Raw genomic sequence first — 57,671 nt, 5'->3', positions numbered from 1 at the left:
ATAACGTATTTTGCTCCGAATGTATCATAAATTCTCCCTGTAAACGGACGAACTGCAATCATCGCGACTGCAAACACAGCATAGAAATAACTCGCTACTGTAAGTAAATTTCGTTCTTCTGCATATAACGATAAAAATGATAAAATGCTGGCATACGAAAATGCAATTAAACAAGCTATGGCAGCAGTCGGCAATGCTCTTTTTTCAAATAAATCATTAAATGAAAATTTAAATTTACTTCCCTGCACTGGTGTTACATAATTTTCTTCAACCGGTATTGTTAATGCCAGCAAACCGCCAGCTGCAACAAAAGCAGATAACACAATAAATAGTACATTGAAGCTTGCGTATTGTATGATAAGTAACCCTATAAATGGTCCGAATACAACGGCTAAATTCGTCGACATTGTAAAGTAGCCTAACCCTGTGCCTTTACGTTTAGCTGGAATAATATCTGCTGCCAACGAGCCAGATGCTGTTGTAGCAATACTAAACCATATTCCTTGGAAAAATCTTAGTGCCAGCAATAAAATAAATGGTTTAAAGAAAATATATAGTATTGTGCATGCCAAATAAAAGGCAAGACTGATGATAAGCATTTTTTTCTTTCCAAATACTTCTAGCAATTTCCCGCAAAACGGTCTGACAATTATTGCCGAGATTAAAAATACTGTAACGAGTAATCCTGAATCATCATCCGATTTCCCTAGCACACCGATTGCATATAGCGGCAATGTCGTGATTAGACCGTAAAACACAAAAAATACTGACATGTTTGTAAAAAATAAGCTAATAAATTGCTTAGTAAAAATTTTGTTTTGCTGATTTTGTTGCTCCATTCTCATTAACCTTCTATCTTTTTAAGTATCCCCTTTAAGAGTTCCTGATCTTGCTGCGATAATTTTTTTTCAATTTCCTGTTCGAACGATCGGACTGATGCTGCTATTGGCGGAAACTGTTCCAACCCTTTCTTTGTTAAGGATATTATTTTTTCACGCTTGTCCATTCCATACTGTCTTTCTACCCAGCCTAGTGTTTCCAAACGGTTGACTGTTCTTGTTACAGTTGGTGCTTCTACATTTAAATATTTCCAAATAGCCGTCAGTGACATTGGTCCATCTTGATGCAGCAAAAAGAGTATTGTCCATTGTGAACTAAAAAGACCGTGTGGCTTTAATACTTCATTTAATTTATTGACTAAATAACGATTTTGTTGAAAAAACATATGAAATAACTCATTCAACACATTTACCTCCAATTTATTTACCTACCTAAATAATTTAATCTCTATATTACGCCTCTATAAAAAATATGTAAAGTAAGATTGAAAAAAAAGCATTTAAACTATTTTACTAGCTTAAATGCTTTAATTTATATTTTATAATGCTCACGAATATTCATTAACGCACCGATTGCACCGGAAAATCCGCAATCTCTTAAAAATATCGGTTTATGCTTTTTTAAAATTGTATAATGTTCTATTACCTTTATTAGCTGTATGTTATCTATTAATGTGGATCCAATATATACAATATAATCCGTTTGGTGTTGCTCTGCCAGCTGAATGCTTAAAGTTGAGATTACTTCACCAATCAGCCCTTGAGTTGTCGCCAAAACATCATTTTGGTCAAATTCACGTCGTTCAGTAATGCCTACTTTACCAAAATTACTAGCTGTTAAATTTCCGTCAATCGGTGTATCCATCCCTTGGTATATATCCTTTACAAGTAAATCGATTCCATCACGGCTACCTTCAAAAGCATTTGATTTGATCTCATCAAAATCGGAAATACCAGTCATAATCGTAGCAAGTCCAATTAATGTCCCCCCACCAACGCCCGTACCTCCAACACGCTTATGGAAATTCCCATCCATATAATGGATTGATGTCCCCGTACCGATATTTGTAATGATACTTTGAGAGATAGTATGGCCTTCTTTTTCCAGTAAATAGCGCACACCTTTTAATGTTGCTTCAAACTCTACAATATATTGAATCGATTTCATCGTTTTTAAAACGTCTCGTAATTGTTCAGTTCGTCCCCCTGTTAAGCCAATCTCTTCTACTTGAGGATGTTTTTCCAACCATTCTTTAACTAAGTGCATTTCATTAGATGGAAAGACTGTCAATGTAAGCTCTTGCTGATCATTCATATAGGCAAGCTTTGTCAACGTACCCCCTGTATCAATTCCAATCCATGTTGACATAAAATAATCTCCTTTATCATTCCCACGAGTAATTCGTACTACCCTATCATAACTTAATGGACTGGCGCAATAAAGAAAAATTCTCCCACGAGTGGAGAATTTATTATACTTGAATTGTATGCTTTTCGGTTAAAGCACGTTTGTGAAACTCTTCAACAAATACATGCTCATACTGGCGCACTAGGCGTAAAATTTTTGATTCATAGGCATGAGTAGATTCTTCTACTAAATGAAAAAGCCCAATTATCTCTTCTTTTTTCAATAAATTTGTTAAGGTCATAACTTCTGTTTTTGGCAAAGCTACATTGTGCAACTTTAATATTTTTGACATAGAACGCAAAGGTGTTCGGGAAATTAGAATTTTACCCTTTGCATCATAAGAGATTTGCTGCAACAGCTGCTTCGCCTGCTCATTTGGTTTAATGTTGATTCTTTCTATTGTTGTGACTTCTCCCTCTTCATTTTGTTGTTCAACCGTATAAACGGTAAAAGGGAGTTCATCTCGAAATGTTTGCATTGATTGGATATGTACTTGCTCATCTTCAACTTTACAATATGTAGTCGAAATCACCAATTCATATGTTGTTTCAAGCATACGGAAATTCGTCAATAATAATAAAAAATCGTTAGTTTGCTGCTGTTTGATTAAATTTTCTCCATCTACTTCCATAAAAATTGAAAGAAGACTTGCTGCATCCGCTAAAGCACGATGCTGTGTTTCATTTTCCAATCCAAGCTGTGCCATTAATCCACCTAATGAAGGCTGCTCTTTTATACCATTTGCAATCATATATTTTTGCTGAAAATCAATCATTGGATATAGACAATCATTTTTTATGTAATTACGCGATAATTCTTCTTCCAACACTTTCCGATCAAATTCCCCAAATGTTAAAAATATATAATCCTGCTTACACCAGCGTTTAAATTTATAAAATGCTTCCTTAAATGAAGGTGCATCCAGTAGTTGCTCTGTTGTAATACCCGTTAATTTTTGAATATGTACATTCAGCCTTTTAAATTTATATGGTTGTATTAATTGTGTAAAAGTTTCGGTAGTACCGTCAGGCAACCATTTTACCGCACCGATTTCGATAATATATTGCTTACCTCGAATAAGCGCAGCTTCTACATCAATACTTATATATGTTTTTGTTCTTCCCAATTTTTTTTCACCTACTATTTTAATAACCGATCCTATTTAAAATAAAATAATGCTCTTTCTATTGTATATGAAAAAACAGCGTCTGACACGGTATGTTCGTATATTCTGCATTAATAACGCTAAAAGATAAAAAACATGTATTTTTATGTTGGAATATTATCTATCTTCAACAATAAACATTCATCTATGTTAATAGATTTCATCTCACAGATTGAATAATTCTGTGGTAAACTTTGCCTTCACCTTTTCCCACTCTTCTGAAACAATGCTATACATAACAGTATGGCGAATTGTCCCTTCCTTTCGAATCATATGGCTGCGGAGTACCCCTTCCTTCACTGCCCCAATCCGCTCGATTGCTTTTTGAGATCGGAAATTTTCATGACCTGTCTTAATCTGTACACGATTCAGCTGGAGCTCCTCAAAACAATACTGCAACAATAAAAACTTGCAATTTGTATTTATAGCCGAACGCCAAACACTTGGTTGATACCATGTAGACCCTATTTCCACTCGTCTATGAGGAAGGGATATATCCAGAAAAGATGTACAACCAACAATCCTATTCATTTTCTTTTCGATTACAACAAATGTATATGTAATGCCTTTTTCACGTTCTACGATAGCGTTTTTTACATAGCTTTCAACTGACGCAAGATCAAGTAAACTAACCGACATATGCTCCCAAATCCGCTCATCGTTAGCTGCTTTCGTTATGCCTTCGATATCACCGATTTCAATAGGCTTTAATAAGACAATTTCATTTTCTAAAAGTATGTTTTCCATATAATCTCCCCCTCCTGTGAATTCCTCTAAATTTCCGCTATTTTAAATACATTGTCATTATAATCAAAGGTTTTATTTTCCTTAATTATATTTTTAAATACGTCTGTAATAACTTCGGAAGCCTTTCCAAATCCCCCTTATAAATTTTAAATATTCAAATAAATTTTCGCATAGTTTACCACCTTACACAATGTTAATTGGAAATTTTAACTATTTTACCCTTCGCATTTCATAATAAGAAGGCACCAGCAGATTACTGATGCCTCTAAATTTACATACTTTCCGGAGATTGCACCCCTAACAGTCTCATTCCATCCTTCAAAACTGTTGCCACAGAAAAGCATAATACTAAACGACTTTCCATTTTTTCATCTTCAACTAATATTTTCGTATGAGCATAATATTTATTAAATACTCGTGCTAATTGCAGTACATATTTTGCCACAATGGAAGGGTCCGCCTGCTCAAGGCTATCTGATATAACTTGTGGATATTGCTCGAGCAGCAGAACAATCCCCCATGCTGATTCCTCCAGCTCTTCTATCGGTATTTCTTCATGAACCGTAAATTTCGCCTTTTCTAAAATAGAATGAATTCGCGCATGCGTATATTGCACATATGGTCCTGTTTCCCCTTCAAAATTCAACATTTGCTGTAAAGAGAACTCAACATCGTTCAAACGATAATTTTTTAAATCATTAAATATAACTGCACCAATTCCAACCTGCTTGGCAATCTCCTGCTTGTTTCGTAAACTCGGATTTTTCTCTTCAATATTTTTAGAGGCCGTTTCCACTGCTTCCTTTAATACATCTTTTAGAAGAATCACTCTACCTTTACGTGTAGACATCTTTTTACCGTCTTTAAGCATCATTCCAAATGGTACATGCTGTAAATCTTTTGACCATGAATAGCCCATTTTCTCAATAACATGAAACACTTGTTTAAAATGCAGTGTCTGCTCATTTCCTACTACATAATAGATTTTTGATGGTTTATAGTTTGCCTGTCTATAAAAAGCAGCTGCTAAATCCCGTGTTGCATATAACGTGGCCCCATCTTGCTTCGTAATCAAGCAAGGAGGCATATCTTCTAGACGGACGACATTCGCACCATCAGATTGTGTTAGTAACTGCTTATCTTTTAATTCATCGACAATCGACTGCATTTTGTCATTGTAAAAAGCTTCTCCTTCATACGCATTAAATTGAATATTAAGTTGCTCATAAATTTGCATAAATTCCTGTAACGAAGCGCGTTTAAACCAACTCCATAATTCAAGTGCACTTTGTTCATTTTCTTCCAGTGCTTTAAAGGCTGCTCTTGCTTTATCATTTAAATCTTCACACATTTCCGCTTCGTCGTGGAACTTTACATATAACTTTAATAGCTCCTCAATCGGTGCAGCTTCCACTTGTTCTTTAGCGCCCCATAGTCGGTATGCCACAATTAATTTCCCGAATTGTGTACCCCAATCACCTAAATGATTGACACGCAAAACATAATAACCATTTTTCTCTGCAATGTTTGCGAGTGCATTCCCTATTACAGTAGAGCGCAAATGCCCCATTGAAAATGGCTTTGCAATATTTGGTGATGAAAAATCTATTACCACATTCTCATTATTATTTTGTTTTTGACCATACTTTCCCTTTAATAATGTAATTTCTCTCAATACCTCTTTCGTTACTTGTACTTTATTTAAAAACAAATTAATATAGCCGCCAACAACTTGAACCTTTTGAATAAATGGATCGTTGATGTTGCTGCCTATTTCTTCCGCAATGCTATTCGGTGATCTTTTGAAATTTCTTGCCAATGTAAAGCATGGAAACGCGACATCTCCTAAGTGCTCATACTTTGGTTTTTCCAACAGCTTTTCGATTTCCTGAACTGTGAAATCCTCTTCTACTGCATGCAATAAAATTTCCGCAATTTTTCTGTTCATCAGCTATTCCCCTCCAATATAAAAAGCCCTCGTCTCCAATATTAGAGACGAGAGCGAGGAATCCCGTGGTACCACTCTAGTTGCCACAAAATTGTGACCACTTTCCATTGCTAACGAGGTGACTCCCCGGCTTCCCTACTTCATTTCAGGTTGCTTCTCCAAAGTGCGTTTCATTTACATATTTTGCACCAGGCTTTCACCTTCCCTGGCTCGCTAATCAAAATTTATGTAAATTACTGTCTTTTTCATCGAATTTAATTTATAGAATTATATCCATTAACATAAAGTCGTGTCAACCTATATTTACACTATTCAGAATAAATTCACTTCAAGGGAATGGTACTATAATCCAACTAAGAAAAAAAATATTAAATAAGAATATTATTAAAAATAAAATAATCCCTAATGCCCATACACCTAAAAAACGTGATTTCTTTGAAAATATGGCCGGCCAGGCAAATATAAAGCCAATTCCTAAAATAAGGCTGAAATACTCAAATAAAATAGAATTATTTGTTAGCATACTTATATTTAGTAATAATAATGTGAAAAGTCCACTGGCAACTGAAATCCACCCTGCAATTGCCGGTATTTGAAGTTTCTTTAATTTGTCCAGTTCCATAATTTCACCTCACCTAATTTTATTTTACGGATTAAGTTTATATCCTCTAGTTTTTCAATTTCATTTTTTGGTCCTGTTACAACTACCCCATAGGTTTTAATTCCGTTTTTATTAATGTAGTCAATTCGCTCCTGCAGCTTCAAATTTTTATGGCTCGATACTTTTGTCGCTAAGTCCTCATATTGCACAATATAGTTTAATATATCAATAAACACTTGCTCATTACTGTATGCATCCCTAAAAGGTGACCAAGTCGTATTATCGACCTGCACCGGATAACCGATTGGCGATACGACATCGCCATCTTTACTAAGATTTTTCTCCTCTACCCCCGTATCAACCGCGGCCCAAACAACATCTACATTTGCAAAGCTGCGGCGGATTTCATCTACTGTATGTAAATCATGTAAGGAAATATATGCTTCCACGACCGTTTCATCCGGAAGACCTCTTAAAACTTCCCATTCCCTCCACGTATCTACATCAGATTGATTTTTTGGATGTGTGAGCCACGGACTTGTTTCATTTGGATTTTTCCTTTGGGCACGTTCCAATCTGGAATTCACTTCTTTGCTCGTTAAATTTCCTAGTGTATAGCGCATATCGTACGTATTTACTGTATAATCTTCTTTCCCAATACGTTTATACTGCTCAAACTGCAGCTGCATGGAAAAAGGTGAAAATTCCATATCAAATTCAATTTCCTCAAGCGATGTATTCGGCTCTGTTACATATAACGTTTGACTCGTGACATCCATTAAAGTTGTCGATTTTGTACCAAATGCATAATAAAGAAAAGTAAAAATATAGCTGACAGGAAGAATCATTAAAATAATCGTAATCGTACCTACCATCAATTTCATTTTAGAAAGTGACACAGTACGTTTCATCTGTTGATTTAGCTTTTGTTGCTGCGAATCGGACAATTGCTGTTTTTTTGAGTTCGCAATTAATTTTTCATACTCATCCATTTTTAATGCCTCCCTTTTCGATAATAGATCTCATTTTTTTTCGCCCTCTTAACAAATGACTTTTTAGCGTATTAAGCTTCAAGTCCAAAATTTCTGCTGCCTGTTCATTCGTACAATCCTGTACATCACATAATAAAATCGCCTGTTTTTCAATTGGTGCCAATTGGTCCAATAAATTTAAAAGAGTTGTAAAGCTGTCCTCCTGCATAAAGACCATCTCAGGTGTTGTATGATCGATGCGTACAATTTCCTCATACGGCTCACTCCGTTTTTCTTTGCGGCAATAATCGATATACGTGTAATATGCGACTTTAAAGAGCCAAGGCTTGAGTTCTTTAATCGGCTGAGCAAGTAATGTTACATGGGCTTTATAAAATGTATCCTGCAATAAATCCTCAGCCGTCTGCGTATGGCGGCAAAGAGAGAATAAATAATTGTATAAATCTTTTACATACAACGAATATAATTGTTCCAGCTTCATTACTTCCCACCTTTCACCCTATCCTCGATTAAATGCACTATAAAGTTGCAGTTTATCGCAAAAATATTTCTATTAATTTAAATAACCGGTATATATAGCCATATGGAGCACTGAAAAATCGTAAAAATTCTGTTACTATACTGTACTCGTACGGTATTCGCATTGAATCTGAAGCGAATATTGAAACTTAACGAAAAGGGAAGAAATAGGCAAAGAAATAAGGGAAGATTTTACCGTTATTTCAATGATGTTACTCATTTTTTGGATAAATAAGGGAACGTTTTACCGCTATTTTAAATAAAATCGCGAAATATCATGTTTTTGCCAATAACGGAAATCCCTTCCCTTATTTTCACTATTTTTTATTTTATTTTCGAAATAAGGGAAATTCATTCCTCTATTTATCTCATCAAACAATTCAATCTCCCGAGAAGCGCCCGTCCAACTTAATTAATTCAAAGTGACACACTTGTTTAAAATCTATAAATCAGCTTTTTCCAGGTAAAAATAGACAAAAATGGATTTAAAATTCCTCATCTATGATAATAACAAATTTTCCCCAATGCGAAAGGGCGCCTTCATAAAAGAAGGCACCCTCAGATTGTCGACAAAAGGTCTCGAGAGTTTGTCTCTCGAGACCTTTTATCTTTTTATTATAGCTGCTTAGCAGGAATAAGTTGTTCACGTTTATTAATTTGAATTGATTACTAGTCATCGTAGATATCGTATCTCACTTTATTTAAAGCGCTGAAAAGTTGATTGGAATAGAGGGCGACTCCTGCGGGAACAGCAAAATTTATTTTGCGACGAGTAACCGCAGGAGCACCGACGCCTGAGACTACAGGCTCAGGCCGTGCCCGCGGAAAGCGTCCTGGAATGGAAATCAACGGTTTAATATTAATATTAATTTAATTCTATCTATTTAATGGAATCCCCAGAATCTCCTCATTATGTGTCCCTGATTTCACACCAACTGCGGTATAAGTTGCTTTAAAAATATCGGACTTAATCGGGCACGCCATTTGCTTTTGTGTAGTACCATCCGGTTTTGCAACATCGACAAACATCTCACGTTCTACAAAAAGTGGATGGGTGACCGTTTCTTCAAAGCTTAAAACCGGCTCTACACAAGCATCTACTTTTGTAAAAATATTTTGCCATTCATTAAATGTTTTCTTTAAAAACACTTGCTGTAACTGTTCTTTTAGCTTCGAGTCATCAGTTGGTTTAAAACTCATTGCGAGTGGGAGCAGATCCGGACGGCCGATCGCCTCACATAATTCCTGCCTGAATTTCGGCTCGAGACTGCCAACAGAAATATGGCGACCATCCATCGTTTCATAATAGCCATAAAACGAGCCACCGTTTAATAATAGTTCTTCACGATGAAGCGGTTTTCCTTGTGATAAGAAATCCTGTGCAAATAACGCATTTAAAGTTAAAGCACAATCCGTCATACTAATATCAAGATGTTGCCCTATTCCAGTACGATTTCGGTAAATGACGGACGATAAAATGCCGACTACAGCATGCAATGAACCACCTGCCAAATCAGCGACTTGAATGCCTAAATTTGCAGGGCCGCCTTCTTTTGTTCCGGAATAGCCTTGCATCCCTGTCATCGACACATAGTTGATATCATGACCTGCCCGATCGCGATATGGGCCTGTCTGACCGTAGCCTGTTATGGAGCAATAAATTAACCGTGGATTGACTTCTTTAAGTGTTTCGTATCCTAGACCAAGACGTGTCATAACGCCTGGTCGGAATTGTTCAACGACAATATCGTATTCCTTTACAAGCTCTTTTAATGAAGTAATTATTTCCGGCGATTTCAAATCAACGGCAATTGACTTTTTAGAGCGCTGTAAATAGTCATCTTTGTCCCATTGCTTTCCTTCTAATGGTTTTGTGACGTGCAAAACTTCTGCTCCAAGGTCTGCTAACATCATTGTTGCAAACGGACCGGGCAGCATTGTAGAGAAATCTAATATTTTCAATCCTTGTAAAAGCATCGTTCCATCATCCTTTCATTATCCGGGTCATATTGAAAACTTTTTTCCGTTCCACTAAAAAGCAGGGCCGTAATGAAAGGTAAACTTTCAAAACGGCCGCATATTTGTCATCGCTATTGATTTGTTACTGGTTTCAAAAAATTAGGAGGGCGTTTTTCAAAGAATGCACGGATGCCTTCTTCTACCTCGCCAGTTGTAAATGTTTTCGCAAAAGCTTCCCGTTCTACTAATAAGCCTTGTTCCAACGGTAATTCCTCTGCGGCTAAAATACTCTCTTTAATTAGCCCAATTGCTCCGATTGCACTCTGAGCGAGTGTTGTAGCGAATGCAATTGCTTTTTCCTCTACCTGTTCCGGAGATACCGCTTCTGTAATTAAGCCGATAGCTGCCGCTTCTTCCGCCTTCAAACGTTTACTTAAATACATTAACTCGCGTGCTTTTGCTCCACCTAGTAACCTTGTCATACGCTGCGTCCCGCCAGCACCAGGCAACAGACCTAACGACGCTTCTGTTAATCCGATTGTGCCACCACCCATTATTCGAAAATCGCAGGCTAGCACAAATTCACAGCCACCCCCTAAAGCATGACCATTAATAGCAGCGATTGTCGGTACTCTCAAGGATTCTAAACGATTGAAAATATCCTGCACATGTTTTGAACTTTCTGCGATATCCACTCTTTCCTCAGTGCTTCCCATTGATCCTAAATCGGCACCCGCAATAAAGATTTTCGGATTCGCTGATTTAAACACGATTGCACGGATTGCTGGATTTTTTTCAACTTCTTCTAACAGTTGCAGTAAATCACGTTGAATTCCCGCATTTAATGTATTAGCCGGTGGATTATTAATCGTTACGACATGTACACCATAATCTAGCTTTTCTACCATCATTGTTTCAAGATTCATCTGGTTTCCTCCTTACCTCGGGGCCATACGAATTGCACCATCGAGTCGAATCGTTTCACCGTTTAGCATTGGATTTTCAAAAATAGCTTTTACTAAATGTGCAAATTCAGTTGCTTCACCTAAACGTTGTGGGAATGGAATTTGCTTTCCTAAAGCCTCTTTTAGTTCCTGGGGTGCCTTCCCCATTAACGGTGTATCGAAAATCCCCGGAGCAATGGTCATGACACGAATACCATAGCTAGCTAAATCCCTTGCTATCGGTAAAGTCATCCCTACAATCCCACTTTTAGATGCAGAATAAGCAGCCTGACCAATTTGCCCATCGAATGCAGCTACAGAAGCTGTGTTGACAATGACGCCGCGCTCTCCATCATCATTCGTTTCATTTGTCATCATGGCAGCTGCGGCTAAACGAATCACATTAAATGTTCCAACTAAATTAACTTGTATAATAAAGTTAAATTCATCTAACGGAAACACACCTTTTCTGCCTACTACACGTGTTGACGTACCAAGCCCAGCACAGTTAACAACACCTTGAATAGAACCATATTTTTCTACAGCACCATTAATTGCCAGCTGTACATCTTCTTCCTTTACAACATTCGTTTTGAAAAACAGGCCATTCAATTCCTCTGCGATTGCTTGACCTTTTTCTTCATTTAAGTCCAATATGACAGGATAGCCGCCCGCAGCTGCGACCGTTCGTGCAGTTGCTTCACCTAATCCCGATCCGCCACCAGTAATAATAATTGCCTTTTGGTCTAAATTCATTTTTTATTCACTCCTCGTTCCTTTCAATAATTAACCCATTTGTCATTCCTCGGCCTACGCAAATTGCGATTAGTCCATAACGACATTATCTGCGTTCTAGTTCATGTACTGAAGCTGTAGCTAAACTATATGAACCCCAACCAAGTAGTTTTAATTAGACAGTACATTTTTATCTAAATCTTTTAAAGCCGTTTTCAGGATTTTACCCGTTCCGGATTTAGGAATTTCCTCAATAAAGCTAACATAATCTGGCACTTTATATTCAGCAAGTTTCTCTTTACAGTAGTCTCGGACAGCTTCTTCTGTTAGCCCGGCGTCCTTCGTTACTACATAGGCAACCGTCTTTTCTCCGAATACAGGATCAGGTCTTCCAATGACAGAGCATTCTACTACAGCTGGGTGCTGATACAATAGCTCTTCGATTTCTCTAGGGTAAATATTAAATCCACCGCGGATGATAATGTCTTTTTTCCGGTCAACGATAAAGTGATAGCCTTCTTCATCACGGTACGCCAAGTCACCTGTATGCAGCCAGCCATCTTGAATCGCATTCGCTGTCTCATCCGGTTTTTTGTAGTAGCCCTTCATCATGTTCGGACCTCTAAATAGGATTTCTCCTACTTCATGGTTTACAACCTCATTACCTTCAGGGTCTACCAACTTTAAATCAATTCCCGGTAATGGCATACCGACAGAATTGACTTTCTTCGGTAAGCTTCGATGCGTTGTCATGAGCATAACCGTGCTTTCTGTTAAACCGTATCCCTCAGAAATACTTACACCGAACGATTCATTTGTTTTATGCAATAGCTCTGCTGGTAAGCTTGCACCACCAGAACCAGCAGTACGTAATTTTGAGAAATCCAGTTGCTCCACTACTTGAGGAACTTGGGCAAAAAAGGCATACATTGTTGGAACACCTAGGAATATCGTTATTTCATATTCTGCAATCGCTTTTAAAGTTTCTACCGGATGGAAGCGTTCCTCTAAATAGATCGTACAGCCATGAGCGATTGGTGCCAGGAAACCTTGCAGCTTTGCATAAGCATGGAATAATGGCAATACACACAGAACACGATCACTAGGAACAAATTGATTGTAGACAGCAGCTGTAATTGCCATCCAATTTAAGTTTCCATGGGTAATCATGGCACCTTTCGGATTGCCCGTTGTACCAGACGTATAAATAATTTGTGCTACATCAGATTCATGAAGTGGGATGATTTCGGAAATGGGGGAAGATGTCTCCAGTTGATGCCATGATAAAAATCGGTCATCTTCTGTCTCACTATAATTAATAATCTTTCCGACTGTTTTGAATTGGTCCATTGCGTTTTCTACTACTGGTTTGGATGCATCTTCTATAATTAATAGTTCAACATCGGCGTCATTTACTATATAGGTCACTTCTTGTTCCTTGAAGGTGGGATTAATCGGAACGACCGTACCGCCATTTGCTAAAATAGCAAAATACGTAATGATATACTCCGGACGGTTAGTCATCATTAGAGCAACATTTGTACCTTTTTTGACTCCTTGATCTTTTAAACCACCAGCAAAATTATAAACTTTATCTTGTAATTCTTTATAAGTTAGTCGAGCTCTTTTAAAGTGGATGACAGGTTGATTTGGCAAACGTGAAGTTGTCGAAGTAAGCAATTCAACAATGTTCAATTTATAACCTCCTACTTTCAAATAATCGATCAAGGAAAGGAGGTATGTCCCCCTCCCCCATTTAAGAGCAATTGTCTTATAAAATTAAATACTTACCTTAGAACTAATCACTTCTTGAGATACGTTTACGATGACATCTTCAGGAATACGGAAACTTAGTGAGGAAGGGTCATTTTGAACTGCTGGTACAAGTTGCGGAATCTCAGCTGTATCGATATTAAACTCCTCAAAGCTTGCCGGTAAATTTACTGCATTTCTTAATTCAACAATTACATTAATGCACTCATCCAATGTTTCCTGCGGATTTGCCTCATTCGGAACTACACCTAAAGCAGGGGCAAATGCATTAATTTTCGGTAAATACACGCCAGACAGATTTTTCATCACACTCGGCATTAACACAGCATTTGCTAAACCGTGTGGGATACCGTATCTCGCACCATACGTATGCGCTATATTGTGGATTGGAATATTGGCCATTGCCGATTGGAAACTTGTGATCGCCATTGCACTTGCCTGAAGCATATTCGCACGGGCTGCAACGTTTTTTCCTTCATGCACTGCTGTTGTTAAATTTGCGACAATGATTTTGGCAGCATGCAGGGCAAATGCATCCGAAAAATTCGTAGCTTTTGTCGAGAAAAATCCTTCTACTGCATGTGTTAATGCATCCATACCTGTAAAAGCGGTTACTCTTGGCGGTAAACCCACCGTTAAATCAGGATCTAACACAGCAATATCAGAAGTTAAATACGGATTCATTAAATTGCATTTTAAGTTCAGCATTTCATTGAAAACTACTGAAATACTGGAAATCTCAGCACCCGTACCAGCAGTAGTCGGGATTGAAATATGCGGAATACCAAGTGGCTTGGCATCTGGCCAAACTTCAAGTACATTCCCAGTCAATACATATTCAACCTGGTTAACCCCATTATAAAGGGCCCATTTAACTGTTTTGGCTGTGTCTAAAACACTGCCTCCTCCAATTGCAATAATGGAGTCACCATTACATTCTTTAAAATACTTCAAGCCTCTATTAATATTGCTCGATTTAGCATCTTGCTGAATATCATCAAATACGCCAGCAAGCTTTATGCCTGGAACCATATCAAATAAGCTTTTAATTTTTTGTGTTAAGCCTGCATCCGTTAACCCTTTATCTGAAAAAAGTACCGGACGCTTTCCACCTAAACCTTGAATTAAATCTGGCACTAAAACATGTGAACCTGCACCGCTTCGGATTTCAGGGCGATGAGTGAATTCAAAATAGGAAGTTGTTTTCATCGTATCTCTCCATTCTTATTGTTAATCAATTTCGCCTTGGCGTAATATGATTAGAAAATTAACCCTAAAGCTGGGCGCTGTGAATTTTCAGTCGTTAATGACGTACAAATATTCTTCAATTCTGTGTAGTCATCAAATACTTGAGCTCCTTGTTCACGACCAACTCCACTTTGCTTATAGCCACCAAATGGAGCATCTGTACGGAAAATATGCCAGTCATTAATCCAAATTGTTCCGGCTTTAATTTTCGTCGCAATTTCATTTGCTTTTGTCACATCACGACCCCAAACGCCGCCTGTTAACCCGTATTCTGTATCATTTGCGATGGCGATTGCCTCTTCTTCTGTTGAATATTTAATGACAGAAAGAACTGGACCGAATATTTCTTCTCGTGCAATCTTCATATCATTCGTAACATCCGCAAAGATTGTCGGCTCGATAAAGAATCCATTTTCAAGCCCTGGTTCTGTTGCACGTTTACCGCCACATACAAGTCTTGCTCCCTCATCGATGCCGGACTGAATATAGTCAAGAATTTTATTCATTTGTGATTCAGAAATAACCGGCCCCATCCCCGTAGCCATATCAAGTGGTTGACCGAGTTTAATTTTCTTGCTCGTTTCAGCTAGCTGATGAACGACGATATCATAAATTGATTCATGGACAATTAGACGCGTACTCGCTTCACATACTTGCCCTGAATGGAAAAATACTCCGAGCAGGATTCCTGGAATGGCCACTTCAAGATCAACATCCGGAAGCACAATTGCCGGCGCCTTCCCTCCAAGTTCAAGCGTCACTTTCTTAACAGTACCTGCAGCTTGCGCCATAATTTTTCTACCTACTTCTGTAGACCCCGTAAATGCAACCTTCGATACATCCGGATGTGTTACGAGGGCATCCCCCACTTCAGCCCCTGGACCTGTGACGACATTGATAACACCTGGTGGAATACCTGCTTCAACTGCTAATTGGGCAAGCTTTAATGTACCTAATGGTGTATTTGAAGCAGGTTTAATAATAATGGAGTTCCCCATTGCAATGGCCGGTGCAATTTTCCACATTGCTAATACCAATGGGAAGTTAAATGGCGTAATAGCCGCCACTACCCCTAGCGGCTCGCGAACAAGCAAGCTGCGATTCGCCCCTAGTTGTTCATTAACAGGCAGTGCCGTTACTGCCTCATACTTCAACGATAAATCTGCCGTCTGTGTAAGAGACAGTATTAACTGACGAATATCCGCACCACCCAATTTACGCAGTGTCGCCCCCGTACTAATGCCTTCCAAAAAGATGATTTCCTGTGCGTGTTGTCTAACCTTCCCTGCAAACCGCATCATAATTTGTGCACGTTCTGCCTGAGTTTTTCCTGACCAAACGCCTGATTCAAATACTTCTTTCGCATTTTGAACAGCTCTGTTAACATCTTCGGCATTGCCTTTTGAAACTTTCGCTATTACCTCTGATGTAGCTGGATTAATTACATCAAAGAATTCACCTGAAGCTGCTGGTGTCCATTCACCATTAATAAACTGTGGAAAGATCTTTACTTGTACTTCCGTAGTCATCCTTCATCCCCCTTTAAATAAAAAACTGTAGTCTGTACCTGTTATTCAGCAAAGCCTTTTGATCGGATCTATCCTACACTTCTTCAAAAACAACTTCTGTATCGTAGATCTCTTCCAAAGTTTTTCCTTTTGCACGTGAAAGAACCATTAAACGCGCCTGCAATTGTTTCATCGCAAACTCCATTGATTTTCCTGCTTCAATTCCAAGGCTTGTTACTGTTTCGCCTTCTTTTCGTTCTGTTAGCATCATCGCAATCGGTAACAGCTCCTGAAGTCTTTGCTGTACGCGTTCAAACAGATCCAGTTCAGGATTTTCACTAATTAAGCGCTGAATGAGGAAGGTACCAAAGCCGATATGGCGTCCTTCGTCACGCTTTACATTTCGAATTCCTGAAATAAATCCTGGGAACAGATTGGCCTTTGATAATGCTTCATGGAAGAACCAGTAACCTGTTTCGGCTAAAACGCCTTCTGCAAAAATATTGTAAGTAACCGCTGCATCTAACATCGCTTCAGGTGATTGATCGTCAATTAATTTCCCCATAACAGCCGGCAGCGTTTCATCAAACAACTTGCGATAGCCTGGAGTTAGTAAATGCGTTAAATCTTCGGTTACACCGATTTCTTCCAAGAACAGGCTGAAAAACTCAGCATGCTTTGCTTCTTCAAACAGGAAAGTTGTTAAATAAGACTCTTCTTCAAACCAGCCCTTTTTGGAAACTGCCATAATCATTGGCAGGATATCTTGTGTTACCGCCTCTTCGCCACCAATGAATTGAGCAAATTGCGTCAAAACCTCTAATTGTTGCTCTTCCGTTAGCTTCTTCCAGTCTTCTTTATCTTGGCTAAAATCGATATCTACCGGATTCCAAATACCGAATTTTTTCGCCTTTTGATATAAATTATACGGAAGTGAATTTTTGTTGATTTGCTGTTTTGTCGTTACATATTCTCTCATTGCTTTATCCCCCTTAAATTTATGTTTATTGATGGAGTCTATTAAAAAAGCATAAAAAATAGAGATTCTCAATGTAAATTAGTAGTCACCACAACAACTTTTACGAAATGAATCTCTCTTGTCTGTCTAAGAAGCCTAAATTAAAGCCTTTATTTCTTGATTTCGAAAAACGCTTTTACTTTTACTTCCTCGTCTTCATTTATTGCTTCAGCCTCACAAATCCAGCAATCGTCCTTTTCATCGACAACCCGGCCATGCACCGTAATTTTTTCACCTGGTCTTGTCATCGCTTTAAATCTTGCTGTAAATTTTCTCAGATCCTTCGCCTCAAACCATTGTCCAATTGCCTGACCGACGAAGCCCATAATTAACATGCCATGTGCAATGACCCCACCTAAACCAGCTGCTTCCCCATAAGGTACAACGGTATGAATCTGGTTGAAATCTCCGGATGCGCCTGCATATCGAACAAGCTGTGTATGTGTTATTTCTTCCTTTTGTAAAGATTCAAACATATAGCCGACCTCCATAGAATCCCCCCCTAATGCCTTTCAATAATTGTAGAACGACTGATAAGTACCGTTTCACCCTGTTCGTCCAAATAGTCCTTACGTAAGACAAAAAAGTTCATGGAGGCTTTCGTATATGCTTTTTCAATAACGCCATGTACAGTAATCTCTTCATCGGGTATGATTTCCCTGAAATATTCATACTCCTGCTCACCGTGCAGTACCTTTTTCATATTTAAATTCAAAAGTTCAGATGAGGAGGAACCCCCGCCCCAAAAATCAATGACTGTTGGGAAGGTAGGTGGGACAGCTTCTCCATTCAAATACTCTTCCTTCAAATCTCCAATCGCTAATGCAAGTTCTCTAATTTTTCCTTTTTCTACTCTAAAGGTATAGGATTCTATTTTCATACCAACTTTTTCCTCAAGCTCTGTACTCAAGTAACTCACCTCCTTAAAGTTATTATTAGATAAATGAAGTTTCATTATTTGATATGCGCTGGCGATGCGGTTTTCATATATTCTTTATGAATTTGAGCAGCAATGATATTTTTTTGAATTTCGGATGTGCCCTCATAAATCTTTGTAATACGCGCATCACGATAATATCTTTCAATCGGAAAATCTTTCATATAACCCAGACCACCATGGATTTGAACTGCTTTATCCGCTATGCGGTTATAAATTTCCGATCCTAGAAGTTTTGCCATAGCTGCCTCTTTGATGACATTCATCCCCTGATCCACCATCCATGCGACCCGATACGTAAAGGATCTTAGGGTTTCAATATCCATCGCCATTTCTGCCAAGTAGTGCTGAATGATCTGCTGCTCAAAAATTGGTTTACCAAACTGTTCACGCTCGTGCGCATATTTGACGGATAACTCAAATAGCTTCTGCGATGAGCCCAAATTCCTTGCAGCGAGTCCTGCACGACCATTAGCCAAAATTGTTAAGGCATTGACATAACCTAACCCTTCTACCCCCAAAACATTTTCGATTGGAACTTCGCAATCCTCAAAAAAGATTTCAGAAGAATGCGATCCACGAAGACCCATCTTTTCTTCTGTTTTTCCAATAATAAAACCTGGCGCGCTTTTATCTACGAGAAAGGAAGTAATTCCTTTTGCGCCTTTACTTGGATCAGTGACGGCCATTACAGTAAAGAGATCCGCAATCGAAGCATTTGTAATATAATGCTTCGAGCCATTTAGAATATATTTGTCTCCTTTGCGAACGGCCGTTGTTTTTAACGCTACCGCATTGGAACCTGCACTTGGTTCAGTTAAAGCAAATGCACCAATAATGTCACCCGACGCCATCCTAGGCAAATATCTTCGCTTCTGCTCTTCAGTTCCCATATCTACAATTCCGACAGTTCCTATTCCTGTATGTGCACCAATTACAGTTGTATATCCATTAGATGTACGACCAATTTCTTCATAAATACTGCACTTTCCAACCATATCAATGCCTGTACCGCCGTACTCTTCAGGTATACTAAGACCAAATAATCCAATATCCTTTGTAAGTTTCATAATATGTTCCGGAATGTGGTCATCCTGATCGATTTGGCCAGCAAGTGGATCAACTACATTGTCTATAAAATCTCTAATTGAGTTTTTCATTTCCATTAAATCTGGCGACAGTCGAAAGTCCATCATTTCCCCCCTTTACAATTTAGCAGTCATATCCTTTACACTAATGGCTCATATGGGAAGACATCTGCACTTACTTCAAGCGGTGTAAAACTCGATTGAAGCGAACCTTTAATTGCACTTAGGCTGTCTACAGACCAACCGTCTGCATTGTATACCGAGCGGACGGGGCGTGGCTGAGAAAATACCATAATTTCCTTCCCTCGTACACCAAAAATTTGTCCGGAAACATCGGCTGCCTCATCCGAACTTAAAAAACCAACCAATGGGGCAATATGGGCTGGCGAAAGCTGTTTAAGCCTTTCAACTCTTACTTTTTCATCATCTGTTTCTGCAGGTATTGTTCCAATTAAACGGCTCCATGCAAATGGGGCAATCGCATTAGACGTTACATTATAGCGAGCCATATCCAACGCCGTGCTTTTACTCAACCCGACAATTCCTAATTTGGCAGCAGAATAATTAGCCTGACCAACGTTTCCGATTAAACCTGAAGTGGAAGTAAAATGAATAAAGCGCCCACTTTTTTGTTCCTTAAAGAATGGAGCAGCAGCTCGCGTCATATTAAACGATCCTTTTAAATGAACTGCAATGACCGCATCCCATTCTTCCTCACTCATTTTAAAGAGCATTCGGTCCCTTAAAATGCCTGCATTATTTACAACGATATCCAACCGGCCAAATTTTGATAGAGCTGTATCTATAATGTTTGAAGCAGATTCATAGTCAGCAACCGAATCGTAGTTGGCAACAGCCTCTCCGCCCAGGGCCTGTATTTCCTCGACAACTTCATCTGCAATTTTTGTATCGTTTCCTTGTCCATCAGATCCGCCACCTAAATCATTGATTACAACTTTCGCTCCCTCTTTTGCTAGAAGCAAAGCAATATCTCGTCCAATCCCTCGGCCGGAACCTGTGACAATCGCCACTTTATCTTTTAAGTTAGCCAAATTTACCACCCTTTCTCGTTTAAAAATCAATAAGACAAGGAATCTTATTGCTGCAATTGTTCGAACTCCTCTAAAAGAGAAGTACGGAATTTTGGGTGAGCTATGGCAATTAAGCTTTCTGCTCTCTCTTTCATGGATTTCCCAAACAATTTTGCAATGCCATACTCCGTGACAACGTAGTCAACATCAGACTTTAATGATGTAACATACTGTGTGTGCGCCTTAATCCGTGATACCATCCCGAATTGTGCCGTAGAAGGCATGGCAATAATTGCTCTTCCACCGGGTGATAGCTTTGATGCCCGGATAAAATCCATTTGTCCGCCAACCCCCGCCACTACATGATTTTCATCAATTTGTTCTGCATTTATTTGCCCCGATAAACTAACTTCCAGCGCTGAATTGATCGAATGGAAATTGCTTATTTTCGATATAACCGCTGCATTATGTGTGTAATTTATCGGGTAAAGTTCAATGTATTCGTTTCGATGACAAAATTCATATAAATCGTTCGTTCCGGTAAGTGTTGTACACACAGTTCGATTACGGTTGATTTCTTTTCGCTCGTTTGTAACAACGCCGATATTTATGAGCTCCATAATGTCGTCAGAGATAGAACCGGAATGCACACCCAAACCTACTTTCGAATGAAGTGATTGAATAATACCGGAAGCAATTTTGCCAACGCCTACTTGAATCGTTGCATATTCAGGTATAAGTGTTGCAACGTACCGCCCAATTTTCAAATCCTCTTCTGAAGGTTGACTATTACGAATCGTGAGTAACGACCTGTCGGAATGAACGAAAAAATTGATTTCCGATACATGGACTAGTGTTTCCCCGAATGTTACAGGAAGATTGCTGTTTACTTCTGCAATGACAATCTTCGCTTCTTTTATCAATGTTGGCACCACATCTACAGAAAGACCGAGATTACAAAACCCATCTGCATTTGGTGGTGAAACTTGTATGAGGGCGACATCAATGTGCTCTTCTTTAATCCACCGAGGGATTTCCGAAAAATTCACCGGAAGATAATCACATTTTTTATTTTCATAAGCTTTTTTCAGTAATGGAGAACTTAAAAATGTCCGAATGTTAAAGTGAGGGTGACAGGCTATATCCGCATATTTACACGGACTACCTAAAACGACGGTATATAATGAAATTTCTTGCAACCGTGACTTTTGACGAATTAATTCTTCTACAAGTGCTTGAGGTTCATTACACATCGGTGCCAAAAAAATCTTTTGAAAGGATTCAATATGCTGGATTGCTTTCTCAGTGGTGGTAAATCTTTTTCTATAAATGTCTTTCCAATCTAAATCAATCATCTTTATCAACTCCGGCTTGTTCTACAACTGCATATTTTCAATAATTGTCGTAATACCTAGACCGCCGCCAATGCAGAATGTTGCTAAACCATACTTTTCTCCGCGTCTTTCCATTTCATGAAGCAGCTTTGTCATTAAAACACCGCCCGTGCCGCCAATTGGATGACCAAGGGCGATCGCTCCCCCATTTACATTTACGCGGTTCATATCCAGACCAAGTTCTTTAATAACTGCTAAAGATTGTGCAGCAAAGGCTTCATTCAGTTCAATCAACCCGATTTGATCAAGTGTTAAACCCGCAATTTTCAACGCTTTTCTCGTGGCTGGCGCAGGTCCAATTCCCATAATTTCCGGCGAAACCCCTGCAACAGCCTGCGCAATAATTTTTGCTTTAGGCTTTTTATCATATCGTGCAGCCGCTTCTTCTGACATTAACATGACAACACCCGCGCCATCATTCCGGCCACTTGTATTACCCGCAGTAACGGTGCCGTTTTCTTTAAAGACAGGCTTTAACTGGGCTAACTTTTGATAAGTTGTTTCTCTAGGATGCTCGTCTACTTTAAATTCGACTGATCCTTTTTTCGTCTTGACTTCGAAAGGTACAATTTGCTGCGTAAACAAACCTGATTCAATAGCTCTTTTCGCATTTTCCTGGCTTCTTAAGGCAAATTCATCTTGTTCACCTCGGGAAATCGAGTATTTGACAGCTAAATTTTCAGCGGTCATCCCCATTGTTAATGCCCCATATGTTTCAATAGGCTGTGCCCTTGGCTGACTTTCTGTGTTTGAATCCAGAATTTCACCGTTGCCTGCACCGTAGCCGTAGCGGGCATTTCGTAGATAGTATGGTGCCGTACTCATACTTTCAGCACCGCCAGCGATAATAATATCCGATAGACCACACATTATTTGCTGTGCACCGCTATTCATTGCCTGCAGACCTGAGCCACATTGCCGATGAACTGTGTATCCCGTAATTTCAATCGGAAAGCCGGCACGTAAAAGCGCCAAGCGAGCTAAGTTTGGCGAGTCTGTACTTTGCTTCGCCTGCCCGAGAATAACTTCATCGATTTCACTTTTACTAATACCGGTACGTACGATGATTTCATCCAGCACTTTTGCCGCGAGATAATCAACCTCTACATTTTTCAATGTCTCCCCCATCCGGCCAACTGCTGTTCGGACGGAATCTATGATTACAACATTTCTCATTTTCATATCACCTCGCAAATTCATACTCTTTGGTACAATTACAGCCCCATATTTTTAGCAATAATAACTTTCATAATCTCATTGGAACCTGCGAAAATCGGTGTAACAGCAATATCTCTGAAGCGTCTCGCAATCTTATATTCCTCCATATAGCCGTAGCCGCCATGTAATTGCATACACTCTGCAGAAATTTTCCGGGCCATATCCGTCACCCACCATTTGGCCATGGAAACTTCGGTCACAATATCCTGTCCGTCCAAATGGCGCACAATTAAATCATCCACAAATGTTTGGCCGATTTGTACTTGTGTCGCGATTTCAGCTAATACAAACTGTGTGTTTTGGAATTTGCCAATTGGTTTACCGAATGCCTCACGCTCTTTTACATATTGCAAAGTCAGATCCAGCATATCCTTTGCAGCCGTAATAGCACCTACTGCAGTGAGCAGTCGTTCTTGCTGTAGTTTTTGCATTAAATACAAGAACCCTTTACCTTCTTCCCCAAGCAAGTTCTCTGCAGGGACTCTAACATTCTCGAATATTAGTTCAGCTGTATCCTGGCTATGCATCCCAACTTTGTCCAGTTTTCTACCACGTGAAAATCCTTCCATCCCTCGTTCAATAATCATTAAGCTTACCCCGTTGTGGGCAGGTACCGCTTTTGGATCAGTTTTGCAGGCGATGATGATCACATCTGAAAGAATCCCGTTTGTAATGAAGGTTTTTGTTCCATTTACAATATAGTCAGAACCATCTTTAATCGCTGTAGTAGTAATTTTCTGCAAATCAGATCCCGCACCTGGCTCTGTCATGGCAATGGCAGAGATCCATTCCCCGCTAACAAACTTTGGTAGGTACTTCATCTTCTGCTCTTCTGTACCAAATGAAGTGATATAAGGTGTCACGACATTACTATGCAAACCAATGCCACTTAAGCCGCCGCCTACTTTAGACAGCTCTTCTGATAGAACTACATCAAAAATAAAATCTAGTCCCGTCCCTCCATACTTTTCCTCAACGCTTGGACATAAAAATCCTTGGCTACCTAACTTTGTCCATAATTCACGGGGAACAATACGATCTTCTTCCCATTGTGTAAAATAAGGATCAATTTCTTTTTCTACAAATTTTCTAAGAGAATCCCTAAACATAATATGTTCGTCATTTAAGAAAGTACGTGATTCTTTTCTGGATTTCGTCAATGTTTTATTCATATTCTTCACTCTCTCTCCTCATGTTATCTTTTATAGTTTTATCTATTTGAAAGCGATTACATAACTTCTGGATATTCTATTAACTATGAAATTGACTCTTATATTATTCCTAATTTTATTAATACTTTTGATCTATATTTTTTCTATAATTGTGGCATTCGCCATACCCATTCCTTCGCAAATCGCAAGTAAGCCATAGCGTTGGTTATTGCGCTCCATCCGATAAAGCATCGAAGTTAATAGCTTTGTCCCTGTTGCGCCAAGTGGATGACCAAGTGCAATCGCACCGCCGTCTGGATTTAATTTGTCCAAATCCGCTCCAAGCTCCTTTGCCCAAACAATCGGCACAGGTGCAAATGCTTCATTTACTTCATACGTATCCATATCATCAATCGTTAAATTAGCCTTTTCAAGTACACGTTTTGTTGCTTCAATTGGTCCCGTTAGCATAAGTGTTGGATCGGAACCTATAACTGTGCGCGCAATGATTTTCGCCATCGGCTTAACGCCTAGCTCCTGAGCTTTTTCACTGGACATTATGAGTACAGCAGAAGCACCATCGCTCATCTGTGAAGAAGTTCCTGCAGAAATTAATCCATTTTCTTTAAATACCTTTTTCAAACCTTGCAGTACCTCAACTGTTGTTCCCGGTCTCGGTCCCTCATCTGTATCCACTTCTCCAACCGCTACGATCTCATCCTTAAAGTAACCTGCTTCAATCGCATTGATTGCTCGCTCTTGGCTGAGCACAGAATATTCGTTAATTTCCTGTTCCGTTAAACCCCATTGTTCGGCAATACGCTCTGCAGATAACCCTTGATTAATTAGCTCGTACTTTTTAATGCGCTCACTTTTTCGCGTCCCCTGCATATTCGACCCCATAGGAACACGACTCATGCTTTCAATACCACCTGCAATCACAATATCCATATCTCCTGCCAATATTGCCTGTGCAGCAAAGTGTACCGCCTGTAGACTAGATCCGCATTGCCGGTCAATCGTCACACCTGGCACCTCAATTGGAAAACCTGCCATCAATCCCGCAATACGTGCAATATTTCCACCTTGTTCGAGCGTTTGTGTAACACATCCAAAAATAATATCCTCTACTAGCGCCTTTTCAATTCCTGCTCGCTTTACTATATCCTCCAGTACATCAGCAGCTAAATCATCTGCCCGTACCTCGGCTAATGCTCCATTTCTTCTCCCTACTGCTGTTCGCGTTGCTGCAACGATTACCGCTTCTCTCATACTCACATTCCCCCTTCAAGTTTAATTGGTTTTTGAAGCTTCCTTTATATCACCTTCTGTAAAAAATGCATGTGCCCTTTACTCCAAAATCACTATATGTTGCATAACAAAAAACATTACAACCTACGAAGTTAATATTTAAAAGTACTCTTAACTTATATATATAAATTTAGGTTAAAATATTCTAAATAAGGTAATATCCCTAAATAATAAATCCTCTTCTCCTCCCATTTTTATTATTGATTGAATAACATTTAAAAGATTAAATAAAAATTTCAATATAATATTTACGGTGGTTTAACGAAATGTTGCATAACGGATATTTGGAGGAATTTGAGGGAAAATAACGGTGGCAAATAACGTAATCAGATGTTTTTCCATAGTTCTAATTTAATTCTACATAACATGACTATCAGTACAATTACTCATTTTAAAACTATCAATTGAATAGAATTTTAGAACTAATCCTATGTGCATCCAAAAGTTTTTTTATACTCTGATTTTTGGGTACTTTATTTTCGACAAAAAAAAGCAAGTACTCCGTATATACGAAATACTTGCCAATCTTTATTTTGGATATACTTTTTCAAACCTGTCACAAACAGTAAGCATCTCTTCAGAAAATACCAAATCATATTCAGGCAGTAGTCGACCAAAGAATGCGATATGTGCCTCCTTCCACTCGTCATACGTTCCTTCCCCTTCAGCTAACGCGAAATCAACAGGCACTTCATTGAATGGATAAATTTCTATGGAATAGGTTTTTATAATGGCAACCGGCTCATCCTGACTATTTAATACAATTTGATAGTCGCCCACTTTTGGTAAAGGATCTCCTTCTAATTCATACAACGGATAGCTTGAACAAGTTGCCGTTTTAGTGCCTGTAACAACGAGGCTCGCCAACCAATCCGCCTTCTCACCGAATTGAAATGCTTCCGTATAACGTATATTTGATAAACCTTCCAACTCACAATACTGCTGCCAATATGTATCAATCTTATTCATCTGTATAGCTCCTTCTTTCAATCTTTAAAATTCTAAGTATTTCCTGAAAAAACTTAAAATACCTATTTAAACAAATTTAACATATATCATTACTTACCAATACTAAATATGTGTTAGTATTTAGTTAATTGCGATAAAGGAGTGTGAAACTACTATGGATTACATTGAAACTTTACGACAATATATTGGAGAAAGACCTATCATCGCACCTGGATCCGCCGTGATTATTTTGAATGATAACAATGAGCTATTGTTGCAATTACGGGAAGATACTAATGATTGGGGTCTTCCGGGTGGTGGGATGGAGCTTGGTGACAGCTTTGAAGAAACTGCCCAAAAAGAATTACATGAAGAGACTGGTTTAAACGCCGAGGAATTGAAATTAATTGGCATAGCCTCCGGAAAAGAAACCTATTATAAATACCCAAATGGCGATGAAATTTATAATGCAACCGCTATATATGAAGCAATAAAAATTACTGGGAACCTTAAGGAAAAAGATGAAACGAAGGCGCTGCAATATTTCCCTTTAGATAACCTGCCCCAATTGAATTACATTTCTAAAATCTTTCTCAAAAAGATTGGATATATTTCATAAGAGTAAAGTCGACGGAAACGCTGCACTATTAGCGTTTCCGTTTTTTGTTTCATATCATACTTACACCTTGTTCATTTATTTGCAGCACTGTTTTAAGATATAGTTTTAAAGCATCTAGCTGGCCTTCTGTATCTGCTTCCTCTTTTCCAGCTAGGTGTGTTTCCAGTAAAATCCCATCCGTAACATTAATCAAAAACGTAGCAATTGTACTTAGCGGCTGTAACGGACGAAATTCCCCTGCCTCTACCCCTTTCTCAAGCACTTTAATGTAATTTTCCCTTCCGCGATTGAAACGGGTTAATAAATATGGAATCCTCTCCATCCCATCACTACGCCATCCAGTTACAAAATACTCATAGGTAACGGCACTTATTTTATGGAATGAATCTTTTTTATATGCCTCTAATATAGACTCTAGAGTCTCCCAAACGGGTTGATCACTTTCGATATAATGGTGAATTTTTTCTTCAAACTGTTCATCTCTTTCTGCCAGAATACCCTTGAGCATTTCTTCTGTACTGGAGAAATATTGATATACTCCACCTCGGCTCATCCCTGATACTTCAACAATATCCTTCATTGTTGTCGGTTCAAATCCTTTTTGACAGAATACTGCTTCTGCAGCTTTTAGAATTTCCTGTTTACGATTTTCTTTATATTGTTCAGATACTTTCGGTGACATTATATTTCCTTCTTTCATGAGAAATTTAATAATGATTGTTAACAAACTCACTACTATTAACGAAACACCTGACACAATAAACGTCGTAACCACACCAAACAGTTCGGAAAGAATCCCCCCCAAAACCATTCCGATTAAAGTGCCAAGCGTCGTCATGCTATTGATCAATCCGAATATGCGGCCAGTTTTTTCAACGGGAGTACTTTTTTGAGCAACGATATTTAAAGGTATAATCGCCGATCCAAAAGAGAAGCCCGCTAGAAAAAATAACATCGGATATACAATGGCAAGAACGATTGTGGAAAGGTGGACCATAACCGCAACCGCAATCAGTGAAATACCAAGCCCAAATGCTCCAAAAAACATATAATTCAGCGTTGATTTAATATGTTTTTTTGTAAAGATGGCTGATGCGATAAACATCCCGACCCCGCTTGCTGCCATACTATATCCTGCCACAGTGACAGGATCCTGAAAAATTCCCCGTAATAGAACCATAAATTGTGTATCGGCAACTTGTAAAACGAGAAGCAATAATGTACTTATCAACAAGCTTATTAAAATAACAGGAATACTTTTTAAGAAAATAAATCCTTCTTTAAGCTCTACTAGTAAATTAGAGAAGATATTCAACTTTTTTTGTGCATTTACTTTTAAAACAGCGTTTCGGTTTTGCTTTGGAACACCGAGTAATAAAAGTGCAGACAAAACAAACGTAAACGCATCTATATAAAATGCCAATTGGACACCTAGTGTTGCGACAACCATTCCGCTAAGTACAGGGCCAATAATTTTTGCTCCATTATCTATCATTGCGCTGATTCCCATTGCCGCTTGAATATGGTCATCTTTTATAATTTCTTTTAACTTACCATTTTTTGCTGGAATAAATAATGCTACAAACGAACTTTTTAAAAATAACAGTACGTATACCTGCCATAACTCTGTTGAAAATGCTACCCCTAGCACAAGTATGACACACACTAAATCCGACAGAACCATTATGGAACGTCTTTCAAAACGATCGCTTAATACTCCGCTAATGGGACCAAACAATACCATAGGACCTACAAACACTAACATGACACCGGAAACTGCCAAAGGTGAAGCATTCCACTTTACAGCAACTAAAGTCATAATAGCTAAAAGATCTAGCCAGTTACCAATAGCTGAAACAATTTGTGAAGCGATTAAAAACAAAAAAGCCTTATTTTTATACAGATGATTTGAAACAGAAACAGTATTCACCATTATTCCCCCATCCCTTAGTGGAAAATTAAAAACGACAACCTTGTCATTATTATAAAGTGACAAGGTTGTCGTTTTCAAGGGAAATTTATACAGACAATAATTTTTTTGAACTATTTTCTAATAAATGCGTCATACTAAAAAATATTTTTTATAAGGAGTGTTTTATTGTCAATTCTGTTTCTAATAGTTGCTATCCTCTGCATGTTTCTTGTCGTTGCTCTTTATATTTGGGGGAGTGATTCAGGAAAGCCATCTAAATTAAGTTACATTTTATTTGGGTTAACCGTTGCTATTTGGACCAGTTTTCTTACAGGTGTTTTCACACTTTTCCCTGATAGGTTAGCAAATGTAATGTGGGGGATTAGCTGGATAGGAATATTGATTTTAGGTTTTATTGCCTTTTTGTATGAATTTAAAAATAATAAGGCATATGCATTTTCAGCTTTAATAATCTGCTTTATTAATGGGAGTTTTTATATGTTTGCGAAATTCATTTCAAGTATGTGAGTTCGGGGTGGAACTTTCTACTTTTCAGGTGGAGCGTTCTACTTTTATCCGGGCACTTTCTACTTTCCACCGCCCCCGTTATACTTTTAAGCTAAAACTTTCTAATTGCATGCTCATGTTCTATTTTGAGACAGAACTTTTATTTTCCCTTTTTACAAATTTGCGTTACGATAAGAGGTGGATGCAATTTAGATTGGAGGATGTCTTCCTTATGACAACGAAACAATTACAAAAAGATGCGATGCGCGTTCTAAAAGAGACGAGCCGTACATTTTATATCCCCATTACCTTTTTAGAAAAAGAATTAAAACTAACGGTAGCAGCTGCATACTTAGCTATGCGTGCCATTGACGAGATTGAAGATCATGAAGAAGTATCAAATGAAGTAAAAAATGCAACACTTTTAAAGGTTGCAGACCTATTAAAGGCACCCTCTTTCGATAACAATGCTTATTTAGAAGCATTGGATCCTGTAAAGGAAAAAATGCCTGAAGTGACAATCCGTTTAGCAGATTGGCTACAAGTATGTCCACAAGGTGCATTGTCGATTGTAACTTCTGCAACGAGTGAAATGGCTGAAGGTATGGCGAAATGGGCACTAACCAACTGGCAAGTACATACGAAAGAAGATTTAGATGACTATACGTATTACGTGGCAGGATTAGTAGGTGTCATGCTTTCAGAGTTGTGGGAATGGAGTGCAGGTACTAAAACAGACCGCGAGCTGGCAATTGGCTATGGTCGAGGACTTCAGGCAGTTAATATTTTACGTAATGAGCAAGAAGATTTAGACGAACGTGGTGTGAGTTTCGTTCCAGATGACTGGACACGCTCTGAACTATTTGCCTATGCAGAAGAAAACTTGGCAAAAGCTGACCTATATATGAAAGATTTAGACAAGCGTTCAATTAAACTATTTTGTAAACTACCTTTAGCATTAGCGCACAAAACATTACAAGCGATGAGAGAAGGACGCGATAAAATGTCACGTGCAGAAGTTGAAGCAACGGTAGAAGAAGTACAGGCAGACTAAAAAGAAGTGCGGTGAAAGTTATAACTTTCGCCACACTTCTTTTTTACAAAATTATTGAAATTGCAACACTGATTATTGCACAAAGTCCAACATATGTGAATGAAATAATATGTCGACCCTTTTCTCTTCTAAACCAAAACTCCAACAAACCACGAACAATAAATAACACCATAATAAATGCAAATAATAGAGCATATAGCGTATTTTGATCAAATAAGTTCACTGTAACGAATGATAAAAATAAGAAGCAAAGTACGATTTCTAACAGGAAATGCCAAATACCTACGTACTGATCCATAAATTTCTCATTTTTTTCGATATTGAATTTTTTACGTAAATTTAAATCCAGCAAACCTGCTCCTATAAATGCTGCGATGACTACTACAATTAGCACAAGCTACTTCCCCTCTATATCTCTGTTTGTAAATAATGCTGGCGTGATTCTTCAGGCACCAAATCCCCGCCGGTTGACCAAATAATATGTGTTGCATTTTCCATTTTATCTTTCAGCCCATGCTTTTCAATATACGATGTACCTTGCATCATCAATTCAATCGGTCCATAAACACCTGCATGCGCTGATGGCTCCATAAATATGTTTTCCGTTTCAAACATACCTTTTAAACTTCTAAATAAAAAGCTATCATCTACAGTATAGCATCCACTAATTACGGATTCCATCAATGTCCCGACAAACCGTGAAGGACGACCTACCGCCAAACCGTCAGCTTCAGTTTGATTTGTTAAACCGATATCGTTCACACTGATGTTGTCATGCAGACTCGTCATCATCCCTAAAAGCATACTCGGAGACGCAAAGGGCTCTGCGAAGAAAATGTGAACATAATCCCCATAAATTTGCTTGAGAGAATACGCAATCCCTCCCGGAGCTCCTCCGACTCCACAAGGTAAATAAATGAATAACGGATGATTTGCGTCCACTTTAATTTTCGCCTGTTGAAGTTGTTCTTCCAGACGTAGGCCTGCTACGGCATAGCCTAAAAATAAATCCATCGAGTTTTCATCATCTATAAAGTGGCAAGTTTCATCTTGCTCCGCAGCTTTGCGGCCGTTTTCAACAGCTGACGTATAATCCGATTCATACTCGATTACTTCAACGCCTTTTTCTCTTAGCAGTTCTTTTTTCCATACTTTCGCCTCGCTAGACATATGCACCGTTACCTGAAAACCGAGCTTAGCACTGATAATGCCTATACTTAACCCTAAATTACCCGTAGACCCAACCGCAATTTTATAACGGCTAAAGAATTGGCGGAACTCTTCACTATGGAACTTTTCATAATTTTCAACTTCTGTAATGAGACCGGCTTCTAATGCGAGGTTTTCAGCATGGCTCAGCACTTCATATATGCCACCGCGCGCTTTAATCGAACCGGCTATCGGCAAAGCATGATCACACTTCAAATATAATGTGCCCGGTATATTAAAGCCACGTCGACCTTCAATGAGTTTTTTCATCGCTACAATTTCTTTTAGTTCGGATTCAATAATACCATTTGTAAACTTTGTTATTGGAAAAGCAGCTTTTATATAAGAAGAGAAGCGTTGGAGTCTCTTTTCCGCATCAAGTATCATTTCCATAGTAATGCTTGGATTTTCTAGTTTTTCAGCTGTCAATTTTTCATTTTCCCAAAATACATACTGTTCTGTCTGTAGCTTTTCAATAAGTGGAAATTGCTTTATTAATTCTTTTATATTTATCTTTTGTTTGTTCATATAATTATTCCTCCCTATGAAAAATCGCTCGTTCACAAATTTGTCGAAATTTATATTCGAACTCTAAATTATTTTCTTCGGTGCGTTTTCTAGGTCCCTTTGTACGACCCCCTGCACGTCTTATTTTCGCACTTTCAAAGCGATATGCCAACAGTTGATCGATATTGTCAGACGTCAGTTCTTTACCGTTATGAGTAACAACAATTCCACCTTTTGCAATACACATCGCAGCGAGCCCATAATCACCTGTAATAACAATATCTCCTCGTTTTAATACACTTAAAAGCTTAAAGTCGACTGAATCAGGTCCTTTGTCGACAATAATTGTTTTTATATTATCTCGTTCTATACGATGTGATGTATCGCAGAACAAGATCGGTTCAATCTCATATTGAGATGATATAAATAGCGCTAAATCAACAACCGGACAAGCATCTGCATCAATTAATAGTTGTAAAATATTCTTTCACCCTTTCAGAAAATGCTTAAAATAAATTATTCTAACATAATAATTACATGGTATTTATTGTTTCTAACATCATCATAACAAGGTCATGTTACATAAAATGTAATTGAATTGTCCGATAATTCATACTAATGTATACTTATTAATTCATTTGGAGGTTACACAATGACGACAATTTCAACTAAGACAACTGCACAACAATATGTTGACGGTGTATTTTTAAAATTAAAAGAAAAGAACGCTCATCAAATAGAATTCATACAAGCTGCTGAGGAAATTTTCATCTCATTGGTGCCTGTATTCGAGCAACATCCTGAATACATAGAACATAACATTTTAGAGCGTATTATAGAGCCTGATCGCATTATATCATTCCGTGTAGCTTGGCAGGATGATCAAAACCAAGTACAAGTAAACCGTGGCTACCGCGTTCAATACAACAACGTAATCGGACCTTATAAAGGAGGATTACGTTTCCATCCGACCGTAAACGAATCTATTATGAAATTTTTAGCATTCGAACAAATATTCAAAAACGCTTTAACTGGTCAGGCAATCGGCGGTGGTAAAGGTGGTTCGGATTTTAATCCTAAAGGAAAATCCGATGCAGAGATTATGCGCTTCTGCCAAGCATTTATGACAGAATTATACCGCTATGTCGGTCCGGATGTCGATGTTCCGGCCGGAGACATTGGTGTAGGTGCGCGGGAAATCGGCTATTTATGGGGTCAATACAAGCGTATTAAAGGTTCATATGAAGCAGGCGTATTAACAGGCAAGAAACCTGGCTATGGTGGTTCTTTAGGTCGGAAGGAAGCAACAGGATATGGATTAGTCTACTTTGTTGAAGAGATGTTGCGTGAAGCAAAACAATCTTTTATAGACAAAACAGTTGTTGTTTCTGGTTCAGGAAACGTTGCAATTTATGCAATTGAAAAAGCACAGCATTTCGGTGCAAAAGTCGTTGCTTGCTCAGACTCTTCTGGCTATATTTACGATCCAGAGGGTATTAATCTAAAAATTGTAAAAGAATTAAAAGAAGTCCAAGGTAAGCGTATTAAAGAATATGTTACTCATCGTCCAAACGCAACTTATACAGAAGGCTGCGATGGAATTTGGACAATTCCATGTGACATCGCCCTACCATGTGCTACGCAAAATGAAATCAACGGTGAACAGGCACGTACTTTAATTACCAATGGTGTTAAAGTAGTAGCAGAAGGTGCCAATATGCCATCTAACTTAGATGCCATCAATGAATTTTTAGCTAGTGATGTATTATTTGGACCTGGTAAAGCTGCAAATGCAGGCGGTGTTGCAGTATCTGCATTAGAAATGGCACAAAATTCAGGTCGTAGTTATTGGTCAGCGCAGGAAGTAGACAGCAAATTGCATGACATTATGAAGTCTATCTTCAATGAAAGCTCTGAAGCTGCAAAGAAATACGGCTATGCAGGAAATTTAGTTGTCGGATCAAATATTGCCGGCTTTATTAAAGTAGCAAACGGAATGCTTGTAGAAGGCGTTTATTAAACAGCAAAAACCCGCAAAATTCATCCATCGAATTTTGCGGGTTTTAAGTTTACATTATCGTACTACTAATACATCACAATTAGCATTGCGGACAACGCTTTCTGAAACAGAGCCAAGTAAGAAGCGTTCTGCACGGTTAAGTCCTGTTGCCCCTACAATGATTAGATCAGCCGTTGTTAAGCTTGTTAACACATTTTTAGGAGAGCCTTCTTCGACTACAATCTGAACGTTTGCTACGCCGGATTGTTCTGCTTGAGTTTTAAATTCATTTAAATGATCAATTGCTTTATCCTTTAGAGCTTTTGCATATTTCAAATCGTAGGCCTCTACTGATCCGAAAGAATGTGTATCAATAACACAAATTAAATTCAGTGTAGCACCTGTCAGGTTCGCAATGCGTACTCCGCGCTCAAAGGCGATTTGTGCTTTTTCTGAAAAATCTACAGCAACAACTACATTTTTATACGTTTCAACCATTTTGATCACTCCTTTGTCTTAAAGGTAGTATAACAAATGTTTCCATCACTTTAAACTAAACCCCTATAAACCAACAGAAGTTAGACGTCCTTCTTTAAAATACGAACGTTATTTTATATTTACCATTAAAATATTCGTGTTATAATCAAATAGAATACATATTGGAGGTTTTAAGACGTGGAATTGATGTATAAAGGCAAAACAAAAGATGTTTATAAACTTGAAAACGAACTATATCTATTAAAGTTCAAAGATGACGTAACTGGAGAAAACGGCGTATTCGATCCAGGAGCAAACACGGTCGGTTTAACAATTGATGGCGCCGGTTTAGCTGGACTGAAATTAACATCTTTCTTCTATTCGAAACTGAATGAATTGAATGTACCGACTCATTATGTAGATGCGAATTTTGAAGAGGCGACAATGACAGTAAAGCCTGCCACTGTTTTCGGAAAAGGACTAGAAGTAATATGTCGTTTTAAAGCAGTCGGTTCTTTCTTACGACGCTATGGTGCATATGTAAATGAAGGACAAGAATTAAATGCATTTGTAGAAGTTACAATCAAGGATGATGAGCGTCTGGACCCTCCTATTTCAGAAGATGCACTAGCAATGCTGAATATTTTAACACATGAGGAATATGCCATTTTAAAGGAGCGTACAATTGAGATTTCAAAATTCGTCGCTTCAGAATTAGAGAAAAAAGGGTTAACGCTTTATGATATTAAATTGGAATTTGGCCGCGATTCAAAAACTGGCGAAATTTTATTGATTGATGAGATTTCGGGTGGAAATATGCGAGCGTATAAAGGTGATACATATATCGCACCATTAGAGTTAGAACGTATTATGTTATCTGAATAAATTCATTCTAGGTACAAATCATTATTCGATTTGTACCTTTTCTATTGTACCCTCTTCCTTTTTTCTATATATAATGATACACTTACTTTCGTACTTCGACGCGTTGAAGTGCGAAACTATATAGCGAGGTCATCTCATCATGAATGCAAAACAGCATGTAAAACCACATTTACTGGAAGCTCTTATTATAATCATTTTTATTATTGCACTAATATCCTATTCTATTATGAAGCTTGACAGTGTGCCGCATATACCTATTTTAATGTCGATTGTTGTACTTTTTGGTTATGGTACAATAAAAAAAGTGCCTTACCGTACGATGGAAAAAAGTATGATTGCTTCTGTTTCAACGAGTATCGGCGCGATTTATATTTTTCTATTAATCGGTGTTTTAATTAGTAGCTGGTTAATTAGCGGGACGATTCCTACATTACTATATTTAGGAATTTCTATTATTTCTGCGAGCTTTTTTTATGCCATTGTATTTATTATTACGAGCATTATCGGAACAGCGATTGGTAGCTCACTAACTACAGTTGCAACTGTAGGAGTTGCAATGCTTGGTGTGGCAAGTTCGATTGATGCTTCACTTGCCATTACAGCAGGTGCGATTGTATCAGGAGCCTTTTTTGGGGATAAAATGTCGCCGCTTTCGGACACAACCAACTTGGCAGCAACGGTTGTGGGAATTGATTTATTTACACACATTAAAAATATGATGTACACAACAATTCCGGCTTTTATCATTTCGCTTATCATTTATGCGGTGCTGTCACCAAGTAGTCAGCTTATGGATAACACACTGATTACGAGCTATAAAGAAACTCTGCTTGCGACAAATTTAATTCATTGGTACGCTGTGCTACCGTTAGTCATTCTGATTGTTTGCACCTTTTTAAAAATTCCGAGCCTTGCAACATTAGCCATTAGTGCCATTTCCGGAGTTATTTTATCATATTTTCACGGTACTATTCCGTTAAATGAACTCTTTTCAATTTTATACAACGGCTATTCAATAGAAACAGGTATAGTGGCAATTGATTCATTATTATCCCGCGGCGGTATGAATAGTATGCTGTTTACAATTATTTTAATCGTGCTGTCACTTTCAATGGGAGGTTTGCTATTTGCACTCGGCATTATTCAATCATTGCTTGAAGCATTGCAAAACAAATTGAAATCAGTTGGTTCCGTTATTAGCGGAGCAGCATTTACTGCAATCGGTATTAACTTTACAATTGGTGAGCAATATTTATCAATCCTATTAACGGGGGAAGCATTCAAAGAAAAATTTAAATTGCTTAACCTTCACCCTAAAAACTTGGCTCGTACAATTGAAGATGCAGGTACAGTTATCAATCCGCTTGTTCCATGGAGTGTCTGCGGTCTGTTTATTGCAACTACTCTAAATGTATCTGTACTAGACTATGTACCGTTTGCGTTTTTCTGTTTACTCAGCCCCGTCTTGACGATACTGTTTGGCTGGTTGAATATTACGATTACAAAGGCGAGCTAATGGTCTTTCAAATTTAAATGAAGTTCTGAGTGTAAAGTTTAAAATACTTTCAATTATAAAATTTTACCAATTTAAATATCGCTATCTAATTAAACTATAAATTACCTATTTTCGATATGGTATGAAACTTGCTTCCTTGTACATTCTAATGTCACAAGGAGGTGAGCACTCATGTCAAACAACAATAGTTCTTCAAACAAATTACGTGTACCTGGTGCACAACAAGCGCTTGACCAAATGAAATACGAAATTGCACAAGAGTTTGGTGTACAATTAGGAGCAGAAGCATCTTCTCGTGCAAACGGATCTGTAGGCGGAGAGATTACGAAACGCCTAGTTCAGATGGCTGAGCAACAATTAAAATCTAAATAATTAAAAAAGGAAACGTTGCAGTAATATGTAGCGTTTCCTTTTATTTTGACTTCTTTATAGAATTTGATTCGGAAGTGCAAATTATGTTATAAATTCCCCATTTTTAAATTACTACCTAATTAAACTGTAAATTACCTATTTTCGATGTAGTATGATACTTGCTTCCTTGTGCATTCTAATGTTACAAGGAGGCGAGTAACAGATGGCAAACAAAAACAGCTCAAATAAATTACGTGTACCTGGTGCACAACAAGCGGTTGACCAAATGAAATACGAAATTGCACAAGAATTTAATGTGCAATTAGGATCTGAAGCAGCATCTCGTGCAAACGGATCTGTAGGCGGAGAGATTACGAAACGCCTAGTTCAGATGGCAGAACAACAATTACGCGGAAAATCAAACCAATAATAAATAAAAAGGAAGCGTTACAGTTAAAAGTAGCGTTTCCTTTTTAATGTGTTCTTCTTTGAACAAAGTTATGTCATCTACGTGTTAACTTAGACCTAGATACGTTTGCCCTTCGCCCTTTCACTTCTGCAAAAAAAAGCACAAACCAGAACCCCGGTTTGCACTACTAATGTAAAAATATTCTTAATGACTAACTTGAAGAACTTCCCTCTGACCTACTATAAATTTCATAGGCAAAATACCCAATTAACATCCCCGCGCCTCCGCCTATACTAACCATATTTAACATAGACATCGGGTAAAAAAAACTAATCATCCCCCCGATAAAGATGCCTAAAAATGTCCCCCAAGGTATTAAACTATCCAATAAAAGTTGAGCACCTTGTGTGTTTTTCTTTCCTAGCTGATTTTTTTTATGTTTATTTTGAAGTCTTAAAATGACAAATATACTTATCGCGCCTACGATAATTAACGGAAATACAATACGCATTATTTCTGCCAAACTATCCATAGTATTGCCTCCTTTCAACTTTTTATATTAGTCTGTAGTCAGCACTGTCAATTACAACTCGGATTAAGCTATTAAACAGTTTTTGCTGAGAAGGATTTTGCCAGTCCTCTTCATACTCAGCCATTAACCACATGACTTCATCAAGAAAAACATGCTGCTTCGCCTTTTCCCAAAATAATTTTTCCTGATCGGTTAAAACACTGTATTCTTTATACCCTGATAAAAACAGTTCCCATTCATCTATTGTAAAAACTCTGTCTGGGGCCCATTCATGCTCATTATGAAAGAGCATTAAGACAAGTGCTAAATCGAAAACTCTTGGTATCCAAGTTGCATTATCCGGATCAATTAAATACGGTTCCGGGATTAACACCAGATTATTCGCTTTAAAATCATGGGGCGTTGCGACGTGCGGTAATCCCGCCTCATAAAGTTCCTGCTGAGCTGCAACACTTTCCAGTAATTTTATTTTTAATGCTGGGTCAATTTCAATCCCAGCTTTGCCAGCATGTTGCATAATAGCTTCCATACTCTCTTCTACTTCCTGTTTGTTAAAATCGTAAACATCGTAGTCAATAAGATCATAGATATTTGAAGTCGGTGAAACACTATGAATTTGTCCCAGCATCTTTCCTGCTTCATATATTTCTTTTTCTTTGCCTGAGTATTTGTTACCATCTATAAATGGATAAACAACAAAGTTCGTATCCTCATATTTTTGCGGGTTATCAACTTGTAGCTTAACTGGTGTTACAACATTGATTCCTTTATCTTTTAGCATGTTCGTATAGGACATTACATGCTCTGCTCTTGTTTGCGTACGTTTAACAATAACATCTTTTTCTCTGTATTTTGCCCGGTAGACGGGTGAATATGGGTAGATACTTATAGGCTCTTCTTTAGCTTCAAATCCAAATAGTGCCAATATTTCTTTTCCATTTGTCATATTGTCATCACCTTTCACAGAGGGATCGGTGTATCCTTTTGAACCCCCAAAAACTCTTTCAACTCAGGCATTTGTTTTAATGCCTGCTCATACCCGACTTCATAATTTGCTTTCATTTGATCAATTTTGCTTTCGAAGCTTTTTATTGCACGATCCGGTTTGAAAATAAAAGCTTCGTTATTTTGTTCCAATTCCCCAATATATTTCATCGTATCATTGTACATCGTCGCACGGTCGTTCATTGCAGCAGCAAGTCTAGGGTACCGCTTTTGAAAAAGTTTAGTTGCCCATTTGTTTGATCTTGATGGCTGTTTGATATAGCCTGGCTCCCTTGTCAGTACGAGCAGATGTTTAGAATAGCCTTTCTCAATTGCCCGCTTTACAGGAATCGAATCCGCTAGTCCACCATCATAGTAAGGAATATTATCAATTTTAATTTCCGGGAATAATACCGGGATAGCACACGTCGCCTGCAATATATCACATGTACGCGTCATCGTATGTGCACTCTTATATTCCACCTTGCCGGTAAAAGCATTAGTCAGTCCAAATTCCACTTCCCCAGGATAGTTATAATACGCATCCCAATCAAACAGATCGAGCTGATTAGGAACGATATTGTAAGCAAAATCTAAACCAAAAAGACTTTTCTCCTTTAGGAAATTCCGCGCACCCATATAACGCGGATCATTGCGATACGTTGTCAATACTCGCATCGTGCGTTCAGGCTGATTCGACATATACGAAACAGCATTAATCGCCCCTGCTGAAATTGCCGCAATATATGGCATAACTATCTTCTGCTCCATTAAAGCATCCAATACTCCTGCTGTAAATACCGTTCGAAACGTTCCACCTTCCAAAATTAAACTGCAATCCTTCACTTCATTCATCCATATCACTCTTTCTTCATATACATATCTTTTATTTTATTATACGTTTTAGACTATTAATGATAAAAGGAGTAAATTTATTATACTATTGGATACTTCCTAAATTTTCTGAAATATGTTATTATTTATTTCGAATATCGTAATACTAGGAGGCAACTTATGTCAATGTTGAAACGTAATGAAGTACCTGTCGGGGAAACGTGGAATTTAAATGATTTATTTTCTTCAGAAGAAGCTTACTTAGAAGCAATAGAGGAAGTGAAAGAGCTTGTTGATACAAGCGCCAAGCAGTTGCCAGGAACAATTACGGATGCCAAAGGTGCCATTGCAGCCATCGAAGCAACTGAAAAAATCCAGCTGAAATTAGTGCCAATTGGTACCTATGCAAGTCTTTCACACAGTGTAGATCAAACGAACACAGAAAATCAAATGCGTTCAGCCCAGTTTGGATCACTTGCTGCGAGCATTGCCACTAAGCTTTCCTTTGTAAAAAGTGACCTATTGGCATTAGACGAAGCAATTTTAAAAGAAGCGCAACTATTAAATCCAGCATATGAAAACTATATTAATAAGCTACTAATCCAAAAGCCATACCAGCTCCATCCCGAAGCCGAAAAAGCATTGGCTGCTTTTGGGGCAACATTTGATGCACCATATGAACTTTACAATACAACAAAATTAGTGGATATGGATTTCCCGAATTTTGAAGTAGATGGCGAACAATTCCCACTTAGCTATAATTTATTCGAAGGCGATTGGGAATTGGAAACAGATACGAAAAAACGTCGCGCAGCATTTAAAGCATTCTCTTCAAAACTACGTGACTATCAACATACCACGGCCAAAACGTATAATACACATTTGAAAATCGAAAAAACCGATGCAGATTTGCGTGGATACGAAACAATTTTCGATTCGTTACTAGAATCTCAGCAAGTTGACCGTACGATGTATGACCGTCAAATTGATTTAATCATGAATGAGTTAGCACCACATATGCGTCGCTATGCAAAGCTGCTTCAAAAAACGCATGATTTGGATAAAATGACTTTTGCAGATCTTAAAATTTCATTGGATCCATCATACGAGCCTACTATTACTGTAGAAGAATCCCGCCAATATATGAAAGACGGTCTATCTATTATGGGTGAAGACTATATCAAAATGATTGACCGGTCATTTGATGAGCGTTGGATTGATTTTGCCCAAAATGCCGGTAAATCAACAGGTGCATTCTGTTCAAGCCCATATGGTGTACACCCATATGTATTGATTTCTTGGACAAGCCGTATGAACGAAGTATTTGTCCTTGCACATGAATTAGGTCACGCAGGTCACTTCTATTTAGCAAATGAAGCTCAAAATATTTACAACGCACGCCCGTCGTTATACTTTATTGAAGCACCTTCTACAATGAATGAAATGTTAATGGCAAATCATTTATTAAAAAATTCATCAGATGCTCGTTTTAAACGTTGGGTTATTTCATCAATCATTAGCCGTACGTATTACCATAACTTCGTAACACATTTATTGGAAGCCGCTTACCAACGCAAAGTGTACGATATTATCGATGGCGGAGGCAATGTGAATGCTCCGAAATTAAATGAATTAAAACGCGAAGTACTGGAGCAATTCTGGGGAGATACAGTTGAAATCACAGAAGGCGCTGAGCTTACTTGGATGCGTCAGCCTCACTACTATATGGGCTTATATCCATATACTTATTCAGCTGGCTTAACAATTTCAACACAAGTTTCACAACGTATTTTAAATGGTGATGAATCAGCTGTTGGAGAATGGATTGAAGTGTTGAAAGCCGGTGGTACAAAAACACCTGTTGAGCTTTCGAAAATGGCTGGTGTCGATATTACGACTGAACAACCATTGCGTGATACAATCGCATTTATCGGAAATTTAGTTACACAATTAGAGCAATTGACAGAAGAACTACACACAGTATAAAAACCTCGGATGTGCAAAAATACTTTGCACATCCTTTTATTTTTTTAGCTACAAACTACTTTCAACAGTTAAATCGCAATCGATCGCTTCACTACATCTACTTGTTGGAATAAGTCAGATACTCCTGATTCAATTGCAGCTGACCCGACTGCCTTTGCAACTACTCCTGCAACACGTTCATCCATCGAGCTAGGAACAATAAAGTCTTCATGGAGCTCCTCGTCAGTCACAAGTGAAGCGATTGCCTCAACCGCCGCCAGCTTCATGGCTTCATTAATATCTCTCGCTCGCACATCCAACGTCCCACGGAAAATCCCTGGAAATGCTAGCATATTATTAATTTGGTTCGCGTGGTCCGAGCGCCCTGTACCAATAATTTTAACGCCCCATTTTTTTGCATTTTCAGGAGTAACCTCAGGATCTGGATTAGCCAATGCAAAAACGATTGGATCTTTTGCCATCGACTTAATATGGGCTTCATTTAAAATATTCGCTGCAGATACACCGATAAATACATCAGCTCCCACTAACGCATCATCCAAGGTTCCGCGTAGTTGATACGGGTTCGTTAAGTTAGCGACTTGATTTTTTACTGGATTCATTCCTTCAGGGCGTCCTTCGTAAATAATCCCCTTCGTATCACACATAATAACATTCGTGTACCCCATCTGAATTAAAATTCGTAAAATGGCAATACCTGCAGCCCCTGCTCCATTAATGACAACCTTCATTTGCCCAACTTCCTTATTTACAAGCTTTACGGCATTAATCATCCCTGCACCGACAACGATTGCGGTACCATGCTGATCATCATGAAATACTGGAATTGAACATTCTGCACGCAGCCGATCTTCAATTTCAAAACAGCGTGGTGCTGAAATATCCTCTAAATTGATCGCCCCATATGTAGGAGAGATTGCCTTCACTACGTTGACGATTTCATCAACATCTTTTGTATTTAAGCAAACCGGTACAGCATCAACATTCGCAAATCGCTTTAACAATAAAGCTTTTCCTTCCATTACCGGTAAAGCAGCTTCCGGACCAATATCCCCTAAACCTAGCACAGCAGTACCATCTGTAATGACCGCTACTAAATTCCCTTTCATCGTATAGTCATATACTGTTGAAGGATTTTGTTCAATAGCTAAACAAGGTGCTGCAACTCCAGGTGAATACGCTAAACTTAAATCATATTTATCCTGCACAGGCACCTTTGCACGAATTTCCATCTTCCCTCCATAGTTTTTGTGCATTTCTAATGACTTCTTCATTAAATCCATTTTTACCAACCCTTTCTAATTTTAGGAATTTTCTTTATATTTACGTATGTTATTCCTTTTAATTTCTTTTGTCAACGATAACATTTATTTTAAATTAAATATTCAGATAATTATATATAAACGTTGATTTAATAATGTTTATGAGGTTTATTTCGTAAAAAACTATTTGTGAATCCATACACAATCTATTATATAAATAAAATAAATGTAAGGGCTGTCATTTTGAAAATGGCGCTTTATCAGGCTAAAGTATGTGATGAATTGCACGAAGTACTTTCTAATGCTTAATATGAAACTTTTCACAAACTTACATAAAAAAAATGTCACAAAGCTTTTCATCACAAATTTTTCACATTTTTGTTAAACTTAATTTATCGGAGGGGTGAAAATGACAGATAAAACAAACACCGAGCAGCTGACAGAAGAAGAATTTTTAGAGCTTGTTTTAGAAGAACAGGAAAAGGCACTGGCAAAAGAGCGGGAGGCACGAAAAAATCCGCAACAAAAAAAGCCAAAAAAGCAAAAGCCTGTTGTCCGGATTGTCGTATGGTTGATGGCATTGACACTTGTTTTTAATACTTTTGCAGTAATTTTCAATATTTATTCCATTCCGGCAATTGAATTCTTAAAAGTATCAACTAAGCTTTCTAGTCAGGAAAATATCCAAACATATAAGCAATCGATCGTAACAATAAACACCGACTCCGGGAAAGGAACTGGGTTTGCTGTAACGGAAAATGGTTACATATTAACAAATGAACATGTGATTGATGATACTTTAACAATTACCGTAGTATTTCCAGATGATTCACTTTATAAAGCCGAGGTTGTGGAGGCATATGAGGAATATGATTTAGCACTTTTGAAAGTGGATGCGGAGAACCTACCGTATTTGACACTCGCAGAAACAAGCGAATTCCGTCAAAATGAGCCTGTTTATTTTATCGGCAACCCGCTAGCATTTAGCGGTATTGCGAATGAAGGTCAAGTGATAGGTTATACAAACGCTGTCGATATTCAAACAGAAATTATTATGATGAACGCACCCGTTTATCGAGGGAATAGCGGGAGCCCAGTGATTAATGAAGAGGGACAAGTAATAGGTGTGATTTTTGCAACTGGTACACGGGAAAACCATGGGAAAGTCGGTTTATTTATACCAATCGAAAGTGTTCATGAGCAATTCCAGGAACATTTAGAGCAATGAGTTTCTCGCTTAATTATTAGAACATTTGTCGGGGATATTAGAATAGTTTTTGACGGTTTTAGAACATTTACGTAGTATATTAGCATATTGTACATCTATTTTAGAACAAATGTTCCTTATATTAGAAAATGGACGATTTATTAGAAATGTTCCGCTCATATTAGAACATTTCAGTTTTTATTAGAAAAACTGAGGTTAGTATAAAAAATGGACACGCCTTAAGAGACTCTTTAAGATTAAGATATCTAAAAAAGGACGTGGAACCCATGAAAGAAAAACGCATACATTACTTCCGAATATAAAAAAACGGCTGCCCTAAGGTTGAGCGCCGTTTTTATATTAGAATAGTAGACTAAACAATAAATAGAATATACTAGCCATTAATGCTGAAATCGGTAAAGTGATGAACCAAGTAATGACGATTTTTCGCGCCATCCCCCATTTAACTCCTTTTACACGCTGTGCTGCACCGACACCCATAATAGCAGATGAAATAACATGTGTTGTCGATACTGGCAATGCGATAACTGTCGCACCAAAAATAATCGATGCAGAAGTTAAGTCTGCCGCAACACCGTTTACTGGACGGATTTTCATGATTTTGCCGCCTACTGTTTTTATAATCTTGTATCCACCAACAGACGTTCCTAGACCCATCGCCAATGCGCAGGCAAAACGTACCCAGTCTTGTACTTCATCTGTCGATTGCCAGTTTGCTGCGATTAAAGCCATTGTAATAATACCCATCGCTTTTTGCGCATCGTTTGTACCGTGTGTAAACGATTGTAAAGCTGCCGTACCGATTTGTGTTAACCGGAATGCTTTCGTTGTACTATATAACGGTGAACGTTTGAATATAAATTTGAAAAGCTTCATCACGATAAAACCTACAGTTAAAGCTAAAATTGGTGAAATAATTAATGCCTGTAAAATTTTAAAGAAACCTTCATAGTTTAAAATATCCATTCCGGCTGAGGCTACTGCTGCCCCTGCAATTGAGCCGATTAATGTATGTGAAGAACTTGATGGTATACCAAAATACCAAGTTAACAAGTTCCAAGTAATCGCCGAGCTTAACGCCGCCAAAATAACAACAGATCCAGTCACATCACCTTCGAATGCATTTAACGAGAAGGGATCAACAATTCCAGATGCAACTGCTTTTGCAACTCCCACAAAAGTCATCGCACCAACGAAGTTCATTACTGCAGCCATTAGAACAGCTACTCGCGGCTTTAACGCACGCGTTGAAACAGATGTCGCAATCGCATTTGCTGTATCATGGAATCCATTAATAAAATCAAATGCTAACGCAAAAATAACAACGAGTACGGTAATGATTAATAACGTTTCCATAGTCTACTCCTTTTTAATTATGCATTACGCATAATAATCGTTTCAATTGTATTCGCTACATTTTGGCAATAGTCGGCAATTTCTTCTAATTGCTCATACAAATCTTTAAAAATAATTAAGCGAATTGGATCTTTTTCAACTTGGAATAGTTCTGTAATAGATTTACGGAAAATCTCATCACATTCGCGCTCATAATCTTTTATTAAAATGGCATGTTGACGCATACCAATTAAATCTTTTTTATTTAATAATTCCATTGCCTTTACTGCTTCATCAGATGATTTCGCGATAAAGTCAACAAAGTCTCTCATATACTGATTCACTTCTGTAAATGCATACATTTCAAAGTGGGCAATTGTATTTTCAATACCATCTAAAATATCATCTAATTTAATTGCCAATGCTAAAATATCTTCACGTTCAATTGGTGTCATAAAGGACTCATTTAATTTCACGATCAAATCGTGAATTAATTTATCACCAGCTGTTTCATAAGACTTCATTTTAATTTGTATTTGTTTTAAGTCCGATACTGTAGAAATTGTTGATTCTTTTGCATAGTTGGCACCGTTTTGTACATTTTTTGCAATATTTAATAATCCTTCAAAAAATGGATCTGGTTTTTTTGAGCTGAACATGGAATAAAATCCCCCTAAAATGAAGTATGTAAATTAAAACCTAGGTTATCATACCACCTATTTTTCAATTTCTTCAACATTAATTTATGTTATTTACAAAACCTTTACAATCTAATAATAAATATTTCTTATAATCTTGCTTCAAAATAGCGAAATATATAACTAAATATTCAGAAACCTCTAAAATCCTCTTGTAATTCGGCGTTTGTTCGACAGATAGGAGAGAAAATTATATATTCTTCCCTTTGATACAGCTTTTAAACCATTTATATTGTTAAGCGATTGTAAATTTAATATTACAAAACAAATGTAATATTAATAAGTATTTTTCTATTAAACAACAGTAAAAAACTGCCTAGTAAGTTTTTCTACTAAACAGTTACTTGTTGTATATTTTATTTTTTAATACGGATGTTACGATATGTGCCGCATCCCATTCACCCAATGATAATTTTGTAACTGGATATTTTTTATCAAAAAGCTGGTTCGTTATTTCAGGAGACGTCATGCCTGCATCCGCCATCTGTTCTATTTTGCCACTAAGTTCTTTTAAAAAATCAAGTTTTTGCAGTAAAGCTTCCTTTCCATTCTTTATATACCCCGCATGGTTGCAGTACATTTCCTGGAAATCGTGTGAAATGGCAAGTTCCAAAGAGCTGATAATTTGTGGAACATTTTCTTCACGCAGCACGACTTTTGTTTTTGGTGTCACAAATAAATCCCCCGTAAAGAGCTGCCCTGTCTCTTCATTTAGAAAAGCCAAATGGTCATTTGTATGTCCAGGAGTCGGGATTACTTTCCAGCGGCCTGTCCTTGACGAGAAATGATTTTCCAAAGGCAGTGCTTCAAATGGTTTTCTCGTCCCCCAAAATAGCTTTCTATATAAAGGATAGTTTGCTTTGGATGCGCATTCCGCTATTCTAGTATCATTCATAAATATAGGTAAATTGTATTCAGTCTGTAAAAAGTGCGCCCCACCGGTATGATCTTCATGATAATGAGTCAACATCACCTGATCGACATCCATCATACTAAAAAATGTTTTAAATTCCTCAAGGAGTGATGCTGCACCAGTATCTATTAAAACACCATCAAACTCAAAGCAATATACATTCAAACGGACAGATTGGAATTTCACAAAGCCATTAATCATTTTCACTCCAGATTTTTCGCTTATTTCCGACTTTTTCTTAAATAGCACAGCGATTCACTCCTTTACTCTATATTTTTCTACAATATTACTTTAACATAATCCTTGGGAATTTACCCCATAATTTAGCTAATACATAAATCAAAAGCCGTTATGCAAGAATTTCACATAACGGCTCACTTTTATTTTCAGCTTAATTATTTGGACGTTGCAACAGGATGATGTTTTACCCAGTCGCTGTACCCTGCCATATAAATTTGGACATTTTCATACCCAGCTTCTTTTAAAACTGAGTAAATTGGTGTTGCTGTGACACCAGAACCACAGTAAACGACAATATTCTCTTCCTTTGATACTTTGTCTAGAAGTGAAGAAGTAATGACTAAGTTTGAACCATCACGTAGCTGCTCCCAGTCGTAATTTTGGGCGGTCGGAATATGTCCGGCTACTTTGTCCAACGGCTCGATTTCGCCATTATAGCGGACTGCTGAACGCGCATCCAATAAAGTAGCTTTTGTTTTTCCTTCGACAATATTTACAATATCCTGGCGCTTCAGTAAAATCTCATCATTCCATTGAAGCTGCAATTCACTCTTTTGAAATGTCGGCACTTCAGTCGTTATAGGAAAACCTACATCTATAAAAGCCTGGAAGCCACCATTGACAACATAAGCATGCTTAAATCCTGCATAGTTTAAAATCCACCATGCCCGTGTAGCATATGGTGCTGCACCTTGGTCATATACATAAATCGCATCATTAAGATGTAGTCCATGCTTTTCAAATAGTTCCTGAAGCTGCTCTTTTTCTGGTAGCGGGTGGCGTCCTTCTCCTTTTGCTAAATCGGATAAGTCTGTATTTAAATCCCAAAATACAGCACCTTCAACATGCCCTTCCTCATACAGAGCTTTTCCTAATTCTACATTTGCCATATCAAATCTTGCATCGATTAGACGGCCTGTCGGTTCGATTTTATCGGCAGTTACAAAAACATTCGTCATAAAAAGATCCTCCTTATGCTTGAAGTTGTGCGAAGATATCTTTCCAAACAGCTAAGTGGCTTTCTTCCTGCAACAATAGGCGCTCAGTTTCAACTTGCTCAATTGCCTGTTCAATCATGTGTTGACGTAGCCCTTCCGCTTCAATTGCTATAAAGCCTGCTGCCCATTCGAGAATCTTAGCTTTTTCCAATTCTAAATAACTTTGGGCATTTGGTTTTGTTAATTGTTCCAATGCATCGCGTAATTGCTCTTTTTCATTTTTTTCAAAGAAGGCCTTCACATTTTTAAAGTGTGATTTTACCCCTTCATAAGGAGTCGTTTCAGCAAACGGTCCTGTGAATTCCAATAACTGCGGTTCTTTTGATTCATAGCCTAAAAATGCAAAGCTTGGATTTAACTCCTTAAGCTCTCGGGCTTCATCTTTAAATTGTGCCTTCATCTTCTTCTCAACAAATTGTGCTAATCGGAAATTCGTTACACGCATTTCCTGTGCGAAGTCAAAGCTTAATGCTTGAAGTACTTCTTTCAATGCCGTCTGTAATGCTTGCTGTGGCGGCATTTGTGCAAAGGTAGACGGATTATAGCTTTCACGGAAGAAATCAGGATAACGATAGTACACACGCTGTAATACGTAGTATAGTAACTCATCCAGTTCCTGCTTCATTTCACTTTCCAGCATAGCTGTTTGGGTTGTTTGATATTTTGAACGTACAAGCTTTTCCAAATGTGCAAGCTCTTCTAATCGTTCATCTTTACGCTTTAGGTTTTCTTCCGTTTGCGTAATTAAATCATGGAGTCGCGCCTCGGTTTTTTCCACTTCTTCCTGCAGCGCCTGTACCGCAATGCCCATTAGCTCATCATTCAGGAAATGATGGAATGCGTCTTCAAATGGTGCCATACCTGACTGAAGATCATTCTGGTTTTCCTTTTCCTTCAGCGCAAGCAAACTTGATACCCCATAAAGTCTTGGGAAACGAATGCCGAATCGTTGAAGCTCTGAACGAACATAACTCTTCACTTCTTCCTCTTCATCCATTGTAGAGGCTAAATCAATTGCATTTACGATAAAGAACATTTTATCTAATTCAAATGCGTCTTTCACACGGCCTAATTGAATTAAAAATTCGCGGTCCGCTTTTGCAAATGCATGGTTATAGTATGTGATGAATAGTATAGCATCAGCATTTCGAATATAATCGAACGCTACTCCTGTATGGCGTGCGTTAATAGAGTCCGCACCAGGTGTATCTACTAATGTTACGCCCATACGAGTAAGCGGTGAATCAAAGTAAAAATCGATATTATCGACAAAGCAAGAACGGTTTTCCTGCGCAACATACTTCTCAAAATCATGGCGATTAACACGCAAAGTCGTACCGAGCTTCGGCACAAACGATTCATAGCCCTCTGAAAAGGCGCGGATAAACGATTTATGGACATTTAATCGCTCATCGGATAATTTAACAGCCAATCCTTCTGCTGCACGGTCATAAGCTTCTTTCAGCGAATTTACTTGCAACCCAATTGCTGCATAAGAGCCTTTAATATCTTCTAATAGCTGCGCTACATTTTTCAGATGAACATCGGCTGTCTCGTGTGGATGTTCAGGCGACACAGGGCGAATTTTATTAATCGCTGCCGTCGTTGGGTTAGGTGATACCGGCAGAACGCGTTCACCCATTAAAGCATTGGAAAAGCTTGATTTACCTGCACTGAATGCACCGAATAAAGCAATTGTAAAATCACGCTTTTGCAAACGCTCTACTTTTTTCGTTAAGAAGCTAGAAACTTCCTTAAAGCCTTGAACATCCTTAATAATGTTGGCAGTCTTTAAGGCTTTTTCAATAACAGCATCCACGTTTAAGCCTGTCTCTATTTTTTCCAGTACATGCTCGTCCTCAAGCTGTTTATCTTGTGCAGTCATTTGCAACATCGACTCTTTAAATGGTCGAATATCTTTCAATGCTTGCTCATGCTCACGTTTCCATTTTTCCAGATGGATTTTCGATTCCGCACGAATTTCGTTTGATACTTGCTTCATTAATGTATTGCTGAATGCTTCGAACTTCTCAATTTGTAATATATGCTGAAGCGCTTGTACTTTTTCGGACATCGCATTGATCTTTAACTTTACCGGTGCTGCTGCTTCTCTCGCCACTTGCTCCAATGTCTCTTTTTGCTCAAGCTTCCAAGCATCTGTTGTTTGGATAAAGTAGCGTTTTGTCGCCTCGGATACACGGTTCGCAAAGTTTAATACTGCATCCCCTGTAATTACACCGCTTTTTTGCACTTGCTCTTCAATAATCGAAAACGGGAAATTAAATTCCTTCTGATCAATTCCTGCTGCACGCTCATCATTTAATGCACCAACATCTTTCAACGCTTGCTTCATCAATGCTTTCAAATGACCAGTAATCTGAGATTGAACGACGTGGTTAAAGCTCGCATAAGCCTCTTCTTGGCGGCGCACTTTCTCTTCTGCTGTTTTCTTTTTCGCGGTAAACAGTCCACCTACTTTAAAGTCCTCTTGTTGACTTTCCAGATAGGCACGTAATTTTTCACGTACATCTGCCGGCATAATCGCAGCATTTGTAAGTAGTTCTTTTCGTTTTTCATCGAACTGCTTATCAAATACATCAAATGAGAATAGTTCAGTTTGACGAGTTAATTTTTCATATTGCTCTAAAATATCATCACGGTGCTGCCAGTCATCCTCTGATACGACTTCTGCATAGGTTTCAAAGCGATCCTGCTTTTCTTCTTTTAAATATGATTCATGCTCATGCTGTAGTTTTTTTAATGTGTTTTCAGCTGTTAAAACTAATTGCTCCTGCCAGTCATTCATCGAATCCATGACAATTTTCTTCACTTGATCAAAGTCATTGTTCGGTAACTCTTTTTCGCGTAATGATGTGAAGAAAATATTTTTCGGGTATACACCCCATGCTGCAAATGAGTTATGCACCGATTGCTTGAAATCTTCAAATGATAATTCCGCTTCACGGTGTTTATCAATTTGATTGACGATTAAATATACATTCGGATTATATTTCATTAACTGCTTTGTAAATTGGAAATTGAGCTCTGATTGCACATGGTTGTAGTCCATTGTATAAAACACCATATCCGCTATATGCAGTGCCGATTCTGTACTCATTGCATGCGCATCATCCGTCGAGTCAACACCTGGAGTATCCATAACGGTAACGCCTTCAGGTAAACTTGACGTACTATGTCCAATTTCGATTTGCGATACTAATTCGCCATTTTTACTTAGTTCTTTCACTTGTTTAATATCATAGCCTGCTTCAAACTTTACCGGCTTTTCATTGTGCAAATAAAGAATAGCAAAATCCTCATCCGATTTATGCACTTTTACAATGTTCGCACTTGTTGGTATTGGACTTGTCGCTAAAATGTTTTCACCCGAAAGTGCATTAATCATGCTTGATTTACCAGCAGAAAAGTGACCGGCAAAACCGATGACAAACTCCTTCTGTAAGAGCTTGCGTGCAAAAAGATGCAGCTTTTCAATTCGTTCTGTATCTTCATTTTCTTTATAGATTATGTATTGTAATGCCGATTGCTGTAACAATCCTTGAATTTTCTCGTCAAACAACGTCATATTCTTACCCCTTTATTTCTTATTACCTCTAATTTGTCACCATTCTATAGTACCATGCTTAGTCAATAAAATCGGCTAATTTTTTTTAAAAATTATCGTAAATAGTGCGCTTCTTATGCAATTTAGCCAATTTCAGACGCTTTTTTCTAAAAATTACTATTTCCGAATAATTGCATTGTATAAGTAATTCATCTCATATAAATTAAAATCCTTCCACACTCCATATTTTTATTGACTTCCGTAATTTACTCAAAGTAAAATACTCAACATAAAGTATTATTATGGAGGGTTTATTTTGACTCAGCTTCTAGTTTTGGGTGCATTAAATATGCAGCCATTGTCTGGTTACGATATACAAACTATGTTACAAGAGAACGAAGCAGAAAGATGGTCGGGCGTACTTGTAGGATCAATTTATCACGCGCTAAAAAAATTGGAACAAAATAGCTATATAGAACTGGATCATATTGAACATAGTGGCAATCGCCAAAAATCTATTTATAAAATTACTGATTTAGGAAGAGCGCATTTAAAAGAGCTTGTTTACAACTCTATTGTTTCTTCTAATGTACCCTATCCCCTCTCTTTATACGCTGGTTTATCTATGATTGATCAATTAGAAAATGACCGAGCAATAGAAGCGTTACAGCATCAACTGAAAATGCTTGAAAATGAACTCCTTATAGTCGAAAGCGGTTTATCAATAAAGGAACAACATTTACCAAAAGGGTTTTCACCAATGATGTCTATTGTAGCTAAAAACATGGTGGATATTTTAGAACAGCAAATTAACTTTGTGAAGGATTTATTAAATAATTATAAATAAAATTTAATTGTTCCTCTTATTAAAAGAGGAACAAAAAAATACCCATATACTCAATGTTGAGTATATTAACCTTAAGGAGTGATCCATTATGAAACTTGACCATCTAGTAATAAATGTAGATCCAAATTACCAGCAAGAAAGTGAGGAAGTTCAACAAATTAAAAAAGCTGGCCTTCCCTATAATGTAAAAAAGGGTAAAGGTACTAAAGGGTTTAAAGCAACTAATATTTGGACAGGAAATGAATACTTTGAATTAATCACCATTACTAATAACGATGGCGGCGGATGGAGGCCTGAATGGGTTCATGCCTATAATTCGGGACATAGAGGATTAATTTGCCTAATGATTGATGTAAATAATATTGATGCTATTGTTCAGCGTTTACAAAAAGAAGGAATTTTGATTTCCAATCCTGAAAGAATTAAGATTGAATTTTTCTTTAAGTTATTTTCAAAAACGATGCCCTGGCAAAATAGCTTTTTGAATTTTTTCGAAAATATCCCCCTTCAAATTGGTTTTCAACAAATGGATAGTGAAAAAATCCGAAAAGGGTTTGAAAAATATATGGTTCCTAATTCTAAAGAGAATAACATATCTGGCATTACACAAATTCATATTGCAGGCGACTTTACTATTTCCGACTTCCAAATGTTAAGAACTGTTTTTGAGCAAACACTAGATAATGAAAATCAACTAATAGTCCAGTTAGAAAATTCCCAAAAAGTTATATTTGAAAAAGCTAAAGACTATTCTATAAAAGTCACATTAAAAAACGATATTAGTTCCTTTATTATGGAAACATGTAAAATTGAAGATATTTTAATTAACTTTGAATAATCTATAAAACTAATTACCTTATTACAAGTTATCTAGTTCTCCCCCCTTAAATACTTGCAACAAGCTAGACGTCCCCTTTTAGTAAGGTTGTTATATAATAAAAAAAGAGGTGAGTAAATGTTTTTTAGATCTAAATTAATCAAAAATGACAAGAAATATAGTGCTGAAATGTTATTTAAAGATGTGTCATCTGAAAAATGGGATAAAGACAATTTAACAAAAGCTAATTTAGATTTTTCAATAGATAGTGTTCGTCTCGTTAATGAATATGCTGATCGATTAATTCAAACAGAATTCGGACAGCAGCTGTTAAAAGAACATCATGATAATTTGATAACACGCATCGGTGCCTATGTAGGGGAAGTAATTAAACATCACAAAGATGGTCAATATCGCTGGTTTGATTTTAACTCTATAAGAGAAAATACGGTGCATTTAAATAACTATTCAATAAGTGTACAAGATGAGTCTGTTCTTTATTCTAAAAAAATGGATGATGTATTGTGCCCTATCTATGAGGTGAAGCAATATTTTGATGGGAAATCGAAATATTCCAATTTTTTGGAATATGTAGAAGTTACTATTAAAAAATAGGTTTATACTATAGGTAATTAGGACAGTTGGTAGTGTGTCAGATTTATAATTTGGGCATTTTGGATTTAATATCTTTTAATAGGAGAATTATATGAAAAAGCTTATAGACACAGTTTTAAACAACATATCAAATGAACGTTTTGAGAATTACTGGGAAGGATTTAAACCTGTTGCCATAATTAAATAAAATTCGAACACGGTCGTTGTAGATTTTCTAATATAGTTCGAAATCATCTAATATAAATTTATTTGTTCTAATAAAATCCCGATTTGCTAATATACTTTTAAGATGTGCTAAAATGGGAGCAATTTGTTCTAATATCACCTTTCAATCTTCTAATATCACTTCGAGTTTTTCTAATAACTCGCGCAATTGTTCTAATAAAATACCAACGAACCGGCTCCTTAAACCCACCCCTACAAAAAAACAGCACCTCAAAATTCGAGATGCTGCCCGTAGAAAAATTATTTTTTCTTAATCGTAATTGTCCAAGATGCTTCGCCTAATTGCTCATAGTTCGTCACTTCATGACCGTCTTCAGCTGCCCAACGAGGAATTGACTCTGTTCCTTGTGTACAGTCAAATTGTACTTCCAGCTCATCGCCTGTATTTAATTCTTTGATTGCTTCTTTTGCTTCGATTAACGGGAATGGGCAAACCATTCCTAATACTTCTAATGTTTTCTTCATATAAAATCTCTCCTTATGCACGCGCTGCTGCACGTTGTTTTGACGGACGCACAAATACGAAATAAGATGCTGTCCATGTTCCTAGAATCATAAATGTTAAAGCCGTCCAGCCTGACCAAGTCATCATAGACGTCATTACTAAACCATTACCAATCGAACAGCCTCCTGCAAGACTAGCGCCGAATCCCATTAAAATACCGCCGCTAGAGCTTCGTACAACTGTTTTTGTATCAGGTGTCCGTAAACGGAATTCCCCGCTCATTTTTGCTGCGAAATACGAGCCGAAGAAAATCCCTAGTACTAGGAACACACCCCAGTTAATAATATCTAAATCTCCTGTTACTAAAAACTGGAGAAGGTTTGCTGAAGGTGTTGTAATACCTAGGCCGAAAATACGTCCTGATGCCGCGCTTAACGGCCATGCCAATGTCGCAATTAATCCGATTAAGATTGCTGTCACATATGGATTCCAGCGCTTTTCAAATAAAATATGCGCTAAACCTGTTTTCTTTGGTTTTAAGCTTGGAATTTTTACACGAGGTTTACGTAATTCACGGTAAACAACGAATGCTACCAAGGCTACAAACGGAATGACTAAAAACCAAACATTAATGCCAAATGTTTCTGCAATCGAATCTGTACCGACTACCGGTGTACGTGCATCCACTGTAAATTGTGCTAATGGACCTGACTTCATGATAGCTGCCATTAACATATAAAACGCCAATGCAATCCAGCTTCCGATTAAACCTTCCCCTGCACGATACCAAGTACCTGTTGCACAACCACCAGCAAAAATAATACCTATACCAAAAATAAATGCGCCTCCAATTGTTGCCCACAATGGAAACTGCCCTACTGTATACTCAAACGCACCTGCGCCGATTAGTACAAACACACCTACTGCCTGTACGGCAATGGCAACAAGTAGCGCATAAAACATGCGATTATCTTTTGCAATGTACATATCGCGGAAACCGCCTGTTAAACAGAAGCGTCCTCGCTGCATTACAAAACCTAAAAGAGCACCACAAAGGATACCCGTTAAAGCCATCTGTAACAATATTATTCCCCCAATTTAAATACCTAGTTTCTTTATAGGAATATAATACAATATTTTTCAATTGGAATTCAAGCCTTTTGATTAAATATTTGTTATCTTATTAATTTAGTAGGTTTTAACATCAATTAAATATCCTTATTCTACTCCCAAAAAAGAACCATCATTTTTTACTGACATATGATACAAAGCAATATATTCTTCACATCGTGGCTTGAAGCATGTAATAACCTTCTAGAACAATGCAAAAAGTGTGACTTTTTCTTTCTTTATCAAAATTTAAAGTAGGTGAAACAAATAAAAAATTCCTATTTAGAACTTCTCGCAGAACTTGGTATTGGTGGTGCACACCCTGGCGGAATTAAGCTAACAGAAGAAATATTAAAAAGCGAAAATATTAACAGTACTTGTCACGTTTTAGATGCTGGCTGTGGTACTGGTCAAACAGCAGCTTACTTGTCACAAACTTTCCAAGCTAAAGTGACAGCGCTTGATTTTAATTCGACAATGGTTGCAAAGGCCAGACATAGAATGAAGATTAATAATTTACCTGTAGAAATTATAGAAGGCTCCATTGAAGATATCCCCTTACCGAATCATCACTTTGATTTTATTATTTCTGAATCCGTCATTTCATTTGTTAATAAACCAAAAGCCATAAGTGAGATTTATCGCATATTAAAAAATGGCGGCCGGTTCATTGCTGTTGAGCCAACATTGAACGAACGCCTTGACGTTACCCAAGAGCAAGAAATCATGCAGTTTTATGGTCTTGATTCCCTACTCATGGAAAAGGACTGGGCGGAATTATTAAAACAGATTGGCTTTAAAAATATTCAAATACAGCATCATACCACTATTGAATCGGAACCCGATTTTCATTACTCCAATGAAATTGATCCAGTGCTATACGACGTCATGAAAAAACATTTGGAAATCATCTCAAAATACCAAGAAACTTTTAGTTACCGAGTTTATACATGTACAAAATAAAATAAAGCCACTTTGTCTAAGTGGCTTTCAGACTGTAGACAAACTCGAAGAAATTCGAGTTTGCCTACAGTCTTTTTTGTTTTAAAATAAAGTTAACTGATGAAAACCGTTGATTTCCATTCCAGGGGACGCGTTTCGCGGGCGGGT

Annotated in this window: 55 protein-coding genes and 1 other annotated feature (1 of these 56 running past the window's edge); of the genes, 14 read left to right on the top strand and 41 right to left on the bottom strand. The window is 37.7% G+C overall.

From position 1 onward, the window contains the following. The 25 genes from SNE38_RS15685 to SNE38_RS15565 all read right to left on the bottom strand — a co-directional run. Nucleotides 1-839, bottom strand: the 5' portion of a protein-coding gene (locus SNE38_RS15685) for an MFS transporter (RefSeq protein ID WP_191702971.1). Its footprint begins 349 nt before the window's first position; 839 of the gene's 1,188 nt are visible here — the first part of the coding sequence; it begins with the start codon at nucleotides 837-839; the stop codon falls past the left edge of the window. 5 nt (nucleotides 840-844) lie between these two features. Further along, the gene (locus tag SNE38_RS15680) at nucleotides 845-1,246 is read right to left on the bottom strand and encodes a MarR family winged helix-turn-helix transcriptional regulator (protein WP_318247669.1); all 402 of its coding nucleotides are present in this window, start codon (nucleotides 1,244-1,246) and stop codon (nucleotides 845-847) included. 125 nt (nucleotides 1,247-1,371) lie between these two features. After that, a complete protein-coding gene (gene coaW, locus SNE38_RS15675) occupies nucleotides 1,372-2,208 on the bottom strand; it encodes a type II pantothenate kinase (protein ID WP_191702969.1) in 837 nt (278 codons plus the stop codon). 103 nt (nucleotides 2,209-2,311) lie between these two features. After that, a complete protein-coding gene (locus tag SNE38_RS15670; RefSeq protein WP_191702968.1) occupies nucleotides 2,312-3,373 on the bottom strand; it encodes a 3'-5' exonuclease in 1,062 nt (353 codons plus the stop codon). 204 nt (nucleotides 3,374-3,577) lie between these two features. Then, nucleotides 3,578-4,159, bottom strand: coding sequence for a GNAT family N-acetyltransferase (locus SNE38_RS15665; RefSeq protein ID WP_336046851.1), 582 nt, complete (start codon nucleotides 4,157-4,159; stop codon nucleotides 3,578-3,580). 271 nt (nucleotides 4,160-4,430) lie between these two features. Continuing rightward, entirely contained in the window at nucleotides 4,431-6,107 is a 1,677-nt protein-coding gene (argS, locus tag SNE38_RS15660) for an arginine--tRNA ligase (protein WP_191702966.1), read from the bottom strand. Nucleotides 6,108-6,147: 40 nt separating this feature from the next. Further along, nucleotides 6,148-6,365, bottom strand: a binding site (T-box leader). Nucleotides 6,366-6,435: 70 nt separating this feature from the next. Further along, the gene (locus SNE38_RS15655) at nucleotides 6,436-6,729 is read right to left on the bottom strand and encodes a hypothetical protein (protein WP_191702965.1); all 294 of its coding nucleotides are present in this window, start codon (nucleotides 6,727-6,729) and stop codon (nucleotides 6,436-6,438) included. Next, the gene (locus SNE38_RS15650; protein WP_191702964.1) at nucleotides 6,711-7,700 is read right to left on the bottom strand and encodes an anti-sigma factor; all 990 of its coding nucleotides are present in this window, start codon (nucleotides 7,698-7,700) and stop codon (nucleotides 6,711-6,713) included. Before SNE38_RS15650 ends, SNE38_RS15655 begins: the two co-directional genes overlap by 19 nt. Then, the gene (locus SNE38_RS15645) at nucleotides 7,693-8,181 is read right to left on the bottom strand and encodes a sigma-70 family RNA polymerase sigma factor (protein WP_191702963.1); all 489 of its coding nucleotides are present in this window, start codon (nucleotides 8,179-8,181) and stop codon (nucleotides 7,693-7,695) included. The genes SNE38_RS15650 and SNE38_RS15645 overlap by 8 nt, the downstream gene beginning before the upstream one ends. Nucleotides 8,182-9,095: 914 nt before the next feature. Then, nucleotides 9,096-10,196, bottom strand: coding sequence for a CaiB/BaiF CoA transferase family protein (locus SNE38_RS15640; RefSeq protein WP_336046850.1), 1,101 nt, complete (start codon nucleotides 10,194-10,196; stop codon nucleotides 9,096-9,098). 113 nt (nucleotides 10,197-10,309) lie between these two features. Next, nucleotides 10,310-11,104 (bottom strand): enoyl-CoA hydratase/isomerase family protein, encoded by a 795-nt coding sequence (locus SNE38_RS15635; RefSeq protein ID WP_336046849.1) that lies wholly within the window; start codon nucleotides 11,102-11,104, stop codon nucleotides 10,310-10,312. Between the two features lie 12 nt (nucleotides 11,105-11,116). Beyond that, the gene (locus tag SNE38_RS15630; RefSeq protein WP_336046848.1) at nucleotides 11,117-11,878 is read right to left on the bottom strand and encodes a 3-hydroxyacyl-CoA dehydrogenase; all 762 of its coding nucleotides are present in this window, start codon (nucleotides 11,876-11,878) and stop codon (nucleotides 11,117-11,119) included. Between the two features lie 150 nt (nucleotides 11,879-12,028). Continuing rightward, complete coding sequence (locus SNE38_RS15625) at nucleotides 12,029-13,552, bottom strand: class I adenylate-forming enzyme family protein (protein WP_336046847.1); 1,524 nt, start codon at nucleotides 13,550-13,552, stop codon at nucleotides 12,029-12,031. 84 nt (nucleotides 13,553-13,636) lie between these two features. Continuing rightward, nucleotides 13,637-14,839, bottom strand: a complete 1,203-nt coding sequence (locus SNE38_RS15620) for an iron-containing alcohol dehydrogenase (protein WP_191702958.1) — start codon at nucleotides 14,837-14,839, stop codon at nucleotides 13,637-13,639. 50 nt (nucleotides 14,840-14,889) lie between these two features. Then, nucleotides 14,890-16,407, bottom strand: coding sequence for an aldehyde dehydrogenase family protein (locus SNE38_RS15615; protein WP_191702957.1), 1,518 nt, complete (start codon nucleotides 16,405-16,407; stop codon nucleotides 14,890-14,892). Between the two features lie 73 nt (nucleotides 16,408-16,480). Then, nucleotides 16,481-17,365: a R2-like ligand-binding oxidase gene (locus tag SNE38_RS15610; protein ID WP_336046846.1), complete on the bottom strand. Its 885-nt coding sequence runs from the start codon at nucleotides 17,363-17,365 to the stop codon at nucleotides 16,481-16,483. A gap of 149 nt (nucleotides 17,366-17,514) precedes the next feature. Continuing rightward, nucleotides 17,515-17,895: a MaoC/PaaZ C-terminal domain-containing protein gene (locus SNE38_RS15605; RefSeq protein WP_336046845.1), complete on the bottom strand. Its 381-nt coding sequence runs from the start codon at nucleotides 17,893-17,895 to the stop codon at nucleotides 17,515-17,517. A gap of 11 nt (nucleotides 17,896-17,906) precedes the next feature. Further along, nucleotides 17,907-18,323, bottom strand: a complete 417-nt coding sequence (locus SNE38_RS15600; RefSeq protein ID WP_336046856.1) for an FAS1-like dehydratase domain-containing protein — start codon at nucleotides 18,321-18,323, stop codon at nucleotides 17,907-17,909. 35 nt (nucleotides 18,324-18,358) lie between these two features. Then, a complete protein-coding gene (locus SNE38_RS15595) occupies nucleotides 18,359-19,534 on the bottom strand; it encodes an acyl-CoA dehydrogenase family protein (RefSeq protein WP_336046843.1) in 1,176 nt (391 codons plus the stop codon). Between the two features lie 35 nt (nucleotides 19,535-19,569). Further along, complete coding sequence (locus SNE38_RS15590) at nucleotides 19,570-20,490, bottom strand: SDR family NAD(P)-dependent oxidoreductase (protein ID WP_318247668.1); 921 nt, start codon at nucleotides 20,488-20,490, stop codon at nucleotides 19,570-19,572. Nucleotides 20,491-20,525: 35 nt separating this feature from the next. Further along, nucleotides 20,526-21,815, bottom strand: coding sequence for an acetyl-CoA hydrolase/transferase family protein (locus tag SNE38_RS15585; RefSeq protein ID WP_336046842.1), 1,290 nt, complete (start codon nucleotides 21,813-21,815; stop codon nucleotides 20,526-20,528). 21 nt (nucleotides 21,816-21,836) lie between these two features. Further along, nucleotides 21,837-23,030: a thiolase family protein gene (locus tag SNE38_RS15580; protein WP_336046841.1), complete on the bottom strand. Its 1,194-nt coding sequence runs from the start codon at nucleotides 23,028-23,030 to the stop codon at nucleotides 21,837-21,839. Nucleotides 23,031-23,068: 38 nt separating this feature from the next. Continuing rightward, entirely contained in the window at nucleotides 23,069-24,244 is a 1,176-nt protein-coding gene (locus SNE38_RS15575) for an acyl-CoA dehydrogenase family protein (RefSeq protein WP_191703144.1), read from the bottom strand. A gap of 132 nt (nucleotides 24,245-24,376) precedes the next feature. Further along, entirely contained in the window at nucleotides 24,377-25,495 is a 1,119-nt protein-coding gene (locus SNE38_RS15570; RefSeq protein WP_336046839.1) for a thiolase family protein, read from the bottom strand. 567 nt (nucleotides 25,496-26,062) lie between these two features. Continuing rightward, nucleotides 26,063-26,503, bottom strand: a complete 441-nt coding sequence (locus SNE38_RS15565) for an ASCH domain-containing protein (RefSeq protein ID WP_191702948.1) — start codon at nucleotides 26,501-26,503, stop codon at nucleotides 26,063-26,065. Between the two features lie 154 nt (nucleotides 26,504-26,657). Between SNE38_RS15565 and SNE38_RS15560 the strand changes: the two genes are divergently transcribed. After that, nucleotides 26,658-27,101, top strand: a complete 444-nt coding sequence (locus tag SNE38_RS15560; protein ID WP_191702947.1) for an NUDIX hydrolase — start codon at nucleotides 26,658-26,660, stop codon at nucleotides 27,099-27,101. A gap of 49 nt (nucleotides 27,102-27,150) precedes the next feature. Here SNE38_RS15560 and SNE38_RS15555 read toward each other — a convergent pair whose 3' ends face one another. Further along, a complete protein-coding gene (locus SNE38_RS15555) occupies nucleotides 27,151-29,034 on the bottom strand; it encodes an MFS transporter (protein ID WP_336046837.1) in 1,884 nt (627 codons plus the stop codon). Between the two features lie 165 nt (nucleotides 29,035-29,199). Here SNE38_RS15555 and SNE38_RS15550 point away from each other — a divergent pair, with 165 nt between their 5' ends. Continuing rightward, entirely contained in the window at nucleotides 29,200-29,541 is a 342-nt protein-coding gene (locus SNE38_RS15550; RefSeq protein WP_336046836.1) for a hypothetical protein, read from the top strand. Nucleotides 29,542-29,752: 211 nt separating this feature from the next. Beyond that, nucleotides 29,753-30,574, top strand: coding sequence for a phytoene/squalene synthase family protein (locus tag SNE38_RS15545; RefSeq protein WP_336046835.1), 822 nt, complete (start codon nucleotides 29,753-29,755; stop codon nucleotides 30,572-30,574). A 43-nt stretch (nucleotides 30,575-30,617) separates the two neighbouring features. Here the strand turns inward: SNE38_RS15545 and SNE38_RS15540 are convergent, their stop codons facing one another. From SNE38_RS15540 to SNE38_RS15530, 3 genes are read right to left on the bottom strand one after another with little or no spacing between them, the layout of a single operon-like run. Next, nucleotides 30,618-30,968 (bottom strand): DUF4181 domain-containing protein, encoded by a 351-nt coding sequence (locus tag SNE38_RS15540; RefSeq protein WP_191702943.1) that lies wholly within the window; start codon nucleotides 30,966-30,968, stop codon nucleotides 30,618-30,620. Between the two features lie 14 nt (nucleotides 30,969-30,982). Then, complete coding sequence (locus tag SNE38_RS15535) at nucleotides 30,983-32,311, bottom strand: D-serine ammonia-lyase (RefSeq protein ID WP_336046834.1); 1,329 nt, start codon at nucleotides 32,309-32,311, stop codon at nucleotides 30,983-30,985. A 4-nt stretch (nucleotides 32,312-32,315) separates the two neighbouring features. Then, a complete protein-coding gene (locus SNE38_RS15530) occupies nucleotides 32,316-32,771 on the bottom strand; it encodes a YaiI/YqxD family protein (protein ID WP_336046855.1) in 456 nt (151 codons plus the stop codon). Between the two features lie 171 nt (nucleotides 32,772-32,942). Here SNE38_RS15530 and gdhA point away from each other — a divergent pair, with 171 nt between their 5' ends. Next, nucleotides 32,943-34,310, top strand: coding sequence for an NADP-specific glutamate dehydrogenase (gene gdhA, locus SNE38_RS15525; RefSeq protein WP_336046833.1), 1,368 nt, complete (start codon nucleotides 32,943-32,945; stop codon nucleotides 34,308-34,310). Between the two features lie 54 nt (nucleotides 34,311-34,364). Here gdhA and SNE38_RS15520 read toward each other — a convergent pair whose 3' ends face one another. Next, nucleotides 34,365-34,787, bottom strand: a complete 423-nt coding sequence (locus SNE38_RS15520; protein WP_191702940.1) for a universal stress protein — start codon at nucleotides 34,785-34,787, stop codon at nucleotides 34,365-34,367. 177 nt (nucleotides 34,788-34,964) lie between these two features. On the opposite strand from SNE38_RS15520, the gene SNE38_RS15515 reads away from it, so the two are divergent. The 4 genes from SNE38_RS15515 to SNE38_RS15500 all read left to right on the top strand — a co-directional run bounded on the left by SNE38_RS15515 (nucleotide 34,965) and on the right by SNE38_RS15500 (nucleotide 37,948). Next, entirely contained in the window at nucleotides 34,965-35,651 is a 687-nt protein-coding gene (locus tag SNE38_RS15515) for a phosphoribosylaminoimidazolesuccinocarboxamide synthase (RefSeq protein WP_336046832.1), read from the top strand. 139 nt (nucleotides 35,652-35,790) lie between these two features. Beyond that, the gene (gene nhaC, locus SNE38_RS15510; RefSeq protein ID WP_191702938.1) at nucleotides 35,791-37,167 is read left to right on the top strand and encodes a Na+/H+ antiporter NhaC; all 1,377 of its coding nucleotides are present in this window, start codon (nucleotides 35,791-35,793) and stop codon (nucleotides 37,165-37,167) included. A gap of 171 nt (nucleotides 37,168-37,338) precedes the next feature. Then, nucleotides 37,339-37,539, top strand: coding sequence for an alpha/beta-type small acid-soluble spore protein (locus SNE38_RS15505; RefSeq protein ID WP_191702937.1), 201 nt, complete (start codon nucleotides 37,339-37,341; stop codon nucleotides 37,537-37,539). 202 nt (nucleotides 37,540-37,741) lie between these two features. Beyond that, nucleotides 37,742-37,948 (top strand): alpha/beta-type small acid-soluble spore protein, encoded by a 207-nt coding sequence (locus SNE38_RS15500; protein WP_191702936.1) that lies wholly within the window; start codon nucleotides 37,742-37,744, stop codon nucleotides 37,946-37,948. A gap of 190 nt (nucleotides 37,949-38,138) precedes the next feature. On the opposite strand, the gene SNE38_RS15495 is transcribed toward SNE38_RS15500, so the two are convergent. From SNE38_RS15495 to SNE38_RS15485, 3 genes are read right to left on the bottom strand one after another with little or no spacing between them, the layout of a single operon-like run. Continuing rightward, nucleotides 38,139-38,459: a hypothetical protein gene (locus SNE38_RS15495; RefSeq protein WP_191702935.1), complete on the bottom strand. Its 321-nt coding sequence runs from the start codon at nucleotides 38,457-38,459 to the stop codon at nucleotides 38,139-38,141. Nucleotides 38,460-38,481: 22 nt separating this feature from the next. After that, on the bottom strand, nucleotides 38,482-39,405 hold the full coding sequence (locus SNE38_RS15490) for a phosphotransferase (RefSeq protein WP_191702934.1): 924 nt from the start codon (nucleotides 39,403-39,405) through the stop codon (nucleotides 38,482-38,484). A 14-nt stretch (nucleotides 39,406-39,419) separates the two neighbouring features. Beyond that, nucleotides 39,420-40,298, bottom strand: coding sequence for a patatin-like phospholipase family protein (locus SNE38_RS15485; protein ID WP_191702933.1), 879 nt, complete (start codon nucleotides 40,296-40,298; stop codon nucleotides 39,420-39,422). A gap of 159 nt (nucleotides 40,299-40,457) precedes the next feature. Between SNE38_RS15485 and pepF the strand changes: the two genes are divergently transcribed. After that, a complete protein-coding gene (pepF, locus tag SNE38_RS15480; protein WP_336046831.1) occupies nucleotides 40,458-42,263 on the top strand; it encodes an oligoendopeptidase F in 1,806 nt (601 codons plus the stop codon). A 68-nt stretch (nucleotides 42,264-42,331) separates the two neighbouring features. On the opposite strand, the gene SNE38_RS15475 is transcribed toward pepF, so the two are convergent. Continuing rightward, nucleotides 42,332-43,546 (bottom strand): NAD(P)-dependent malic enzyme, encoded by a 1,215-nt coding sequence (locus tag SNE38_RS15475; RefSeq protein WP_336046830.1) that lies wholly within the window; start codon nucleotides 43,544-43,546, stop codon nucleotides 42,332-42,334. Nucleotides 43,547-43,934: 388 nt separating this feature from the next. Here SNE38_RS15475 and SNE38_RS15470 point away from each other — a divergent pair, with 388 nt between their 5' ends. After that, nucleotides 43,935-44,753 (top strand): S1C family serine protease, encoded by an 819-nt coding sequence (locus SNE38_RS15470; protein ID WP_191702930.1) that lies wholly within the window; start codon nucleotides 43,935-43,937, stop codon nucleotides 44,751-44,753. Between the two features lie 339 nt (nucleotides 44,754-45,092). Here SNE38_RS15470 and SNE38_RS15465 read toward each other — a convergent pair whose 3' ends face one another. The 5 genes from SNE38_RS15465 to SNE38_RS15445 form a co-directional block, all read right to left on the bottom strand. Beyond that, nucleotides 45,093-46,109 carry an inorganic phosphate transporter gene (locus SNE38_RS15465; protein WP_191705530.1) on the bottom strand — a complete coding sequence of 339 codons (1,017 nt, stop codon included), beginning with the start codon at nucleotides 46,107-46,109 and terminating at the stop codon, nucleotides 45,093-45,095. 17 nt (nucleotides 46,110-46,126) lie between these two features. Further along, on the bottom strand, nucleotides 46,127-46,747 hold the full coding sequence (locus tag SNE38_RS15460; RefSeq protein ID WP_191705531.1) for a DUF47 domain-containing protein: 621 nt from the start codon (nucleotides 46,745-46,747) through the stop codon (nucleotides 46,127-46,129). A gap of 379 nt (nucleotides 46,748-47,126) precedes the next feature. Beyond that, entirely contained in the window at nucleotides 47,127-47,948 is an 822-nt protein-coding gene (locus SNE38_RS15455) for an MBL fold metallo-hydrolase (protein WP_191705532.1), read from the bottom strand. Nucleotides 47,949-48,094: 146 nt separating this feature from the next. After that, nucleotides 48,095-48,898, bottom strand: a complete 804-nt coding sequence (locus SNE38_RS15450; RefSeq protein ID WP_191705533.1) for a sulfurtransferase — start codon at nucleotides 48,896-48,898, stop codon at nucleotides 48,095-48,097. 13 nt (nucleotides 48,899-48,911) lie between these two features. After that, entirely contained in the window at nucleotides 48,912-52,523 is a 3,612-nt protein-coding gene (locus tag SNE38_RS15445; protein WP_336046829.1) for a dynamin family protein, read from the bottom strand. Between the two features lie 295 nt (nucleotides 52,524-52,818). Here SNE38_RS15445 and SNE38_RS15440 point away from each other — a divergent pair, with 295 nt between their 5' ends. The 3 genes from SNE38_RS15440 to SNE38_RS15430 all read left to right on the top strand — a co-directional run bounded on the left by SNE38_RS15440 (nucleotide 52,819) and on the right by SNE38_RS15430 (nucleotide 54,781). Then, nucleotides 52,819-53,349: a PadR family transcriptional regulator gene (locus SNE38_RS15440; protein ID WP_191705535.1), complete on the top strand. Its 531-nt coding sequence runs from the start codon at nucleotides 52,819-52,821 to the stop codon at nucleotides 53,347-53,349. Between the two features lie 88 nt (nucleotides 53,350-53,437). Next, nucleotides 53,438-54,187 (top strand): VOC family protein, encoded by a 750-nt coding sequence (locus SNE38_RS15435; RefSeq protein WP_191705271.1) that lies wholly within the window; start codon nucleotides 53,438-53,440, stop codon nucleotides 54,185-54,187. 117 nt (nucleotides 54,188-54,304) lie between these two features. Further along, a complete protein-coding gene (locus SNE38_RS15430) occupies nucleotides 54,305-54,781 on the top strand; it encodes a hypothetical protein (RefSeq protein ID WP_191705272.1) in 477 nt (158 codons plus the stop codon). A gap of 465 nt (nucleotides 54,782-55,246) precedes the next feature. On the opposite strand, the gene SNE38_RS15425 is transcribed toward SNE38_RS15430, so the two are convergent. Together SNE38_RS15425 and SNE38_RS15420 are read right to left on the bottom strand one after the other, a co-directional pair. Continuing rightward, complete coding sequence (locus SNE38_RS15425; RefSeq protein ID WP_008404823.1) at nucleotides 55,247-55,471, bottom strand: sulfurtransferase TusA family protein; 225 nt, start codon at nucleotides 55,469-55,471, stop codon at nucleotides 55,247-55,249. A 13-nt stretch (nucleotides 55,472-55,484) separates the two neighbouring features. Next, nucleotides 55,485-56,534 (bottom strand): YeeE/YedE family protein, encoded by a 1,050-nt coding sequence (locus tag SNE38_RS15420; protein ID WP_191705274.1) that lies wholly within the window; start codon nucleotides 56,532-56,534, stop codon nucleotides 55,485-55,487. Nucleotides 56,535-56,819: 285 nt separating this feature from the next. On the opposite strand from SNE38_RS15420, the gene SNE38_RS15415 reads away from it, so the two are divergent. Further along, nucleotides 56,820-57,524, top strand: coding sequence for a class I SAM-dependent methyltransferase (locus SNE38_RS15415; protein ID WP_336046827.1), 705 nt, complete (start codon nucleotides 56,820-56,822; stop codon nucleotides 57,522-57,524). The last annotated feature ends 147 nt before the right edge of the window (nucleotides 57,525-57,671 follow it).

This window comes from Solibacillus ferritrahens, from assembly GCF_037027585.1.
In the GTDB taxonomy this organism is placed as follows: Bacteria; Bacillota; Bacilli; order Bacillales_A; family Planococcaceae; genus Solibacillus; species Solibacillus ferritrahens.
This window is presented reverse-complemented; position numbering and strand designations above follow the sequence as displayed.

Coding starts and splice junctions, on each gene's coding strand:
- coaW (WP_191702969.1), bottom strand. CDS start 2,208: ATGTCAACATGGATTGGAATTGATACAGGGGGTACGTTGACAAAGCTT.
- SNE38_RS15665 (WP_336046851.1), bottom strand. CDS start 4,159: ATGGAAAACATACTTTTAGAAAATGAAATTGTCTTATTAAAGCCTATT.
- argS (WP_191702966.1), bottom strand. CDS start 6,107: ATGAACAGAAAAATTGCGGAAATTTTATTGCATGCAGTAGAAGAGGAT.
- SNE38_RS15655 (WP_191702965.1), bottom strand. CDS start 6,729: ATGGAACTGGACAAATTAAAGAAACTTCAAATACCGGCAATTGCAGGG.
- SNE38_RS15650 (WP_191702964.1), bottom strand. CDS start 7,700: ATGGATGAGTATGAAAAATTAATTGCGAACTCAAAAAAACAGCAATTG.
- SNE38_RS15645 (WP_191702963.1), bottom strand. CDS start 8,181: ATGAAGCTGGAACAATTATATTCGTTGTATGTAAAAGATTTATACAAT.
- SNE38_RS15640 (WP_336046850.1), bottom strand. CDS start 10,196: ATGCTTTTACAAGGATTGAAAATATTAGATTTCTCTACAATGCTGCCC.
- SNE38_RS15635 (WP_336046849.1), bottom strand. CDS start 11,104: ATGAATCTTGAAACAATGATGGTAGAAAAGCTAGATTATGGTGTACAT.
- SNE38_RS15630 (WP_336046848.1), bottom strand. CDS start 11,878: ATGAATTTAGACCAAAAGGCAATTATTATTACTGGTGGCGGATCGGGA.
- SNE38_RS15620 (WP_191702958.1), bottom strand. CDS start 14,839: ATGAAAACAACTTCCTATTTTGAATTCACTCATCGCCCTGAAATCCGA.
- SNE38_RS15615 (WP_191702957.1), bottom strand. CDS start 16,407: ATGACTACGGAAGTACAAGTAAAGATCTTTCCACAGTTTATTAATGGT.
- SNE38_RS15610 (WP_336046846.1), bottom strand. CDS start 17,365: ATGAGAGAATATGTAACGACAAAACAGCAAATCAACAAAAATTCACTT.
- SNE38_RS15605 (WP_336046845.1), bottom strand. CDS start 17,895: ATGGAGGTCGGCTATATGTTTGAATCTTTACAAAAGGAAGAAATAACA.
- SNE38_RS15595 (WP_336046843.1), bottom strand. CDS start 19,534: ATGGACTTTCGACTGTCGCCAGATTTAATGGAAATGAAAAACTCAATT.
- SNE38_RS15585 (WP_336046842.1), bottom strand. CDS start 21,815: ATGATTGATTTAGATTGGAAAGACATTTATAGAAAAAGATTTACCACC.
- SNE38_RS15580 (WP_336046841.1), bottom strand. CDS start 23,030: ATGAGAAATGTTGTAATCATAGATTCCGTCCGAACAGCAGTTGGCCGG.
- SNE38_RS15575 (WP_191703144.1), bottom strand. CDS start 24,244: ATGAATAAAACATTGACGAAATCCAGAAAAGAATCACGTACTTTCTTA.
- SNE38_RS15570 (WP_336046839.1), bottom strand. CDS start 25,495: ATGAGAGAAGCGGTAATCGTTGCAGCAACGCGAACAGCAGTAGGGAGA.
- SNE38_RS15565 (WP_191702948.1), bottom strand. CDS start 26,503: ATGAATAAGATTGATACATATTGGCAGCAGTATTGTGAGTTGGAAGGT.
- SNE38_RS15560 (WP_191702947.1), top strand. CDS start 26,658: ATGGATTACATTGAAACTTTACGACAATATATTGGAGAAAGACCTATC.
- SNE38_RS15555 (WP_336046837.1), bottom strand. CDS start 29,034: ATGGTGAATACTGTTTCTGTTTCAAATCATCTGTATAAAAATAAGGCT.
- SNE38_RS15545 (WP_336046835.1), top strand. CDS start 29,753: ATGACAACGAAACAATTACAAAAAGATGCGATGCGCGTTCTAAAAGAG.
- SNE38_RS15535 (WP_336046834.1), bottom strand. CDS start 32,311: ATGAACAAACAAAAGATAAATATAAAAGAATTAATAAAGCAATTTCCA.
- gdhA (WP_336046833.1), top strand. CDS start 32,943: ATGACGACAATTTCAACTAAGACAACTGCACAACAATATGTTGACGGT.
- SNE38_RS15520 (WP_191702940.1), bottom strand. CDS start 34,787: ATGGTTGAAACGTATAAAAATGTAGTTGTTGCTGTAGATTTTTCAGAA.
- nhaC (WP_191702938.1), top strand. CDS start 35,791: ATGAATGCAAAACAGCATGTAAAACCACATTTACTGGAAGCTCTTATT.
- SNE38_RS15505 (WP_191702937.1), top strand. CDS start 37,339: ATGTCAAACAACAATAGTTCTTCAAACAAATTACGTGTACCTGGTGCA.
- SNE38_RS15500 (WP_191702936.1), top strand. CDS start 37,742: ATGGCAAACAAAAACAGCTCAAATAAATTACGTGTACCTGGTGCACAA.
- SNE38_RS15495 (WP_191702935.1), bottom strand. CDS start 38,459: ATGGATAGTTTGGCAGAAATAATGCGTATTGTATTTCCGTTAATTATC.
- SNE38_RS15490 (WP_191702934.1), bottom strand. CDS start 39,405: ATGACAAATGGAAAAGAAATATTGGCACTATTTGGATTTGAAGCTAAA.
- SNE38_RS15485 (WP_191702933.1), bottom strand. CDS start 40,298: ATGAATGAAGTGAAGGATTGCAGTTTAATTTTGGAAGGTGGAACGTTT.
- pepF (WP_336046831.1), top strand. CDS start 40,458: ATGTCAATGTTGAAACGTAATGAAGTACCTGTCGGGGAAACGTGGAAT.
- SNE38_RS15475 (WP_336046830.1), bottom strand. CDS start 43,546: ATGGATTTAATGAAGAAGTCATTAGAAATGCACAAAAACTATGGAGGG.
- SNE38_RS15470 (WP_191702930.1), top strand. CDS start 43,935: ATGACAGATAAAACAAACACCGAGCAGCTGACAGAAGAAGAATTTTTA.
- SNE38_RS15465 (WP_191705530.1), bottom strand. CDS start 46,109: ATGGAAACGTTATTAATCATTACCGTACTCGTTGTTATTTTTGCGTTA.
- SNE38_RS15460 (WP_191705531.1), bottom strand. CDS start 46,747: ATGTTCAGCTCAAAAAAACCAGATCCATTTTTTGAAGGATTATTAAAT.
- SNE38_RS15450 (WP_191705533.1), bottom strand. CDS start 48,898: ATGACGAATGTTTTTGTAACTGCCGATAAAATCGAACCGACAGGCCGT.
- SNE38_RS15445 (WP_336046829.1), bottom strand. CDS start 52,523: ATGACGTTGTTTGACGAGAAAATTCAAGGATTGTTACAGCAATCGGCA.
- SNE38_RS15435 (WP_191705271.1), top strand. CDS start 53,438: ATGAAACTTGACCATCTAGTAATAAATGTAGATCCAAATTACCAGCAA.
- SNE38_RS15430 (WP_191705272.1), top strand. CDS start 54,305: ATGTTTTTTAGATCTAAATTAATCAAAAATGACAAGAAATATAGTGCT.
- SNE38_RS15425 (WP_008404823.1), bottom strand. CDS start 55,471: ATGAAGAAAACATTAGAAGTATTAGGAATGGTTTGCCCATTCCCGTTA.